At 29.1% G+C, this 46,321-nt stretch carries 38 protein-coding genes, 1 tRNA gene, 1 other RNA gene, 7 pseudogenes and 1 riboswitch (1 of these 48 cut by a window edge); of the genes and pseudogenes, 37 read left to right on the forward strand and 10 right to left on the reverse strand.

All coding sequences use genetic code 11. The annotated features are described in order from the left end of the window. The 4 genes from ANHYDRO_RS07495 to ANHYDRO_RS07515 form a co-directional block, all read left to right on the forward strand. On the forward strand, positions 1–33 hold the final stretch of the coding sequence (locus tag ANHYDRO_RS07495; protein ID WP_004815259.1) for a CadD family cadmium resistance transporter. It extends 573 nt beyond the left edge of the window; the window shows 33 of its 606 coding nt (coding positions 574–606); its start codon lies off the left edge, out of view; the stop codon is at positions 31–33. Between the two features lie 817 nt (positions 34–850). After that, positions 851–4,234 carry an InlB B-repeat-containing protein gene (locus ANHYDRO_RS09420; RefSeq protein ID WP_004815264.1) on the forward strand — a complete coding sequence of 1,128 codons (3,384 nt, stop codon included), beginning with the start codon at positions 851–853 and terminating at the stop codon, positions 4,232–4,234. A gap of 16 nt (positions 4,235–4,250) precedes the next feature. Beyond that, entirely contained in the window at positions 4,251–6,497 is a 2,247-nt protein-coding gene (locus tag ANHYDRO_RS07510) for an InlB B-repeat-containing protein (RefSeq protein ID WP_004815265.1), read from the forward strand. Positions 6,498–6,690: 193 nt separating this feature from the next. Next, positions 6,691–7,605, forward strand: coding sequence for an alpha/beta fold hydrolase (locus tag ANHYDRO_RS07515; protein WP_004815266.1), 915 nt, complete (start codon positions 6,691–6,693; stop codon positions 7,603–7,605). Between the two features lie 26 nt (positions 7,606–7,631). On the opposite strand, the gene ANHYDRO_RS07520 is transcribed toward ANHYDRO_RS07515, so the two are convergent. Continuing rightward, positions 7,632–8,639 (reverse strand): potassium channel family protein, encoded by a 1,008-nt coding sequence (locus ANHYDRO_RS07520; RefSeq protein ID WP_004815268.1) that lies wholly within the window; start codon positions 8,637–8,639, stop codon positions 7,632–7,634. 154 nt (positions 8,640–8,793) lie between these two features. Between ANHYDRO_RS07520 and ANHYDRO_RS07525 the strand changes: the two genes are divergently transcribed. After that, the gene (locus ANHYDRO_RS07525) at positions 8,794–9,741 is read left to right on the forward strand and encodes a serine hydrolase (RefSeq protein ID WP_004815270.1); all 948 of its coding nucleotides are present in this window, start codon (positions 8,794–8,796) and stop codon (positions 9,739–9,741) included. A gap of 45 nt (positions 9,742–9,786) precedes the next feature. On the opposite strand, the gene ANHYDRO_RS07530 is transcribed toward ANHYDRO_RS07525, so the two are convergent. Beyond that, positions 9,787–10,344: a hypothetical protein gene (locus ANHYDRO_RS07530; protein WP_004815271.1), complete on the reverse strand. Its 558-nt coding sequence runs from the start codon at positions 10,342–10,344 to the stop codon at positions 9,787–9,789. 129 nt (positions 10,345–10,473) lie between these two features. Between ANHYDRO_RS07530 and ANHYDRO_RS07535 the strand changes: the two genes are divergently transcribed. The 16 genes and pseudogenes from ANHYDRO_RS07535 (at position 10,474) to ANHYDRO_RS07600 (ending at position 23,848) form a co-directional block, all read left to right on the forward strand. Further along, on the forward strand, positions 10,474–11,205 hold the full coding sequence (locus ANHYDRO_RS07535; protein WP_004815273.1) for a YwaF family protein: 732 nt from the start codon (positions 10,474–10,476) through the stop codon (positions 11,203–11,205). Positions 11,206–11,329: 124 nt separating this feature from the next. Continuing rightward, a complete protein-coding gene (gene sdaAB, locus ANHYDRO_RS07540; RefSeq protein ID WP_039914403.1) occupies positions 11,330–11,995 on the forward strand; it encodes an L-serine ammonia-lyase, iron-sulfur-dependent subunit beta in 666 nt (221 codons plus the stop codon). Continuing rightward, positions 11,995–12,894: an L-serine ammonia-lyase, iron-sulfur-dependent, subunit alpha gene (gene sdaAA, locus ANHYDRO_RS07545; protein ID WP_004815276.1), complete on the forward strand. Its 900-nt coding sequence runs from the start codon at positions 11,995–11,997 to the stop codon at positions 12,892–12,894. Before sdaAB ends, sdaAA begins: the two co-directional genes overlap by 1 nt. 409 nt (positions 12,895–13,303) lie before the next feature. Continuing rightward, positions 13,304–13,990 (forward strand): hydroxyacylglutathione hydrolase, encoded by a 687-nt coding sequence (gene gloB, locus ANHYDRO_RS07550; protein WP_004815281.1) that lies wholly within the window; start codon positions 13,304–13,306, stop codon positions 13,988–13,990. A 23-nt stretch (positions 13,991–14,013) separates the two neighbouring features. Continuing rightward, a riboswitch (Fluoride riboswitch) is annotated at positions 14,014–14,086 on the forward strand. Positions 14,087–14,218: 132 nt separating this feature from the next. Continuing rightward, entirely contained in the window at positions 14,219–15,322 is a 1,104-nt protein-coding gene (locus ANHYDRO_RS07555; protein WP_244261664.1) for a cation:proton antiporter, read from the forward strand. Positions 15,323–15,343: 21 nt separating this feature from the next. Beyond that, positions 15,344–16,255, forward strand: a complete 912-nt coding sequence (locus ANHYDRO_RS07560; RefSeq protein ID WP_004815291.1) for a LysR family transcriptional regulator — start codon at positions 15,344–15,346, stop codon at positions 16,253–16,255. Positions 16,256–16,384: 129 nt separating this feature from the next. After that, entirely contained in the window at positions 16,385–18,652 is a 2,268-nt protein-coding gene (metE, locus tag ANHYDRO_RS07565) for a 5-methyltetrahydropteroyltriglutamate--homocysteine S-methyltransferase (RefSeq protein WP_004815292.1), read from the forward strand. Continuing rightward, a pseudogene (metF, locus tag ANHYDRO_RS07570) lies at positions 18,636–19,486 on the forward strand (methylenetetrahydrofolate reductase [NAD(P)H]). Before metE ends, metF begins: the two are co-directional and overlap by 17 nt. Positions 19,487–19,825: 339 nt before the next feature. Then, positions 19,826–19,945, forward strand: coding sequence for an alpha/beta hydrolase (locus tag ANHYDRO_RS10855; protein WP_004815298.1), 120 nt, complete (start codon positions 19,826–19,828; stop codon positions 19,943–19,945). Between the two features lie 7 nt (positions 19,946–19,952). Then, positions 19,953–20,273, forward strand: coding sequence for an alpha/beta fold hydrolase (locus ANHYDRO_RS10860; RefSeq protein WP_244261665.1), 321 nt, complete (start codon positions 19,953–19,955; stop codon positions 20,271–20,273). Positions 20,274–20,359: 86 nt separating this feature from the next. After that, the gene (locus ANHYDRO_RS10865; protein ID WP_244261666.1) at positions 20,360–20,713 is read left to right on the forward strand and encodes an alpha/beta fold hydrolase; all 354 of its coding nucleotides are present in this window, start codon (positions 20,360–20,362) and stop codon (positions 20,711–20,713) included. Then, complete coding sequence (locus ANHYDRO_RS07580; RefSeq protein ID WP_004815303.1) at positions 20,703–20,966, forward strand: DUF1294 domain-containing protein; 264 nt, start codon at positions 20,703–20,705, stop codon at positions 20,964–20,966. Before ANHYDRO_RS10865 ends, ANHYDRO_RS07580 begins: the two co-directional genes overlap by 11 nt. 55 nt (positions 20,967–21,021) lie before the next feature. Beyond that, a complete protein-coding gene (locus ANHYDRO_RS07585; RefSeq protein ID WP_004815304.1) occupies positions 21,022–21,819 on the forward strand; it encodes a formate/nitrite transporter family protein in 798 nt (265 codons plus the stop codon). Positions 21,820–21,907: 88 nt separating this feature from the next. Beyond that, positions 21,908–22,279 carry an NUDIX hydrolase gene (locus ANHYDRO_RS07590; protein ID WP_244261667.1) on the forward strand — a complete coding sequence of 124 codons (372 nt, stop codon included), beginning with the start codon at positions 21,908–21,910 and terminating at the stop codon, positions 22,277–22,279. 241 nt (positions 22,280–22,520) lie between these two features. Further along, positions 22,521–23,460, forward strand: a pseudogene (locus ANHYDRO_RS07595) (L-lactate dehydrogenase). Positions 23,461–23,542: 82 nt separating this feature from the next. Then, positions 23,543–23,848 (forward strand): DUF4298 domain-containing protein, encoded by a 306-nt coding sequence (locus ANHYDRO_RS07600; RefSeq protein WP_004815311.1) that lies wholly within the window; start codon positions 23,543–23,545, stop codon positions 23,846–23,848. Positions 23,849–23,888: 40 nt separating this feature from the next. On the opposite strand, the gene ANHYDRO_RS07605 is transcribed toward ANHYDRO_RS07600, so the two are convergent. The 3 genes from ANHYDRO_RS07605 to ANHYDRO_RS07615 form a co-directional block, all read right to left on the reverse strand. Then, complete coding sequence (locus ANHYDRO_RS07605; RefSeq protein WP_004815312.1) at positions 23,889–24,626, reverse strand: ECF transporter S component; 738 nt, start codon at positions 24,624–24,626, stop codon at positions 23,889–23,891. Between the two features lie 155 nt (positions 24,627–24,781). After that, positions 24,782–24,857: transfer RNA gene (locus ANHYDRO_RS07610), tRNA-Lys, on the reverse strand. Positions 24,858–24,913: 56 nt separating this feature from the next. Further along, complete coding sequence (locus ANHYDRO_RS07615; RefSeq protein ID WP_004815314.1) at positions 24,914–25,807, reverse strand: C39 family peptidase; 894 nt, start codon at positions 25,805–25,807, stop codon at positions 24,914–24,916. 173 nt (positions 25,808–25,980) lie between these two features. Between ANHYDRO_RS07615 and ANHYDRO_RS07620 the strand changes: the two genes are divergently transcribed. Further along, positions 25,981–26,481: a QueT transporter family protein gene (locus tag ANHYDRO_RS07620; protein WP_004815315.1), complete on the forward strand. Its 501-nt coding sequence runs from the start codon at positions 25,981–25,983 to the stop codon at positions 26,479–26,481. A 42-nt stretch (positions 26,482–26,523) separates the two neighbouring features. Here the strand turns inward: ANHYDRO_RS07620 and ANHYDRO_RS07625 are convergent, their stop codons facing one another. From ANHYDRO_RS07625 to ANHYDRO_RS07635, 3 genes and pseudogenes are all read right to left on the reverse strand, one after another. Beyond that, positions 26,524–26,943 (reverse strand): Asp23/Gls24 family envelope stress response protein, encoded by a 420-nt coding sequence (locus tag ANHYDRO_RS07625; RefSeq protein ID WP_004815317.1) that lies wholly within the window; start codon positions 26,941–26,943, stop codon positions 26,524–26,526. Between the two features lie 72 nt (positions 26,944–27,015). Continuing rightward, positions 27,016–27,289, reverse strand: a pseudogene (locus ANHYDRO_RS07630) (metal-sensing transcriptional repressor). After that, a pseudogene (locus ANHYDRO_RS07635) lies at positions 27,289–29,827 on the reverse strand (heavy metal translocating P-type ATPase). The pseudogenes ANHYDRO_RS07630 and ANHYDRO_RS07635 overlap by 1 nt, the downstream one beginning before the upstream one ends. Before the next feature lie 111 nt (positions 29,828–29,938). Between ANHYDRO_RS07635 and ANHYDRO_RS07640 the strand changes: the two are divergent. Next, positions 29,939–30,205, forward strand: coding sequence for an acylphosphatase (locus tag ANHYDRO_RS07640; RefSeq protein ID WP_004815325.1), 267 nt, complete (start codon positions 29,939–29,941; stop codon positions 30,203–30,205). Positions 30,206–30,236: 31 nt separating this feature from the next. Here ANHYDRO_RS07640 and ANHYDRO_RS07645 read toward each other — a convergent pair whose 3' ends face one another. After that, entirely contained in the window at positions 30,237–30,578 is a 342-nt protein-coding gene (locus ANHYDRO_RS07645) for a phage holin family protein (protein ID WP_004815327.1), read from the reverse strand. 116 nt (positions 30,579–30,694) lie between these two features. On the opposite strand from ANHYDRO_RS07645, the gene ANHYDRO_RS07650 reads away from it, so the two are divergent. From ANHYDRO_RS07650 to ANHYDRO_RS07705, 14 genes and pseudogenes are all read left to right on the forward strand, one after another. Next, a complete protein-coding gene (locus tag ANHYDRO_RS07650; protein ID WP_004815329.1) occupies positions 30,695–31,384 on the forward strand; it encodes a DeoR/GlpR family DNA-binding transcription regulator in 690 nt (229 codons plus the stop codon). After that, positions 31,381–32,294, forward strand: a pseudogene (pfkB, locus tag ANHYDRO_RS07655) (1-phosphofructokinase). Before ANHYDRO_RS07650 ends, pfkB begins: the two are co-directional and overlap by 4 nt. Beyond that, positions 32,285–34,153: a PTS fructose transporter subunit IIABC gene (locus ANHYDRO_RS07660; RefSeq protein WP_004815334.1), complete on the forward strand. Its 1,869-nt coding sequence runs from the start codon at positions 32,285–32,287 to the stop codon at positions 34,151–34,153. The pseudogene pfkB and the gene ANHYDRO_RS07660 overlap by 10 nt, the downstream one beginning before the upstream one ends. A gap of 88 nt (positions 34,154–34,241) precedes the next feature. Then, entirely contained in the window at positions 34,242–35,615 is a 1,374-nt protein-coding gene (locus ANHYDRO_RS07665; protein WP_004815336.1) for an aldehyde dehydrogenase family protein, read from the forward strand. 95 nt (positions 35,616–35,710) lie between these two features. Beyond that, positions 35,711–37,371: pseudogene (gene dnaG, locus ANHYDRO_RS07670) on the forward strand (DNA primase). Positions 37,372–37,396: 25 nt separating this feature from the next. Then, complete coding sequence (gene rpoD, locus ANHYDRO_RS07675; protein ID WP_004818290.1) at positions 37,397–39,235, forward strand: RNA polymerase sigma factor RpoD; 1,839 nt, start codon at positions 37,397–37,399, stop codon at positions 39,233–39,235. Beyond that, positions 39,236–39,919 carry a tRNA (adenine(22)-N(1))-methyltransferase gene (locus tag ANHYDRO_RS07680; RefSeq protein WP_004815343.1) on the forward strand — a complete coding sequence of 228 codons (684 nt, stop codon included), beginning with the start codon at positions 39,236–39,238 and terminating at the stop codon, positions 39,917–39,919. After that, on the forward strand, positions 39,909–40,676 hold the full coding sequence (locus ANHYDRO_RS07685; RefSeq protein ID WP_004815346.1) for a Nif3-like dinuclear metal center hexameric protein: 768 nt from the start codon (positions 39,909–39,911) through the stop codon (positions 40,674–40,676). The genes ANHYDRO_RS07680 and ANHYDRO_RS07685 overlap by 11 nt, the downstream gene beginning before the upstream one ends. Before the next feature lie 38 nt (positions 40,677–40,714). Then, positions 40,715–41,050, forward strand: an RNA gene (rnpB, locus tag ANHYDRO_RS09425) — RNase P RNA component class A. 279 nt (positions 41,051–41,329) lie between these two features. Next, a complete protein-coding gene (locus ANHYDRO_RS10870; RefSeq protein ID WP_004815347.1) occupies positions 41,330–41,557 on the forward strand; it encodes a hypothetical protein in 228 nt (75 codons plus the stop codon). A gap of 47 nt (positions 41,558–41,604) precedes the next feature. Then, entirely contained in the window at positions 41,605–43,056 is a 1,452-nt protein-coding gene (locus ANHYDRO_RS07690) for a C40 family peptidase (protein WP_004815349.1), read from the forward strand. Positions 43,057–43,403: 347 nt separating this feature from the next. After that, the gene (locus tag ANHYDRO_RS10875) at positions 43,404–43,898 is read left to right on the forward strand and encodes a Rossmann-fold NAD(P)-binding domain-containing protein (protein ID WP_004815351.1); all 495 of its coding nucleotides are present in this window, start codon (positions 43,404–43,406) and stop codon (positions 43,896–43,898) included. 74 nt (positions 43,899–43,972) lie between these two features. Beyond that, positions 43,973–45,184 carry a carboxylate--amine ligase gene (locus ANHYDRO_RS07700; RefSeq protein ID WP_004815352.1) on the forward strand — a complete coding sequence of 404 codons (1,212 nt, stop codon included), beginning with the start codon at positions 43,973–43,975 and terminating at the stop codon, positions 45,182–45,184. An 18-nt stretch (positions 45,185–45,202) separates the two neighbouring features. Next, complete coding sequence (locus ANHYDRO_RS07705; protein ID WP_004815354.1) at positions 45,203–45,829, forward strand: lipid II:glycine glycyltransferase FemX; 627 nt, start codon at positions 45,203–45,205, stop codon at positions 45,827–45,829. A gap of 295 nt (positions 45,830–46,124) precedes the next feature. Here the strand turns inward: ANHYDRO_RS07705 and ANHYDRO_RS07710 are convergent. After that, positions 46,125–46,321, reverse strand: a pseudogene (locus ANHYDRO_RS07710) (thiol peroxidase); the annotation flags it as partial.

Below are 46,321 nucleotides of genomic sequence, written 5' to 3' on the forward strand. Positions count from 1 at the left end.
ATTAATTATCTCATTTCCCTAATTACAAGTTAATAGTTTATTTTTATATTCGGACCTATTAAAGGAAATCTTTAGTAGGTCTTTTTTGTTTACTTAAAATTATCTTATCTGTCCCAAGAAATATGAGAAGCAAGAATTGTGTATGATGTTAAAAATAAGTGTTATATTCTTGTCTGTTATATGGGAGGTGAATTATGCGAATAGAAAAACTGAATAAGAAAAAAGAAATTTTATTTGAAGAACACTCAAAAGACTATGTATTAGCAAAACCAAAAATAATAAATAAATTTCGATAAATCTCGTCTACTATATTTATGGCATTTTATTTATATAAATGATAATTATATATTATAAGTAAATTTAGATTTAGAGATAATTTAAAACATAAAAACATACTTATGGAGATATATTCTCACATACGACACTTACTTAAATATTAAAATTTATCAATACTGATCACTCAATTCATGTGTAAGCTGTAGCCTTATTACGAAAAAAATAATAAATTTATATTAGAGTAGCCTTTTAAAGCTACTCCTTTTTTTACTATATGAACAAAAAGAAAATTGCTATAAAATTATTTAAATTGAAGATTAAAAATTTAGATTTTTTATGAAACAAATATTTTAAAATATATTTTGAGAAATATATAAAATAAATTTAAAAAATACTTTTAAAAGCTTAAGATGGGGGTATTATTATAACAAAGAACGTCTTATATATTAAAGAAAGAATGGATAAGTATGAAAAAATATAAAAAAAATAGAGTCATATTCGAAGAGAAGGTTTTTGATAAAAAAGAAAACCTATTTATGGAACAAGAAAACTATCCGTTGGACTTGTTTCTTGCATGCTTGGATTTATGATGTTTTTGCCAACATCAAAAGCAAGCGAAGAAGATACAATTTCAACAAATCAACAAGTTGAAGATAAAAACCAAGTTTTGGACAAAACAGATGATTTTGTTCAAGAAAAAGAAGAAGTCAAACCTTTAAATGATCAGACTGATAGCAAAGTTGATAGCGAAGAAAATTTGTCAGAACAAAAGCTAGATGGTCAAAATAAGGAAGAAGATATAATAAAAGAAGAAAAGACTGATGATGATTTAGAAAATAAAGAGGAAGAACTATTAACAGCCGAAGAAATTCAAGCCATTAGAGATAGGGCAAATTCACTAGAAAACGATTATTTCTTTAATGGAAACATGGTAGAAGAATTAAAGGCAGAGCTTAGAAAAGCCAAGGCTGACCCATCAGTAAACTATGAAGAAGCTAAGGCCCGCCTAATAGATGAAGCTATACAAAAAAATGCGCCTACTCAAAAAGCCCCAGGGGAAGAAAGAGCAGTAGATGTAAAAGCACCTACAATAAATCCTGTATTGTATGATGCCACAACGATTTCAGGAGGCAATTTAGTAAAAACTAGAATTAATAAAAAGATTGTAATAGCAACAGTCCATGTAAGCTTAAAAGATAGTAGCGGGACTGAAAAAGCTAATCTTTCAGTTACACCTAAAAGCGGAACAACATGGAAGGTAGGCTTACCTGAAGGCGTTAAAGTTGCAGAAGGCGATACGGTTACTGTCTACCAACAAATAGGCGAAGACAAATCAACGGAGGTAACTGCAAAAGCACAAGCGTCTAAGGCATCTTTAAACAAAGATAAACTCAAAATGCCAAGTGGAGAAATTTGGATTGAGCAATACGTTGCCAATATAGTTAACGATGACGAAAAAGCTGAAGCTTTAGATTTGTTTAATAAAGAAAATACGGATATAGCTGGTGATATTAAGTCTGTAGTATTTAAAATCTCTGGCGTAGATTCTAAAACTGCTTCTTATACAGTTAATTATACTGATGGAACAACATCAGGAGAAATACAAGCTCCAGATTTAAGAATAAACAAAGTCACAGAAACCTCAAGAACACCTGAGATTGAAAGTATTACAATTGCAGACAATGTAATTAAGGGAAAATTGGGTGGAGATGGACCTTTTGATGGCATAAAGGTACAATTAGTCCTTAATGTTAATAAGGGAAAATCAGGTGATTTTTGTACTGACAAAGGATGTAAAATTGACAAAGACTCGTCTGACCCTATAGAGGTAACTGTACAAAAAGATGGAACTTTTTCCTTTACTTTAGAAGAAGGGAAAAGTTTAGATCTCGACCAAATAGTTGGAGTTTTTGTAAAAGAACCCCACAAATTTATATCTTGTTCTAAAACAACTGTAAAACCAGCAATACCTGAAAAGACAGAAGTTAAAGACCCTAGAAAATTAACTCCTAAAGACAAAAAAGCAATTGACTCTGCTATAAGAGAAGCAAATACAGTAAATGGAGAATCCAAATTACCAAACGGAACCGGAGACTGGGATGGAGTACCGGCAGTTATTCAATTTGATGAAAATGGCAATGCAATGATATTTAGTGGAAATGATGTAGCAGGTAATTGGGACCCGAACAATGATTATAAATTTGTTCCAGAAATAAATGAAGATGGTTCATACAAGGTAAATGATGGAGCTCAACCAAAAATAACAATCCCGGCTAAAGACCTTCTAAAAAACATTGGGCCAGATGCTCCAAAAATAGAAGAAACTGAAGATAAAAAACAAATCACAGTTAATCCTATAAGCAACCCAGCTGACACAGATATAATCGAGCATACCGTAATCTACACAGGCACAGATGGTCAAGAAAAGAAAATCGTAGCTAAATATGATATAGAAAATAATACATGGACTATCTCAGAAGGTAGCGAATTTGCTAATATTGATTCAAAAACAGGTCTTATAACAATAGATAAATTAAAGATCAAAAATGAGACTGAAGTAAAAGCTCTTGTTCAAGACAATGGGGAATATGTAGAAAATTCTGATAAGAAATACTCACTAGAATCAAAATTGAAGGTAACAAAAACCAAAGCCGACCAAGTCACAGAACTAGGAGGCCTAGATCCAGTAGAAATCAGAAAATGGGTTGGAGAAGATATTGGTTGGTCAAAAGGTATAAAAGTTAAAAAAGATGAAAACAAAGAAAGTATAAATAAACTTTTAGAGGGTGCAACAATAACTGATGCTACTGATACAAAAAGAAATACTGAAAAAGAAGGAGATTTTGTTGGTAAAATTTCTGTGAAATTTGATGATGAATCAGAATTAATAGTAGAAAACCAAACCCTATACGTCAGAGACCACATCCTACCGATAACAGAAGAAAAAGTACCAACAGACGCCCTAGAAGTAGAATTCAAACTAGGCGAAGGTACAAAGGTAGATAATACTACTAGTGGAGCAATAGAAGGTAATAAAGATATTCCAACACATTACTCATCATACAAGGTAAAACCAGGCACAGACCTAAAAGAATATAAGCTCCCATCACTAAATTCATCAGTAATTGATAACATAAACCTATCGGCAAAAAAAGGCTACACAGAAGCAGTATGGAAAGATAAAAATAATGGTAAAAACTTTGTAGCAAGTACTGATAACAAAGTCTTCACAGCCACAGCCACAAAAACCTATGATGTAACCCTACAGGGAAACAATGGTAAAGATGATGAAAAAGACCAAGTAAAAATTTTCAAAACTGGAGAAACATATACTTTACCAGCTGGTAATACCTTCACCCCACCAAACGAAAACCAAGAATTCTCTGGATGGAAGATAGACGGAGATACCACTCTCAAAAACCCAGGAGACCCAATAACAGTAGATGGCGACAAAGTAATAAAAGCCATCTGGAAGCCAATAGAATTCAAGGTAACATTCAAAACAGAAGATGGTGCAACAGGAACAATGGACCCAGTAACCGTCAAAAAAGGCGATGGATATGAAATTCCAAAACCTACATTTAAACCAGATGAGAATAAAGAATTCGCTGGCTGGAAAATTGAAGGCCAAGAAGGACTTAAACAAGCTAAAGATAAAATAGATAAAATCTCAGGAGATGTAACCCTAATAGCCACATGGAAAAATATCCAAGTCAACGTAACTTACGATGCTAACAGTGGTAAGGGCAAAATGACCGAAACAGCCAAAGACAAAGGATCAAAATATACTGTAAAAGATAACAAATTTGATGCCCCAGATACAACCCAAGAATTCGATACATGGGAAATAGACGGCAAGAGAGTAGCTCCAGGCACAGAAATAGAACTAACCAAAGATAATACCGTAATAAAAGCCCTCTGGAAAAAAAATCCAAGTAAATGTCACCTACGATGCTAACGGTGGTTCAAGAACTATGGAAGGTAAAAAAGTAGACAAAGGCTCAAACTACACAGTATTACCAAATGATTTTAAAGCTCCAGACGATACACAAGAATTTGACACTTGGGAAGTAAATGGAGAAAAAGTAGCCCCAGGAACAGAAATCAAAGTTGATGATAACACTGTAATAAAAGCTCTTTGGAAAAAGATCCAAGTAAATGTCACCTACGATGCTAACGGTGGTTCAGGAACTATGGAAGGTAAAAAAGTAGATAAAGGCTCAGACTATACAGTATTACCAAATGGCTTCAAATCCCCAGATGACACCCAAGAATTTAGTCATTGGGAAATAGATGGAAAAGAAGTTGAAGCAAACAAAGCAATTAAAATTGATAAAGATACTAAAATTAAAGCTATTTGGAAAGACATTGAATACAAAGTTACTTTTAATGGAAATACAGGAACGGGTAGTATGCCTGAAAAATTAGTAAAAAAAGGTAATGAATATGAACTACCTGCAAATAGATTTACTGCTCCAGAAAACAAAATATTTAGCCACTGGAAAATTGGAAATGAAGATAAAAATCCAGGTGATAAAATTACTGTAAATGGAGATACCGAAGTTATAGCTATCTGGAAAGATATCAAAGTAAAAGTAAGCTACAATTCCAATGGTGGAAGCGGAACAATGGACGGTGCTGAACTAACAAAAGGTTCGACCTACAAGCTATCATCCAATAAGTTCACCGCACCAGCAAACAAAGAATTTGCAGGCTGGAAAATAGGCGAAAAAGAATACGCACCAGATGCAGAAATCATCGTAAACGAAGATACAACAGTCAAAGCAATCTGGAAAGACAAAACACCTGAGACCCCACCAGTAGAAAATTACACAGTAAGTTTCAAAACAGAAACTGGTGCAACAGGTACAATGCTAGATCAAACAGTAGCAAAAGGAAAATACACTCTACCAAATCCAACATTTACAGCAGAAAAAGGCAAAGAATTTGCAGGCTGGAAAGTAGGAGAAGGTACAGACCTTAAGACAGTAGGAAGTGAAATAGACATCACAGGAAATGTCACCCTAACAGCAGTTTGGAAAGGTGAAGTTACAGAAACAGTTAAAGTAAGCTACGACGCTAATGGCGGTAGCGGAACTATGGAAGGCAAAGAACTAACAAAAGGTTCAACCTACAAACTATTAGCCAATGGGTTTACCGCCCCAGAAAACAAAGAATTTGATACATGGGAAGTAAATGGAGAAAAATTATCTCCAAACTCAAAAATAACTGTAGACAAAGACACCGTAATCAAAGCCATCTGGAAAAATAAAATACCTGAAACTCCACCAGTAGAAAATTACACAGTAAGTTTCAAAACAGAAGCTGGTGCAACAGGTACAATGCTAGATCAAACAGTAGCAAAAGGAAAATACACTCTACCAAATCCAACATTTACAGCAGAAAAAGGCAAAGAATTTGCAGGCTGGAGAGTAGGAGAAGGTACAGACCTTAAGACAGTAGGAAGTGAAATAGACATCACAGGAAATGTCACCCTAACAGCAGTTTGGAAAGGTGATGAGCCTGAAACTCCACCAGCTACAGAAACATTCAAAGTAAGCTATGATGCTAATGGTGGATCTGGAACAATGACAGGTGCTGAACTTAAAAAAGGTTCAACCTACAAACTATTAGCCAATGGCTTTAAAGCTCCAGATAAGAAAAAATTCAAAGGCTGGAAAATAGGTGAAACAGAATACGCTGCAGGAGATGAAATCACTGTAAATGAGAATACAACAGTAACAGCCATTTGGGAAGATATAACAACAGATCCAAGTACCCCAGATTCAGGCACAAATCCAGACCAAGGTGGGGATAAACCAAACCCAGGAACAAGACCGGGCGAAGGAGACAATCCAGATAAGCCAGGAACAAGACCAGGTGAAGGAGACAATCCAGATAAACCAGGCACAAGACCAGGTGAAGGAGATAATCCAGAAAATCCAGATAAACCAGGAGAAAATCCAAGACCTCGTACAAAGCCAAATGGTGGAGAAAATATTTCTAAACCAAAACCAGATGATGATAAAATTACTAAAAAACCTGAAGATAATAAAGAAAATTCTCTAAATAATAGAAAAGTTCAAGTAACTAGGACAAAAGATGTGAAAGAAAATGTTCAAACAGGAGTAGAGTCTTTAGGAAAAATAGGAGGAATTTTATCAGCAGCTATTGCAGGTTTGTTTGCAAGTAAAAAAAGAAAAAATAATAAATTTTATTAAATGAGAAAAGCGATGAAGTAAGCTAGCCAGTCTATCTTACTCATCGCTTTTTTAAGTTATTTTAAATTTATATAAAAATATATAAATATTACAGTGATAATTAATATACTAGATTAATTTTAGGAAAATCTCTCATATTATACTTTTAAATTTGGGTATAAAATTTTTAGAAATATATTTTAGGGTGAATTGTATGGTTATTTTTAAACTTTTATTAATAATATTAATTTTTATTTTTTTGAATTTTTTACTTAATAAATTTTTATTGTTTAAGGAAAAAGATAAAATAAAAGGCTATGGGAAAAAGATTGAAGTTTTTGGTAAGAAAATGAATGTAGTTGAAAAAGGATTTGAAAATAATAAGATAATAATTTTAAGTCCTGGTTATGGGACTATTGGTCCTGGGCTTGATTTTTTGCCCTTGATTGATAATTTATCCAAAGATTTTCATGTGGTGGCGATTGAGCCTTTTGGATATGGGGATTCGGATTTTTGTGGAAATTCTAGAAGTGTAGAAAATATTACTTTTGAGTTGCACGAAGTTATAAAAAAGTTGGGATATAAAAAATATATTTTATGTTCTCATTCAATTTCAGGCATTTACTCAATATATTACTTAAACAAATATAAAGATGAAGTTATTGGATTTGTTGGCATGGATACATCAGTTCCTAATCAATTAAAATATACTGGAAATATATTTTTTCCAAATCTTAGAAAATATTCAAATAAGTTAGGTTTTATTAGGCTTATATCATTTTTTAAGGCTGATTTTTTTATTGCAGGTAATAAATATTATAGTAAAAATATAAAAAATCAGCTAAGATATAGGCTTTATAGGGATTTTGCAAATGAAGATAATTTGAATGAGGGTATAAATTTTGAGAAAAATTGGAAAAGGATCAAAAATTTAACCTATCCTGAAAATATTAAAAAAATATTTATTCTTGTTAAAAAAGAGAAAGGAAAGAAGGACTGGAGATATATTGAAACTAAAAATTCTTTTTTAAATAAAAAGGGGAAGATTTATTTGCTTGAAGGAAGCCATTATATTTTTAGGGATAAATTTATGGAAATTTCTAAAATTATTAGGGATGAATTCTTATAGAAAAAGGCTATTTTTTATTAATAGCCTTATTTTAATACTTCTCCTAAATATTTTAATTTATCAACTTGTTCTTCTCGACCCAGAACTATAAGAACATCTCCAATTTTAAAAGTATAGTCTACAGGTGGATTGAAGATCATTTCTTTATCTTCAAATTTTTTGATTGCAAGTACTATAAGTCCTGTTTTTTGGGGGATTTGAGCTTGGAGTATGGTTTTATTTTCAAGGTAGGAGTCTTTTTTTACAATTACTTCTTCAAGGTCAAGTTCTACATCTCCAATTCTTGTTGCCACATCCAAAAATGAAATTATATTAGGTTTTATCATTAAAGATGCCATTCTTTTTCCACTAATTTCAACTGCTGATAGGGTTTTGTTTGCACCTACTTTTAATAATTTTTTACTGCCTGCTTTTGTGATAGAATTTGCTATTATATATATTTTTTTGTTTAAATTTCTTGCTGTAAGTACGGTTACTATGTTATCAACTTCAGAATCCAAAGTTGAAATTAGGCCTTTGGCTTTTGTAATTCCGGCTTTTTCTAAAATCTCTTCTTCAGTAGAATGGCCTTCTATAACTAAAATATTATGGTGACTATAATCATCAAGGTCCTCATGTTTGTCTGTTATAACAACAAAATCTAATTTTTCATCTACAAATTTATTTATAATTACTTCTGCTAGTTCACCAGACCCACAAATTATATAATGGTTATTTAAGGCTGCGATTTTTCTTTCCATCTTATTTCCCTTCCATAAATCTAAAAACTTTCCTTCTACAAGCATAGCTACAACTGTTGTAAATGCATAACCAACTATACCAACTCCTAAAAATATCATTATTACCGAAAAAATTTCAGATTGGTTGCTGGTTTTTCCTAACTCAGTAAAACCTACAGTTGATATAGTAATAACAGTCATATATAAGGCATCTACAAAGTCTATTTCTAATAATTTCATATAACCAATTATGCCAATAATTAACAAAAGAACAAAGGCATAAAAAATAAATTTAAGTTTTCTTTTCTCTTCCATAATATCTCCTCGTTGCTTTGATTATAATATAATTTGTTAGAAAATACTAAAATACTTATTAACTGCTATTAATATTTTAAAAATAATTGTATTTGACACTTAGATTTATATAGTCTAGCATTTAATTAGATATTAAAAAAATTTTGAGGAGAATATGAAAAATAAGTTAAGATATTTATTTATTATTTTTTTAATCATAATTGTGGCAATTTTTATTATAAATTCTACAAATAAAAATATTAAGAAAAATAATAAGAGGATAATTATTGATGAAAAAAATAGTAATAATTATGTAAAAAAGAACAAGAAAGAAAAAGATGATGAAGTAGGTAAGGATAAAATTTTATCAGAAAAAATAGAAGAAATTATCGATCAGGAGTGTGGAAATTTGGAAGGGGATTGGCAGGTGGCTGTTGATTCTTTAGATGGTGATTCTGATATTTCTATTTATAAAAGTTCAAATTCTAAAATAGAAAGTCTTCCTTCAGCATCAACAATTAAAATTTTCCTCGCTCTTGAGGCTTATAGGCAGGTTGAAGAGGGGATTTTGGATGAAAAAAATGTTGAAAATGATATTTATTTGATGTTAAAAGATTCTAATAATGAGTCTGCAAATAGGCTGATTGATTTGATTGGAAACTATGACATGGAAGTTTCTAGTCAAAAAATTAATGATACAATAAAAAAAATTACTGGAGAAAATAAAACGGGACTATATAGGAAGATGCTCTATGAGGGAAAGGAAAATATGGCAAGTGCTACAGATTTAAATATGGCCCTTAGGGATATTTATTTTGGAAAATATGTAAATAAAGTTCATTCAAAAAAGATGATGGAGGCCATGGCAGAAAATAATACTACTTCCAAATTTAAATTATTGGGAAATTTACCCAAAGATGCTAAGGGATATTCAAAGTCTGGAGAAATACCTGATAAGGGGGTTGAAAATGATGTAGCTATTATAAGTATCGGTGGAAAAGTTTTTGCTATTTCTTTTTTAAGTCAGTATCCAAATCCTGTAAGTCATGGACAAGGTCCACAATTTACTTGTATGCAAAATCTTGGTAAAAAAATAAGTGAAGCTTTTTTACAATATAATTAATAAAAGCTCTTAAAATAGTAATATTATTTTAAGAACTTTTGTTTTTTATTTTCTGATTAATCTTTTTACCATTAAAATAATAGAAATTATCATCATGATAATCGCTAGAATTGTAAAAATAGTAAAAAATATTTTTATAGGTCCATCAATCTTATCAACTAAAAAATTAGCCTTGTAAAGAAATTTTTTAATATAGGAAAAGTATTCAAAAGTATCCAATCCTTTAAAACCCCTAAGTATATTTTTAAATAATGATAGGGCTGGTTTAATTAAAATAAAAGAAATGACATAGAAAATTAGAGACAAAACATTAGCTCCAATTTCAACTATTTCTAAAGCTTTAAAACTTTTATTAAAAATTAAGCTTATAGAAAATAGGATAAGGCTTAGTATTAAAAATAGTAAAATTAAATAATATACATTTACAATTGACGATAAACTATTTGGTAAAGTTTTCAAATTTATTTTTTCTAAATTAGAAAAAGACTTAATTAAACTTGAAAATCTACCTAAAAATATAAATGAAAGACCTAAAACTATAAATTTAAATATTAAGCACAGGATAATACTCATACTTCTTATCTTAAAATTTGTATTTCTCATTTTTTCTCCTTTTAAATTTTTAAAAACATTCTTTAGTTTATATTTAACCTTATCTTAAGCTTTCTAAACATAATACTTATGGACTAAAATTAAAAAATATTATATAATAACAAGAAATTAGGAGTTATAATGAAAGAGTTTATAGAAGTATTTTTTAGAAAAAAAGAAGATGGTTTTGTCTTTAATTCATATGGCCTATTACATCTTTTCTTATTCACATTTATGATATTTTTGGGATATTTGATATATAGGTACAGGGAAAAAATTAGAGAAAATAAAAAATTGTATAAAGGTGTAAGAAATTCTTTTTTGTTTTTATTAGCGTTTCAACAGCTTAGTTTCTTATTTTTCTTGTCTTTTGTAAGGCATGATACTATACAGGAAGCTCTGCCTCTTTATACTTGTAGGATAAGTATTTATAGTGGTTTTTTTGCCTTATTAAAAAATAATGATAATTTAAAAATTCTTACTATATTTTGGGGTTTAATTGGGGGAATTATTGGACTAATATACCCAGACTTAATGGCTTATTCCTGGCCACATATAATGTATGTAAATTTCTTTTTAACCCATTATTTGGTATTTTGGACCTCTCTTTTCTTTTTATTCGTAGATGAGGTTGTCATAAAAAAAGAAAATTTAAAATTCATGTTTTATTTTGTAAATATATTTTTGCTAGTTACAGAATTAGTTAATTTAAAATTCAATTTAAATTACGCCTACTTGACTTATAGTCCGATTTTTAAATCTAGACTAGAAATTTTGCCAGGATTTATTTATTTTATTTTGCTTGTGATTTTGTATAATTTTTCTATTGTTTTAAATTATTATATACTTAAAAAATTTAAATTAGCCAATTGATCTATTTTTGAAAAATAAATCAATTGGCTTTTATTTATTTGATAAAAAGAGTACTATAATAGTGACAAGTTTATTAATATTTATAAATCATGCAAAGGTTTTTAATGAAAAATTAGGAGGTATTATGAAAGAATACGGCGTTTTTGATATAATTGGACCGATTATGATTGGCCCTTCTTCATCTCATACAGCAGGAGCTGCAAGAATTGGGCAAGTTGCAATTTCCATTGTAAAAGATGGTTTTACTAGGGTAGATTTTCATTTACATGGATCATTTGCCCAAACTTATAAGGGACATGGAACAGATAAGGCTCTTCTTGCTGGAGTTTTGGGATTTAGACCAAATGATAAAAGACTTAGGGATTCTTTTCAAATAGCAGATGAGAGAGGACTTGAATATCATTTTATAAAAGATGATTTGGGAACAGTACATCCAAATACAGCAAAAATAGTTTTTTATTATCCAGATGGAACTACATCATCAGTAACGGGTTCTTCAATTGGTGGTGGAAATATTGAAATTATTGAGATAAACGATGTGACAATTTCATATAATGGTAAATTCCCAACAATTATTTTAAGGTATAGGGAACAAAAGGGTGTAATTTATAAGGTCAGTAAACTTTTGGCAACCAATGACTACAACATTGAAAGTATGAAAACTGTTAAATCAGATGATGAGGTAACCTTGATTGTTGAATTGAATGAAAAACTTGAAAAAAGTATTATTGAACAAATTATAAATGATGATAGGTACGATTATGCAAATTATATAGAAGGGGTTAGATAATGTTTAGAAAAGCTGGAGAAGTTATAGAAGAATGTCAAAGAAGAAATCTTCATATTAAGGATTTGGTTTTAGAAGAAGAATTAAAATCATCGCAAATTAACAAGGATGATATTTTATTTAACTTAAGGCAAATGTTTAAGGTAATGGAAGAATCTGCAACTGGAAATCTAAATCATGAAACAAAAACAGCTATGGGAATGATCGATGGATTTGCAAAAAAAATGAACACATATTCTCAAAATGGAAAATCTATTACAGGATCATTTATAACTGAGGCTATGGCCATGGCTTTTTCAACCCTTGAAATAAGTGCTGCCATGGGAGAAATTGTAGCAAGTCCAACAGCGGGATCTTCTGGAATTTTGCCAGCAATTTTATATTCTCTCAAAAAAAGAGAAGGATTTTCTGATGAAAAAATGGTTAATGCCATGCTTACAGCTATAGGAATTGGAAAAATAATTGGATTTTACGGTTCTTTTGCAGGAGCTGAAGGAGGATGCCAAGCAGAAACAGGATCGGGAGCCGCTATGGGGGCTGCTGCAGCATGTTATCTATATGATCAAAGCCCAGAAGTTTGTTTTCACGCAGCAAGTTTTGCCTTTTTACATGTCTTAGGGCTTGTTTGTGATCCTATAGCAGGACTTGTAGAATATCCTTGTACTTTTAGAAATGCATCTGGAGTTGTTAATGCCTTTATTTCTGCAGATATGGCAATGGCAGGAATTACAAGTATTGTTCCATTTGATGAAGTTTGTAAGGCAGCAGGAGATGTTGGAGCAACCTTACCAGAATCTTTAAGAGAAACAGGAATAGGTGGGATAGCAGGAACAGAGACTGGAAGAAAAATAAGAAAGAAATTTTTCTCTTTAGGAAATGATGCTACAAAAGAAAATAAGTAAATTAGTAGATTTTATTTATTAAATATTAAAAAATTTTTTCCCATCTTGAGCGAATATAGTTGAGGGAGTAAAGGAGTTTAAGAGATCTCTCTCCACTCCCTCTGGTCGGTCGAGATGGGTTTAGCTTAATTTTATTTTTAATTCTTAATGATTTATTAGATATTATTACAAAATTTTAAGTAGGCTTTTGCCTACTTTTTTATTTATTTTTGGGAACAAGTATTTAGAATTAAAAGTAGTAAGGGAATTTGAGAGATCTCTCCACTCCCTTTGGTCGGTCGAGATGGGTTTTAGTATAATTTTATATTTAAATTTTTAATTACTAGATATTATCACAAAACTATAAGTAGGCCTTTGCCTACTTTTTTTTATTTTATTTTTGGGTATAAGTCTTTTGAGAGGAGTTTATATGAAAATTAATTTTATTAGAGCTTTTGAAGATAATTATATTTGGACAATTGAAAAGGATAAAAATGTAATTTTGATTGATCCAGGCGAGGCTTATCCTTGTTTTAAATATTTAGAAGATAAAAATTTATATGCAATTTTACTAACCCACAAACATATGGACCATGTTGGGGGAGTAAGGGAATTAAAGGAAAAATTTAAGGATGTAATTGTTTATGGACCTATTGAAACTGAAAATTTAAATGATAAAACTGTAAAGGATTCTGATGAATTTGAACTTTTAGGATTTATTTTTAAAGTTTTAAAAACAAATGGTCACACAGATGAGCAAATTTCATATTTAGTTGAAAATAAGCTCTTTTGTGGGGATACTATATTTTCTTCAGGATGTGGAAGGGTATTTACAGGTGATTACCAAAGTTCCTTTGAATCTGTTCAAAAAATTAAAAATTTGGATAAGAATACTTTGATTTATCCAGCCCACGAATATACTATTGATTGTTTAAAATCATCAAAAAAAATTATCAAGGATAAAATTATGGATGAGGCAATAGATGAGGCTAAGGAAAAAATTTCGAAGGGATTTCCTAGTCTTCCTACAAGTGTTGAAAAAGAATTTTTGATAAATCCATTTTTTATGGCAAAGGATTTGGATGAATTTAAGGAATTTATAAGAATTAAAAATTGACTTAAAATTTAAAAAAATTTATAATATTAGAAGGGAATGAAGTTCTCCCTTAGAAAAATCTAAAACCGCATTTATGCTGATGACTTCTGTAACTATTTAGGGACAGATTTCATCAGTTTTTTTGTCCCAAAAGGAGGAATTTATGTTAATATCACTTGGCCTAATAATAATCATTGGCCTTATACTTGGATTTATTTGTAAAAAATAAAAATACCAGCCCTTATAGGCATGCTTTTTACAGGAATTATTTTGGGACCCCATGTCCTAAATTTAATTGATCCTAAAACTTTATCCATATCTGCTGAACTTAGGCAAATTGCCCTTATTATTATTTTAATAAAGGCAGGACTTTCTTTAGATATTTCTGATTTAAAAAAAGCTGGAAAATCTGCAGTTTTATTGTCCTTTCTTCCAGCAAGTTTTGAAATTTTAGGATATTTTATTTTTGCAAGGATTTTTTTCAAAATAAGCCCTATAGACGCCTTATTAATGGGGTCAGTTCTTGCTGCAGTATCTCCTGCAGTTGTTGTTCCTAGGATGGTAAAATTAATTGAAGAAAAAAGAGGTGTAGAAAAATCAATCCCACAAATGATTCTTGCTGGTGCATCTTGTGATGATATATTTGTTTTGGTTTTATTCTCATCATTTTTATCCATGGCAAAGGGTGAAGATGTAAGTTTGATTTCTCTTCTTAATGTGCCAGTTTCTATAATATTAGGGATTTTATTTGGGTCTATAATAGGCTTTATTTTATACTATATTTTTGAATATTTTTATAAAAAAGACCTTTTAATTAGAAATTCTACTAAAGTTATAGTAATTCTTGCCATATCATTTTTACTTGTTGCCATGGAAAATTTATTGAAAAATAGGATTGCTTTTTCAGGTCTTTTGGCTGTTATTGCTATGAGCTGTGTCTTTAAAATTAAAGCAAAGGACGAAGTTTCTAGTAGACTTTCAGAAAAATTTGGAAAATTATGGATTTTTGCCGAAATATTATTGTTTGTTTTGGTTGGAGCTGAAGTAAATATTTCCTATATATCAAATCTTGGTTTAATGGCAGTAATTCTTGTATTTTTAGCCCTAATTTTTAGGTCAGTGGGTACAATTATTTCAATTTCTGGATCAAACTTAAATAAAAAAGAAAAATTATTTACAGTTTTTTCTTATATGCCAAAGGCAACTGTCCAAGCAGCCATTGGGGCAGTCCCACTTGCAAATGGACTTTCTAGTGGAGATATTATTTTATCAATGGCAGTTTTGGGAATTTTGATAACAGCGCCAATAGGAGCGATTTTTATCGATAATTTTTATAAAAAATTACTAGCTTAGTTTTAAATTTAAGGAGTTTTTATGACCTTACAACAATTAAGATATCTAATTGCCATAGCAGAGGAGGGTTCAATTTCAAAGGCAAGCCAGGCTCTGCTTGTAAGCCAGCCTTCCTTATCAAAGTCTATGTTTGATTTGGAAAAAGAAATGGGAATAAAAATATTTACTAGAAATAACAGGGGAGTTAATTTAACTGAAGAGGGAGAAATATTTTTGGCCTATTCTAGGTCAGTAGTAGAACAGGCTGATTTTTTGGAAAATAATTACAAGAAAAAAGAAGTTCTAAAGAGAGTTTTTTCTATTTCAAGTCAGCATTACGCCTTTGTTGTTAATGCCTTTGTAATGCTTGTTAAAAAATATGGGGAAGAAAAGTATGAATTTTCTCTAAGAGAGACTACGACTTCTCAAATTATTGAGGATGTAAAAACTCTTAGAAGTCAAATTGGAATAATATATCTTTCAAATTTTAATAGGAATATTATTTTGGGAATTTTGGAGAGAGAAAATTTAGAATTTCATTCAATATTTAAGGCAAGTCCCCATATTTTTATTTGTAAAGATAATCCTCTTGCAAAAAAAGATGTAATTAGCCTTGATGATTTAAAAAAGTATCCTAGACTATCATATGAGCAAGATAATTATAATTCCTTTTATTTTTCAGAAGAATTATTTCCAACAGAGTACAGTCCCAAAAATATTGTAGTAACAGATAGGGCTTCAATTTTTAATTTAATGATTGGCCTTAATGGTTACACTATTACATCTGGGGTTTTATCAGAAGATTTAAATGGGACAGGAATTATTGCCAAAAAATTAGATGCTAATGAGGAGATGGATATTGGTTATATTTCCCTAAAAAATAGGCCATTAGATTTTATTAGCCAATCCTATATTAAATATTTAAAAGAATATATAGAAAATTTTTCTAAATAGGTGCTATAGAAAAAAACTATATCCAATAATAGAAAATAAGTATTAACACTAATAAGCCAAATTGCTTTATACTTTATGAAAGAATAAAAAAAGCAATGGCTTATTTTTTTAGCCAAAAAGGAGATAAAAATGAAAACATCTATTATTGGATTTCCAAGAATTGGAGAAAATAGAGAATTGAAATTCGCAACAGAAAAATATTTTAGAAATGAAATAAAATTTTCTGAACTTGAAAGTGTTGGAAAAGAAATTAGAAAAAATGCGTGGCAAAAACAAAAAGACTTAGATTACATAGTATCTAATGATTTTTCATATTATGATTTATTTTTAGATACAGCTTTTACCTTTAATGTTATAGCTAAAAGGTATAGACAATTAAACTTATCTGATATCGATACATATTTTGCAATGGCAAGAGGCTATCAAAAAGATGGACTTGATGTAAAGGCTCTTTCAATGAAAAAATGGTTCAACACAAATTACCACTATATGGTTGCAGAAATTGAAGATGATACTGAAATAAAATTAAATTCTACAAAAGCCTTTGACCAATACAAGGAGGCCAAAGATTTAGGTTATGAAACAAAGTCAACTATAGTTGGTATTTTTACATTTTTAAAATTATTGGATTATAAGGGAGAAAAAAATATAAATGATTTTAAAGATGACTTTGTAAAGGCTTATATTTCTTATATAGAAAAATTCCAAGAACTTGGTCTTAAAAGTCTTCAGTTTGAAGAAGCCTACCTTGTTTATGATTTAAGCAAGGAAGATATTGACTTGTTTAAAGAAGTTTATAAAAAAATCTTAGCTAAAAAAGGCTCTATAAAAATAATACTTCAAACTTATTTTGGTGATATTAGAGATATTTACCAACAATTGCAAGAACTAGACTTTGATGGTATTGGTCTTGATTTTGTGGAAGGAAGAAAAACTTTAGACTTAATTGAAAAATATGGATTTGCAAAAGGCAAAACTTTATTTGCAGGACTTATTAATGGAAAAAATATATGGAGAAATTCATATGAAAAAACATTAGAAATAATTGAAAATTTAAAGGAAAAAGAAATAGACTTTGTAATCCAAGCCTCATCATCTTTAATTCATGTTCCTTATAGGGTAGATTTTGAAGACAAATTGGATGAAAAATATAAAAAACACTTTGCCTTTGCTTATGAAAAGCTAGAAGAATTAAATGATTTGAAAAAATTAGCAGATCTAGATTACAAAGAGGATCAAGATTTTATTAATAATAAAAAACTTTTTGAAGATAGAAAAAATCTTTGCGATAGGGAGGTTAAAGATAGGATAGAAAATCTAAAAGATTCAGATTTTATAAGATGTGATTCTTTTGAAAAAAGAGAAGAAATTCAAAAAGAAGCATTAAATCTTCCTTTATTTCCAACAACAACCATAGGATCTTTCCCACAAACTTTAGATGTAAAAAGAAATAGGAAAAAATATAAAAATGGTCAAATAACAAAAAAAGAATACGAAGAATTTAATTACAAAAAAATTGAAGAATGTATAAGGCTACAAGAAGACTTGGGGCTAGATGTCTTAGTTCATGGTGAATATGAAAGAAATGACATGGTAGAATATTTTGGTGAACATTTATCAGGATACTTGTTTACAAAAAAAGCCTGGGTTCAATCTTATGGTACAAGGTGTGTAAAACCACCAATAATCTGGTCTGATATAAAAAGAGAAGAAAAAATTACAGTAAAATGGTCATCATATGCAAAATCTTTAACAAAAAAACCAATCAAAGGGATGCTAACAGGTCCTGTAACAATTTTAAATTGGTCTTTTCCAAGAGAAGATATATCTGTAAAAGAATCAACTTATCAAATAGCCCTTGCGATTAGGGATGAGGTTTTAGACTTGGAAAAAGCAGGAATAAATATTATACAAATAGATGAAGCAGCACTTAGGGAAAAATTGCCACTAAGAAAATCAGATTGGTTTAGCCAATATTTAGATTGGGCAATTCCAGCATTTAGGTTAGTTCATTCAGCTTGCAAGGTAAATACCCAAATCCATACTCATATGTGCTATTCTGAATTTACAGACATAATAAAATCTATTGATCAAATGGATGCTGATGTAATTAGTTTTGAAGCTTCAAGGTCAAATCTTGAAATACTTGACTCCTTAAAAGAAAATAATTTTAGAACGCAAGTTGGACCTGGTGTTTATGATATTCATTCACCAAGAGTTCCTTCTGTTGAAGAAATTGAAAATACTTTAAGAAAAATTCTTGAGAAAGTTGATTATAAAAAGCTTTGGGTAAATCCAGATTGTGGCTTAAAAACTAGGGGAGAAGAAGAAACTGTAAAGGCTCTTCACAATTTGGTAAGGGCAAGTAAGGAGCTTAGAGATGAATATAGGAAGTAAAGATTGTGTTTTAAGTTTTGAAGTTTTTCCACCTAGAAAAAATTTACCCATAGAGTCAATTTATAATACTATTGATAGATTAATAGATTTAAAACCTGAATCAATTTCTGTAACTTATGGAGCCGCAGGAAATGATACAAGCAAAAGAACTTTTGAGCTTGCAGGCCAGATAAAAAACATGGTGTAGAATCAGTAGCTCATTTAATTTCTATAGGTTTGAGTGAAGATGAACTTACAAGAAAATTAAAAATTTTAAAGGAAAAAAATGTAAATAAAATATTAGCCTTGAGGGGAGATATACCAAAATTTTCATATGAAAAAGGTGATTTTGACCATGCATCTGATTTAATAAGGTCTATAAAAGAAAAGGGAGATTTTTATGTAATGGCTGCAGCCTATCCAGAAGGCCATATTGACAGTCCAAATCTCGTCGAAGATATAAAAAATTTGAGAAAAAAAGTTGATGCAGGTTGTGATAGTCTTGTTACTCAATTATTTTTTGATAATGAAGATTTCTATAGGTTTAGGGATATGTGTGATTTGGCAGGAATTGATGTGCCAATACAAGCAGGAATTATGCCTGTAATAAATAAAAAACAGATAGAGAAAATGATAAGTTTAAATGGTATAAAACTTCCAAAAAAATTTTTAAAAATTATGAAAAGGTATGAAGATGATAAAATAGCTATGAGAGATTGTGGAATTGCCTACGCAGTAGATCAAATAGTAGACCTTATTTCCTCAGGAGTTGAGGGTATCCACCTCTATACAATGAATAATCCCTATATAGCAGAAAAAATTCACGAGTCGATTAAAAACCTTATAAAATTATAGGCCTATAAGAAATTGTTGCAAAAATAAATTTGCAGCAATTTTTTTATAGAATTTAAAAGATTGATAAAAACAATTATTATTTATATAATATTATACAGAGCGTAGACAAACCCTCAAGCACGAATATCTGACTTCAAAAATTGCTGATTTCTAAATTTTAAAATTCTAAAATCGCAAACTCGCTAACGCTCAAACAGTGCGATTTTTGACGAATTTTTAAATTTGAAATCAAATCAATTTTTTACGTATGATATTCTTAGCAAGAGGATTTGTATACTTTGTCAACAGTCTGAATTATTATTTATATAATAATAATGGTTTTTTATAGAAGGTGATAGTATGAAAATAGAAAAAGTAAAATTAGAAAACGGTGAAACTATAGCCTATAGGCATGTAGGTAAAGGAGAAAATAAGGTGATTTTAATTCATGGCTTCCAATCATCTTCCCAATTTTTTTGAAGATTTGTTGGAAAGTCTTGATGAAAATATTGAACTTTTTGCCCCGGATTTAATTGGCTATGGGGAAAGCTCTTATGAAAATAAGCACAAGGAAATGGCAGATTGGGCCAAAGATTTAAAATATTTTTCTCAAAAATTAAATTTAAAAAATTTTAGCCTAGCTGGTTGGTCCTTGGGAGGACTTGTTGCTATGGAGTTTGCTGGTCTTTATCCTGATTTGATAAAGAATTTGATTTTGATAGCCTCTGTTGGTGTTAAGGGATTTATAATGCCAAAAGATAAACAGGCGAAAGATGATGATAGTAAGTTAAAACTTCCTAATTTTTAAAAAATTTTAATATAAAACACGACCATTCTTTTACAGTTCCGATTTTAAATGGAATAAAAGATAAGGATATAGATTTTTTTGAAGACTTGTTTAAGCAAACTATATATAATGTAAATAATCCGAATCCTGACGATTTGAGAAAAATGGCAGAAGATTTTTTGAAACAAAGGTGTTTTTTGGAATCTCTTTTAGCTATGGTTACATATAATAATACAAATAAGGGTGGAAGTGGACTTATTGAAAAAATAGATAAAAAAGTCACTTGGATTCATGGAGATAAGGACATGGTAGTTCCAATCGATGATGCTATTGAAAGTATAGGATATTTTCCAAATAAGGTGGACTTTATAAAATTTGATAATTCTGGTCATGCTATTTTTGTTGATGAAAAAGAAAAGTTTATAAAAATATTTGAAGATTTGGTGAAAAATGAAAATTAAAATAATTTATTTTATTATAATTTCTATAATCTCACTTATATTGACAATTTATGATAAAATAGCCTCTAAAAAGTTTAAGAGAAATAGAATTAGGGAAAATGTACTTTTATTTTTTGCTTTTATTGGTGGAAGTCTTTCTATGTATATTACTATGAGACTCATTAAACACAAAACCTGCCACAAAAAATTTATGATTTCTCTTCCTATTATAATAATTTGTCAGTTATTTATAATATTTTATATATTTCGTTGATTTTTTGTTAGATTTCTTATAAAATTAGAGGTAAATAAAGAAAAAAGGATGGAAGATGGAAAATATAAACAGTAATTTTAATAAGAAAGTAAAGGCTGCTTGCAATAAGAAGGAAGATTTATTTGACTCAAGTATATTAAAATATATTTTTAGGTCAGCCCTTGCAGGAATTTTTCTTACTTTAACAACCCTTGCAGGTTTAATAGCAGCAGATCATTTATCAGGACTAAGTCCTGTTATGGCAAAGCCAGCTTTTGCAGGAATTTTTGCAATTGGTCTTTGTTATGTTTTGTTTTTAAATGCAGAACTTGCAACAGGAAATATGATGTTTTTGACAGCAGGAGTTTATAATAAATATATTAGTTTAAAAAAGGCTATTATTATTTTATTAGTTTGTACTCTTGGAAATTTAATCGGAGCATATTTGGTTTCATTTGTGACAAGTCTTACTTCAGCAATAAATGCCTTTGATGCCAATAGTTTTCTAACAAGTCTTGTTAGTGCAAAATTAGATAAGACAAGTATGGATATTTTATTTGCAGGATTGTTGGCAAATGTATTTGTAAATTTGGCGGTTTTATCATTTGTACTTGTAGAAAATCAAGCTTTCAAAGGATTTTTGATAATGAGTGCTGTATTTATGTTTGTATATATAGGACTTGAGCACGTTGTGGCAAATTTTGGATTATTTTCTCTAGTACAATTTTCTGGAAATATGAAAGAAAATTTCACCTTGGCAAATGTACTTAGACAATGGATATTTGCATTTTTAGGAAACTATCTTGGTGGAGGAATTTGTATAGGCCTATTATATGCTTGGCTAAACGATACTAAATCTAAATTTGTTGATTAATAAAAATATTTTACAAAGCGGCAAGAGATATTGCCGCTTTTAAATTTGAAAAAAGGGTAAGTATAGAAAAGTGGCAAAGGAGAAGATTATGAAAGAATACGTAGATTTATATGATAATTTTAGAAATAAAACTGGAAAAGTTATAGAAAGAAGAGATATAGTTCCTAAGGGCTTATTCAGACTTATTATTCACGTTTTGATATTTGACAAAAAGGGAAGGTTATTAATTCAAAAAAGAACAAAAAGCAAAAGATCTTGGCCTGATAAGTGGGATTTAACAGTTTCAGGAGCTGTATCAAGTGGGGAGACTTCTCAAATTTCTGCATCAAGAGAATTATTTGAAGAGCTTGGTATAAAATATGATTTTTCTAATTCTTATCCAAATATCTCAATAAATACTGGCTTTAGGATTGACGATGTTTATATCATAAAAAATAAGGATATCAACTTAAAAAATTAAAACTACAAGAAGAAGAAGTTTCTGATGCCAAGTTTGTAAATTTAAAGCAATTATTAGAAATTATCGATAGGGGAGAATTTGTTCCTTACCAAAAAGATTACATTAATTTATTATTTTATTTAAGAGATAATACAAATTTATTTGAAAATTATTAATATCAATTATCATTTTCCTTTAAAAAGGTGTATAATAATATAGAATTCATAGTAAAAGACTAGGAATAAATTTTAAAGGAGGAAAAATGAAAGACAGTAAAGTAATTTTAGTAGGCGATGGAGCTGTAGGAAGTTCTTTTGCTTATGCTTCTACAATTCTTGGTATTGGAAGAGAATTGGGAATAATTGATATAAATGAAAAAAAAGGCTGAGGGAGATGCAATGGATCTTTCTGATGTTCTTTCTTTTACAAATCCGAAACAAATTTACAAGGCAGATTACAGTGATTGTAAGGATGCAGAAGTGGTAGTTATTACTGCTGGAATTCCACAAAAATCTGGTGAATCTAGGCTTGATTTAATAGAAAAAAATCTTAAAATTTTTAAAGATATGATTGGACAAATCGTAGATAGTGGTTTTGATGGAATATTTTTGGTTGCATCAAATCCAGTTGACATTTTAACATATGCAACTTGGAAGTATTCAAATTTCCCGGCAAATAAAGTTATAGGAACAGGTACAACTCTTGATTCTTCAAGGTTTAAAAAAGAAATTGCAAATTTAATTGGAATTGATCCAAGAAGTGTCGAAGCATTTATAATGGGAGAACATGGAGATAGTGAATTTCCAGTTTGGTCTCACACAAATGTTGGTGGTATGCCTTTATATGAATGGGTAAAAATGCATAGCGAAACTGATGAAAAGGAACTTTTGGATACATTTGATAAGGTAAAAAATGCAGCTTATGAAATAATTGATAAAAAAGGTGCAACTTTTTATGGAATAGGCATGGCCCTTGCAAGAATAGTTGAAGCAATTATTAACGATCAAAATTCTGTATTTTCAACATCATCATATCTTGATGGAGAATATGGTCTAAATGATATTTATATCGGAGTCCCATCAGTTATAGGAAAAGATGGGGTGAAATGGGTTTTGGAAGTTCCACTTACAGATACAGAAAATGAAAGAATGCAAGCAAGTGCCAAAACTTTAAAAGAAATAATCGATAAATCAAACTTATAAAAAATTACTGTCACAAATTTTGTGGCAGTTTTTTATTTATGGGTATATTATTTAAATACAATATTAAAAGGTGGAGATAAATATGGCAGATATAAAAAAAATTAAGGAAATGGAAGAAATTTTAAATAAGAATTCTAAGGCTGTTGAAGAGTTTAGAAAAGCTTTAGAAAAATTTAAAAAAAGTCAAAAAGATTTCAAGAAACTTTCTGATTATTATTCATCACAAGAGTATATGGATGATTTGGACCAATCAAACCAAGGAAAAATTGACCCAGAAATAAGTCAGGGAATTTTTTCAGAAGATTTAGTTTATGATTTACTAGGTGATAATTATTATTTGGCAGTAGATATGCTTGAACTTGCGACTAAGATAATTAAAAATAATTAATTTTAAAAATCCCTCAGCATTTATTTGCTGAGGGATAATTTTATTTTCTTCTAACAGCCCTAACAATTGCTGAAACCAAAACAATTGACATAATAGCTTCTGGAAGACCATTTGTAATTATTGCTCCAAAAATTGTGCTTCTTGCAGCATCTACTGAAATTCCTAGGGCTTTTACATATTTTTCTGCATAAAATAAATAAATAAAACCCATTACAAAAAGTGTATTAGTCATAGTTCCAACAAAGGATGCTATGGAAACTGATAGGTTTGAATTTTTATTTTTGTAAGTTAAAAAAAGCATTGAAATTGCTATAATTGTAATAATTATAGATAAGACAATTTGATAAATTTTTGCCTTATTTGTGAAATTATAAAATACTAAATAAATCAAAAATCCTGTTAGAATTGTCCACAAAATTAAGGAAATTTTTCTGATTTTCTCATTGTTTTTATCTTTTAATCCCTTAAAAGTAAGTCCTGCAAAAATTCCTATTAAAATTCTTGGCAAAACGGAAACAATAGGATTATAAAATACAAATGAAATTGGACCTGGCCTAAGCATTGCATTGGCAATTGATGAAAGTCCAAAAATAAATCCTACAAGCCCACCAACTAAAGGGCCTTCTAAAATTGCTGCTATAATTACTGGAATGTGCATGGTGGTTATATTAATTAAACCTAAGGGAATATATCCCATTGGAGTCAATCCTAAAACTATAGTAATAGCTCCAAGCATTGCAACAGTAACCATTTTACGTGTTTTTTCTTTATTATTCATATTACCTCCTGATACAACTCCTAATGGATGTCGTTCATATTCTATTAATATTATATGATAAAAAAAATAAATGTCTAAAAAATAACCTAAAAATTTAAAATTGGAAATACAAAAAAGTATAAAAAAAACGTAGATAGAAATCTACGTTTAAAAATTGGTGCGCCATCAGGGATTCGAACCCTGGACACCCTGATTAAGAGTCAGGTGCTCTACCAACTGAGCTAATGGCACTAACTTGCTGACTTATTTATAATACCATTGAAAAATAAATTTGTCAACAATTTTTTTTATTTGCTAAATGCCCAGACATTTGCTATTTGATCTTTAATATCTTCATAAGGCCATTTGATTTTAGTATTTTTAATAGAATTTGGGTCATTTATTAATAATTTCCCATCATCATAAGAATCAATTACCATAATATGTCCAGCTGTTGTAAAATAACCATGGCGAACAGAAACTATTAAGGGTCCCTTTTTAAGGGCGTTTTTAATTTCTTTTTCGTCGTTTTTAATCTCTTTAACATTGATGCCGTACTTATCAGATTCAGCTTTAAAAAAACTCCAAGCAATTCCTTCGTGGGTCATATAATTTTTTGCATCTTGGGCAATTATCCTAGGATTAATATTTTTATCATTTAAAAGTCTAGATAAAACCATGGACATAGAAGTTGGCCCACATCCAGAAATTCCAATGGTTTCACTTTCAATAATTTTATCATAGGCCCACCTGTCATCCCATTGAACGTAATAGGGGGTTTTTCTACCAAGATTTATACTTTGACCTTCAAAAAAATTAAAGTTTGTCTTGCCATGATTTAGATTATAAATAAAATTAACGGTATCTGTATCATTTCCAATTAAAACTTTTTCGATATGATTAAGCTTATCGAAATTTTTTAAGGCCCATTCTAATTTCTTATTTTTATGAATATTTTTATTTATATAAGATTTGAGCTCATTTTCATCAGTAGTTCTTATTTTCGCCTGGTAATTATTTTTATCATTCATAATAGAAACCATATTAGCCTTGGCATTTTGATCAACTTTTATATGTTTTTGTGTGATTTTTTCTACGTCTCTTAATGTATTAGAAAAATCTTCATTTTTTATTTGACTTTCGTCCTTACCACAAGAAGTCAGCGTAAAAATAAAGATTAATGTTAAAATAATTTTTTTCATTGATTCACCTTTTCTTATCAATTATTATATCAGAAAATTAAAAATCTATTAATTTAAATTTTATAAAAAAATCATCTTATATTTTTGTTTTTTTGTCAAAAATATAATTTATGCTATAATATCAAAAGGATGTTTACTTGGGACCCATCCGAAAAAAAATCAAGGAGGTATATATGTCTGATCAAAGATATAATTTTAAAGATACGAATTTTTTAGTTAAATCGGCTGTAGTTGCGGCCTTATATGCTGTAATTACATTGATGCTCCCATCACTAGCCTATGGTCCAATCCAGTTAAGGTTAAGTGAAATTATGGTTTTATTGGTATTTTATAATAGAAGATTTATACCAGGACTTTTATTGGGATGTTTTTTAGCTAATTTCGCATCAGATATTGCAGTATTTGATGTGATTTTTGGAACTTTTGCTTCATTTTTGGCATTTTCCTTAATTATTAGACAAAAAAATTTATTTATAGCATCATTATTTCCGGTTTTATTTATGTTTATACCAGCTATAGGTACATACTTACTATTAGATTCATCAACTGCATTTATAATAATGCTAGTTCAATTTATGATTTCTGAATTTATAGTTGTATCTGTAATTGGTTTTATTATTTTTAAAATTCTTGAAAGAAATAGTGGCTTTATGAATATAATTAAAAATTTTTAAATTTAAAAAAAGAGTGCAATCAAGCACTCTTTTAAAATTTACTTATTTTTCTTCTTCATCTTTAGAATTTTTTTCTTTAAATTCTTCTTTTGTTAGTACATCAACAATTTCAGCTTTTACAGCTTGAACTTTGATTCCTGTAAGAGAGTTTACTTCTTTTTTAATATTTCTATCTAAAGAAGCAAAAACTTCTTGAGCTTTTTTTCCATATTCAAGGATGATTTTTGTGTTTACTACAGCGTTTTTAGCATCATCAACATCAATTGAGATTCCTGATGTATTTTCTCCGTCAGTGAAGTTATCAGCTATTGATGAAAATACATTTTTTTTCAATTCTAAAACACCATCAGTTTTTACTAAAACTTTTTTTGCAATTTTTGCAATTACATTATCATTTATTGTATATTCACTTACTTCATTAGCATATTCAGCTTGAACATCTTTGTTTTCAATTTTATCCATTATTTTCTCCTTTTAATTTTTATCTAAATTGATTACTTTATATTATTACCCCAAATGGTTTGAAACAAACATTTATTTAGATAGCTTTTTTATAATTTGCTCGATTTCCTCAATTTTTTCTTTCCCATCATCTTTACTTCCGTTTTCAACGGCATGATAAACACAATGTTCAAGGTGGGAGGAGAGGACATCGGTGTTCACATTTTTTTAATATAGAAATTGATGCCATTAATTGATTTGATATGTCTATGCAATACCTATCACTTTCTACCATTTTTATTAGGCCATCAATTTGTCCTTTGACTGTTTTTAATTTTCTTAAAGTTTTATCCTTATCAGCCTTCATTATTTGTACTCTATACCAACAAATTCATATCCAGCATCATTGATTTTATCAGCTATTTCTTTTTCATCAATTGATCCAAAAAATTCAACATTTGCAAGCTTTTCATCTAAATTTACTTCAGCATTTTCAATTCCTGCAATTGATTTTAGTGTTTCTTCTACACGATTTTTGCAGTGGTTACAGCTCATATTGTTAACTTTTACTATCATTTTGTTTAATTCTTTCATTTTATTCTCCTTTTTTATTTTATTATTGTCATTTTCTATAATTTCTTTAATTTTTTTATCATTTTCAAAGTTAGCCTTAAAATTTCTAAGTCTTAGTGAGTTTAAACATACAAATACTGATGATAAACTCATAGCAAAGGCTCCAAACATTGGTGAAAGTTTTATGCCAAAACTTGGATATAGGAGTCCTGCTGCAAGAGGGATTCCTATTACATTATAGAAAAATGCCCAAAATAAGTTCTCTTTTATTGTTTTTATGGTGGCTTTTGAAAGTTTTATAGCTGATACAATATCTAAAATATTGTTTTTTATTAAAATTACATCTGCAGATTCAATTGCTACATCTGTACCATTTCCAATAGCCATTGCCACATCACTTCTAGCTAGTGCTGGTGCATCATTTATTCCATCGCCAACCATTAATACTTTCTTACCCTGATTTTTAAGTTTTTTAACTTCTTTTTCCTTATCTTCTGGTAAAACTTCTGCATATTTGTAGTCAATATTTAAAGATTTTCTAATAGCTTCCGCAGTTTTTTCGTTATCTCCCGTAATCATTCTAACTTCATAGCCCAATTTTTTCATCTCATCAATGGCAATTTTTGATAAGGATTTTGGCCTATCTTGGACAGCTATTATCCCTATAACCTCTTTTTCATTAGAAAAATACATGGAAGTTTTTCCTTGGCTTGAAAGTTTATCTGATTTTTTTTCGTAAGATTTTAAGTTAATATTTTTTTCTTTCATTAAGGAAATATTTCCACCATAATAAATTTTATTTTTATAGCTTGCTTTAATTCCCTTTCCGCTTATTGATTCAAAATTTGAAACTTCAATATTTTGGATATTTTTTTCTTCTGCAAATTCATTTATGGCATTTGATAGGGGATGCTCACTTTTAATTTCCATAGATGATGCAAGTTTTAAAAATTCATTTTCATCTAAATCTGTAAGAATATCAGTAACTTGAGGTTTACCTTCAGTTATTGTTCCTGTTTTATCAAGTAAAATTGTATCTACCTTATGAAGATTTTCTAAACTTTCTGCATTTTTAAATAGTAATCCATATTCTGCACTTTTTCCTGTTGCAACCATAATTGCCATTGGAGTAGCAAGTCCCAAAGCACATGGACAAGAAATTACTAAAACTGATATTGCAAGGTTTAAAGAAAATTCAAACCCATATCCCAAAAACATCCAAGTTATAAAAGTAATTAAAGAAATAAGCATTACAGCCGGAACAAAAACTGCTGAAATTTTATCGGCAAGTTTTGCGATTGGGGCCTTACTTTCATTTGCCTCATTAACAAGTTCAATTATTTTTGAAAGAGTTGTATCTTCTCCTACTTTTAAAGCTTCAAAAATAAATGAACCTTGCTTGTTAATTGTTGCAGAAATTACCTCGTCGCCAACATTTTTATTTACAGGCATGGATTCACCAGTTATGGCAGACTCATCGACAAGGGAGGATCCTTCCTTAATGATTCCATCCACTGCTATTGATTCTCCAGGCCTTACAATAATCAAGTCACCTTTTTTTAAATCTTCTACAGGGATTTCTTTTTCCACTCCATCAAGTAAAATTCTTGCCTTTTTTGGAGCAAGATCCATCAAAGCTTCCAAAGATTTTTTGGTTTGGCCCTTGGATCTTTTTTCAAAATATTTTCCAAGAGTTATCAAAGTCAAAATCATAGCAGAAGATTCGAAATATAAATTTGTCCTATACATTTCTACAATATCTAATTTAGAAAAACCAAGGCCATAAGCCATCCTAAATATTGCAAAAATTCCATAAACAACAGCTGCAAAAGAACCAAGCCCTACAAGGGTATCCATATTTGGGGCCTTGTTGATAAGTCCTTTGAACCCAGAAATATAAAAAATTCTATTTACAAATATAACTGGAATTGTTAATAAAAATTGTACAAAAGCAAAATTTACGCTACCTTCTACACCATGTAAAAAATGTGGTAGGGGCAGGTTAACCATATGTCCCATGGAAACATACATCAAAGGAATCATAAATAAAAATGAAATAATTAACCTATTTTTTACATTTTTTTCTTCATTATTATTTTTTGAACTATCCTCAGATTTTTTTTTCATTAACTGGGCTTGCACCATAGCCTATTTTTTCAACTGCATCTATAATATCGTCTTTGGAAATTTTCTTCTCATCATATGAAACATTCATTGTTTCGCTAACAAGATTTACATTTACACTATTAACACCGAGTTTTTCTACAGCCTTTTGAACATTGGCCTGGCAAGATGCACAAGTCATTCCAGTAACCTTAAATCGTTCTTTCATTTTACCTCCTTACTAACACCCTATGGGGGTGTATACTTTTATTATATTATAAATATTTTTTTTGTAAAGAAATTTAAAATTTTCGGGTAAAAATTTACAAAGGAGTAAAAAATGAAAAGATATAATATGATTTTTAAGGGAAGAGTTCAAGGAGTTGGATTTAGGTACAAATCTTTTATGATTGCAAATGAACTAGGACTTACAGGAGATGTTTATAATTTGTATGATGGAGATGTTGAAGTTAATGTCCAAGGAGATCAAGAAAAAATTGACATATTTTTGGATAGACTTTCTCACGATAGGTTCATTAGAATTGATAAGGTAAATATAAAGGAAGAGGAAATAAAGAATGATGAAAAAAAATTTAAATTATCATAAAAAAATAAGGAGCCTTGAATAAACAAGGTCCTTAATCTTTTTTAAATATATTTTCTATAAGAGGATTAATAATTGCAAGAATTATTGATGCAAAAATTGCTGTAGAAAATGAATCAATACTAGCCCCACTTGATAGGTTAAAGGTAATTTCCAAAACTATTGCATTTACTATAAAGGAAAATAATCCAAAAGTTAAAATAGTTAATGGAAGTGACAAAAGTTTTAATATTGGTTTTATAATCGCATTAACAAGTATCAAAAGTATGGCTGTGATTATAAAAGCCTTATTTTCTGTAAAACTTATACCAGAAAATAAAATATCAAGTATATATAAGCTTATAGCATTTACTAGACATTGAATAAGTAATTTCATAATTATCTCCTTTATTTTTTATTTTATTTTACGGGAAAATGGAATAAATTCAACATATGAAAGAAAATGAATGAAAATGATTGACTTTGAATGAAAGGGCGTTATAATATTAGCAAATGATATTTGAAAAAAGAATTGAAATAATTTTAAATATTTTAAAAAAACAAAGACAAGTTTCTAATAAGATTTTAAAATCAAATTTAAATGTTAGCGAATCTACCCTAAGAAGAGATTTGGATTATCTAGAAAATAGAGGATATATCAAAAGAGTTCACGGGGGAGCAGTTCTTTCTAATATTGAATTTGAAGAAAAATCCTATGATAAAAATGTTGTGTCAAATATTGAAAGTAAAATAAGAATTGCCAAAAAGGCTTCAAAAGAAATTTTTGATAGCAAATATATTTATCTTGATGGGGGAACTACTATAAATCAACTTATAGATTACCTACCACAATGTTGTACTGTTATCACAAATGGAATTATGCATTTGGAAAAACTAGGAAAAAATAATATTAAAACAATTTTTCTTGGTGGAAATTTTAAGACAAGAACAAATGTTGTAATTGGAGAGCAAACTTTGGATAATTTGTTAAAGTATAATTTTGACCTTTGCTTTATTGGGGCAAATGGATATTGTAACGGCGAATTTACAACCCATGATCCTAATGAAGCCATAATCAAAAATACTGCTATTAAAAGATCAAAAAGATCTATAATTTTGCTTGATAGGTCAAAGTTTGGCAAGGTTTATTTTTCTAAAATATGTAATATTGAAGATGTAGATTTAATTACGGAGGAGCTATGATTTATACACTTACCTTAAATCCATCTATTGACTATGTTTTGAGAATTGAAAGATTTGATGATGGACAAACCATAAGAAGTAAAAGCGAAGAAAAATATCCTGGTGGAAAGGGAATTATGGTTTCCAAACTTTTAAAAAATCTTGGAGCAAAGTCTATAAATATTGGTTTTTTAGGTGGTTTTACAGGAGAATTTATTAAAAATAAATTAGAAAATCTAGGAATTGACCAAGAATTTACAAAAATTTCTGATGATTCAAGAATAAATGTAAAACTAAAATATGATACAGAAACTGAAATAAATGCCCAAGGACCCCAAATAAAGGAAGAAGAAATTGAAGAATTTTTAAATTATTTGGATAATCTCAATGAAGATGACTTTGTAGTAATTTCAGGATCAATTCCAAAATCTCTGGGAGATGATTTTTATAGGGTTATTGTAAACTTACTTGAGATGAATAATGTAAGATTTGCCCTTGATACTTCAGGGAAAAAATTATTTAACTTATCTGCTTATAGGCCTTTCTTGGTAAAACCAAACAAGGATGAGCTTGGTGAAATTTTTGAAGATAGCATTGATAGTGATGAAAAAATAATAAAATATGCTAGAAAATTGATTGATCAGGGAGCAGAAAATGTAATTGTATCTCTTGGAAAAGATGGATCAATCTTTGTTGATAATAATATGGCTTATAAGGCAAAACCAATTGAGGGAAAATTAATTAATTCTGTAGGAAGTGGAGATAGCATGGTTGCAGGATATATTTATGGATATATGAGGGGGCTTTCAAAAATAGATTCATATAAACTTGCAATTGCTTGTGGAAGTGCAACAGCATTTAGTCCTGATATTGCAGAAAAAATTTAATTTATCAAATATTAGAAAAAGTTGAGGTAGAAGAATGCAAATAAAAGATTTATTAAAAAGAAATCTGATGATTATGGAGCTTAAATCATCAAACAAAATGGATGTTATTGATGAAATTGCTCAAAAATTTTTCGATGAGGGAATTGTTGGAAGTAAAGAGGAATTTAAGGAAGGCTTGATTAAAAGAGAAAGCGAGACTTCAACTGCCTTGGGTGAAGGTATTGCAATGCCACATGCAAAAGTCGATACTGTAAAAGAACCTGCAGTTTTATTTGCGAAAAAAGCAGAAGGATTAGATTATGAAGCTCTTGATGGAGAAGATTCATTTGTGTTTTTCTCAATCGCTGTACCAAATGGGGAAAATAATCTTCATGTTCAAACTCTTGCGAAATTATCAAAAATGATTTTGAAGGAAGGCTTTATAGACAAATTAAAAGCTGCGAATAGTCCTGATGAGGTTTATGAAATTATTGATTCATATTCAGAAGAAGAAAAAGAAGTTTCAAAACCAGTAGAAGAAAATGAAAGTTCAAAATACATTATAGGTGTAACAGCTTGTCCAAATGGAGTTGCTCACACTTATATGGCTCAGGAAGCATTAGAAAATGCTGGAAAAAAATTAAATGCAAAAATTAAAATAGAAACAAACGGATCAGACGGAGTTAAAAATAGACTTACTAGCGAGGATATTAAAAATGCCGAAGCAGTAATTATTGCAGCTGATAAAAAAGTAGAAATGGCAAGATTTGATGGTAAAAAATTAATTCAAAGACCAGTTTCTGATGGGATTAGAAAAAGCGAAGAGCTAGTAAAAGATGCAATTGATGGAAAATTCTCAGTTTACCACGCAAGTGGAAGTGATAGTAAGGTGGAAGAAGTTTCTACAGAAAAAACTAGTCTAAAACAAGAAATTTATAAAGATTTGATGAATGGTGTAAGCCACATGCTACCTTTTGTAATTGGTGGTGGAATTTTGATGTCTATATCATTTTTGGCAGAAAGATTTTTGGGAGATAAGTCCCTTGCCTTTACATTTTTAAATAAGATTGGTTCTGGGGCATTTTCTTTCTTAATTCCAATTTTAGCAGGATACATTGCTTATTCAATTGGAGATAGACCAGCCTTAATGCCAGGTATGGTTGCAGGATTTCTTGCTAGTGAAAGTGCAGGATTTTTGGGAGGATTAATTGGAGGTTTTCTTGCAGGATTAATAATTAACTTCCTTAAAAAAATATGTAAAAAAATGCCAAAATCACTTAACAGTGTAAAATCAATGTTGATTTATCCTGTTTTTGGTTTATTAATTACAGGCGCCTTGATGTTTTTCATTATCGATCCTGTTTTTACTGGAATAAATGACGGCTTAAATAATTGGCTAACAAATATGGGAGCTACAAATAAAGTTTTGATTGGAGCTTTATTAGGTGGAATGATGGCTGCTGATATGGGTGGTCCAATAAATAAAGCAGCTTATACTTTTGCAACTGGTGCCTTTATTGGAACAAATGATGGGGCATTTATGGCTGCTGTTATGGCAGGAGGAATGGTTCCTCCAATTGCAATTGCCCTCGCATCAACTTTCTTTAAAGATAAATTTACAGAAAATGAAAGAAAATCAGCAGTAAGTAATTATTTATTAGGTCTTTCATTTATAACAGAAGGAGCTATTCCTTTTGCAGCAGCAAAACCACAATTAATTATTCCTATATCTATTGTGGGAAGTGCTATAGCAGGAGGACTTACACAGTTATTTAATGTAAGTGTACCAGCACCACACGGTGGAATATTTGTTTTACCAGCAATGTCATCATTAAACCAAGCACTTTTCTTTATCGGTTCATTTGTAATTGGTTCAATAGTATCAGCAATTTTATTAGTAATCTTTAAGAAAAAAGAAATTTAAATTATATATTCACCAGCTTAAGATAACTTAGGCTGGTATTTTTTAATTTGAAAAAATTGGGTATAGAAAAGACAAAGAGAGGTTTTTTATGAGTGAATTAAAAAAAGTTATAGATGAACAAAATATATTTTTTAGAACAGGAAGAACAAATACAGAAGATTTTAGAAAAAAGGCTCTGATAAAATTAAAAAATTCAATAAAAAAATATAGGGAAGATATTTTATATGCTCTAAAGATGGATTTAAATAAATCTACTACTGAGTCATACATTTCAGAAATTGCAAATGTATATGGTGAAATAGACTTTGCCTTAAAAAATTTATCAGATTGGATGAAGGATAAAAGAGAGATTACCAACATAGAGGCAGCTCCCGCAAAATCATTTACAAGATATGAACCTTTGGGCCTTACTTTAATAATTTCTCCATGGAATTATCCATTTTTACTTGCTATAGATCCAATAGTTAATGCAATTTCAAGTGGCAATACTATAATTTTAAAAACTTCAAGAAAGGCTGTTTATACATCAAAAATTATAAAAAAATTATTAGATGAAAATTTTGATAGGTCTTTTATTTATTGTGTAGATAATGAAAAGGTAAGTCATGAAGAACTATTATCTTATAAGTATGACCACATATTTTTCACAGGATCTTCAAAAGTTGGAAGAGAAATTATGGAAAAAGCAAGCAAAAATTTGACTAAAGTTACCTTGGAGCTTGGAGGAAAATCTCCTTGTATAGTTGATGAAAGTGCAAATTTAAAATTTGCAGCAAAAAGAATTATATGGGGAAAACTTTTAAATAGTGGACAAACTTGCGTAGCTCCAGATTATCTTTTAGTACACAAGGATGTTAAAGATAAGCTTTTAAGGCTTATGAAAGAAATGATTTTTGAATTTTTTGGCGATAGGGCGATCGACAATCCTGATTATCCAAGAATAATTGATAAAAAAGCTTTGGATAGGTTAGTTTTTTTGATGGAAGATCAAGATATTTATACTGGTGGACTTTATAATTCAAAAACTTTAAAAATAGAGCCTACTATTATTAATAATGTAGATTTTTCAAATAAAATTATGAAAGAGGAAATTTTTGGTCCGATTCTTCCAGTGATTGAATATGATGATATTTTTAAGCTTATAAATAAATTAAAATTTATGGATAAACCTTTGGCACTTTATATTTTTAGTGAGGATAAAGACCACATTGATAGATTAACTTATGATTTATCATCTGGTGGTGTTTGTATCAATGATACTATTATGCATTTATCAAATCCTAATTTAGAATTTGGTGGTGTAGGAGAAAGTGGAAGTGGCGGATACCATGGGAAATTTGGTTTTATGAATTTTTCTAATAGAAAATCTATTATGATAAGGTCCAATAATATTGATGTAAATATAAAATATCCTCCTTATTCAAGAGGTCAAGAAAAAATAATTAAGAAAATTTTTAAGTAAGTCCTAAGTTTTTAGGACTTTTTTCTTTTTATTTTAATTTATTGAAGAAAAAAAATATAAAAGTATAATATTTTTTATAATCAAGGGGTGGTTTAATGGTTTTTATATCTGATGATAAAAAAAATGAGATTTTAGAAAATTCAGATATTGTGGCGATTATTGGTGATTATGTAGATTTGAAAAAATCTGGTAATTCCTATAAGGGTTTGTGTCCTTTTCATAATGAGAAGACACCATCTTTTACGGTTGATGACAAGAAACAATTATTTCATTGCTTTGGCTGTGGCGAAGGCGGTGATGTTGTTTCTTTTATTATGCACAAAGAAGGTCTTTCTTATATTGATTCTATGAAATATTTGGCCAGTAAGGCAGGTATTAAAATAGATGATTCAAAATCTAGTAGAGAAAATAAGAGATTAAATAGGCTATATGATATAAACAAAGATATAATGATGTATTTTTATAAAAATTTACTGACTGATAAGGCTGGACAAATTTATTTGAAAAACAGAGGGTTTAGGTCAAATATAGTAAATACTTTTATGCTAGGATTTGCTAAAAATTCTTGGGATGATTTACTATCTTATGTTAAAGAAAAAGATTATCTTTTGGATGATATTGAAAATCTAGGTTTGATTAAAAAATCTAAAAATGGAAAATATTATGATAAGTATAGGAATAGGTTGATTTTCCCAATTATTAATCATTATGGTAAAGTTATTGGTTTTGGTGGTAGAAGTATTGATTCTACTATGCCCAAATATTTAAATTCTCCAGAAAGCGAAGTTTTTAAAAAAAGATATAACCTATATGGCTTAAATATTTTTAAAAAGCAATCTAATAAAGATATTATCTTGGTCGAAGGTTATATGGATGTAATTGGTTTAAATAATCAAGGAATAGACCAGGCTGTTGCAAGTCTTGGAACAAGTCTTACAAACGATCAGGCAAAGTTATTAAAAAGATATGCAAAAAATGTATTTATTTGCTATGACGAGGATAATGCTGGAATAAAAGCTACTGATAGGGCCATTGAAATACTTTTAGATGAGGGGATAAAACCGAATATCATTAGCCTTGAGAAGGGGCTTGATCCTGATGATTTTGTAAAAAAATATGGTAGGGATGCCTTTATTAAAAAAATGGATGAAGCTAGTGATGTTTATAATTACAAGTATAATAAGATTCTTGATATATATGCATCAAGTAAGGAAAATGAAAAATTTGAAAAATTAAATTTATTTATAGAATTTTTAACTTCGATTGAGTCGGATCTTACAAGAGAAATTTTTGTTAATAATGTAAGTAAACTTTTTGATATAGACAAATCTACTTTAAAAGAATCTGTCTTAAAGTATAATGATAACTACAAAAAGACTTTTAATAAGAAGTTTTCTGATGAAAGTTCATATAAAAAAATTATAAAAATCAAAGTGTACTTGTAGAAAGAAAAAAATATTCTGTATCTATAAATGAACTTGAAACTTTAAGATTGTATTTAAATCAAAGGGATGATTATAAAGAATTTGAAGATTTCTTTGACCAAGTTTTAGTTGATGAAAATATATTAAAAATTAAAGCTTATATAGAAAAAAATGGTATGGAAAAAATTAGTGAAAATTTTACAAACGAGGATCAATTTATAATTGACTATATAAAGGATAAGTCTAACAAAATTGTAGCTAATGAGTTAAAAGATAAGATAAATTTAGAAAATAGAAGAAAATTATTGAAAAAGTTAAGAAATAGAGACTAATCACTTCAAGGTGGAGGGGAGACTTATGACTAGTGATAACGAGAAAATGCTAGAAGATGATCTTCTAAAAGAAATAATAGATGAGTTTAAATCTATTAGTGAATCTCAAGATGGTATTGTAACTTATAAGCAAGTTTACACCTTTGAGACTTTTAAAGAAATGGAAGATGAAAGCAAAAAATATGTTATAGGCCAAATTATATCTAATGGAATAGAAATCGTTGAAGAAGAAAGAACTGTCTTGGATGAAGAAGACGATGATGAAATAATTGATGATATTGACGATGAAGACGAAGATTTTTCTGATGAAAAGCTTGAAGATCATATGAAAAAAGTATCAAAAAAGCAAAAAGTTGAAAGAAAAATTGTTCAAGAAGAAACTATCACTGGTATAAAGTTGGATGACCCTGTAAAAATGTATCTAAAAGAAATTGGAAAAGTTAAACTTTTAGATGCTCACGAGGAAATATTTTTAGCTAAGAAAATGGAGCTTGGAGATATTGCTTTAAGAAGCAAAAATGGAAGAAAGTTAACCAAGCAAAACAAGATGAAGCTTGCCCTTGATATTTTTTATGGTGATATTTCCATAACTATATTGCGCGCTAATAAGATGATTCTTGAAAATAAAGAGATAGATGAAGAAATACAAACAAATCTTAATTCATTGATAGAAATTGGAAATCAATTTGAAAATATGTTAAATCAAGAATTGACTGATGAGCAGTTAGAAGCTATAAAATCAAAAATTTTAATTTGTAATATTGCTCAAAAATCTATTTCTGATAAAGAATTAAGCGAAAAAGAAGCTAATATCTTGTGTGATTTGTTTGATAATTTTGGAAAACTTGTTTCATCTGAAGAATCAGATGATATTGTATCGTTAATTTATTTAGCATTTTCAGACCTTTATAAAAAAGGAGCTGAGGATGAAATATTTAAAACAAATGATAGACTTTTGATAAATGATTTAATGAATTTTGCTAACAAGGCTAAGCAAGTTTCAGAAAAAAGACCTTTATCAGAATCATCTATAAAAGATTTGGAAAGATTTGAAAAAACTAAAGAGCTTTGCAAGAAAATTTTTGAAGACCAAGGATTTGATGCTGATGATGTAAAAAGATTAAATAGGGCTATATTTGATGCGAATAGGGCAAAGCAAAAACTTGCTGAAACAAACCTAAGACTTGTAGTTTCAATTGCAAAAAAATATGTGGGTCGTGGAATGAGCTTTTTGGATTTAATTCAAGAAGGAAATATGGGCCTTATGAAGGCAGTTGATAAATACGACTACAACAGAGGATTTAAGTTTTCAACTTATGCAACTTGGTGGATAAGACAAGCTATTACAAGAGCAATAGCAGACCAAGCAAGAACAATTAGGATTCCTGTTCACATGGTTGAAACTATAAATAAATTAGTCAGGATTCAAAGACAATTAGTTCAAGATTTAGGTCGTGATCCATCAAATGAAGAAATTGCAGAACAAATGGGAATTGAAGTTGAAAAAGTTCAAGAAATAAGAAAAATTGCCCAAGAGCCAGTAAGTTTGGAAACACCAATTGGAGAAGAAGAAGATAGCCATTTGGGAGATTTCATAGAGGATGACACAGCTATAAATCCAGATGATGCAGCAAATTATTCAATGCTTAGAGACCAATTAAATGATGTTTTATCATGCCTTGGTGCAAGAGAAAAAAGAGTTTTACAATTAAGATTTGGTCTAATTGATGGAACTCCAAGAACTCTTGAAGAAGTTGGAAAAGAATTTGATGTAACACGTGAAAGAATTAGACAAATAGAAGCAAAGGCATTAAGAAAATTAAAATCGCCTAATAAGAGTGAATTATTGAAAGACTTTTTATAAATGAAAATTACTAAAAGATTAGAAAAAATTGCAAATCTAGTCGAAGAAGGTAAAAGGGTAATAGATATTGGGACTGATCATGGATTAGTCCCTTTATATTTAGCAAAAAATAATATATCAAAAGATATATTAGCTACAGATATATCTGCCAAAAGCCTTAAAAAACTAGAAGATAAGATTGATAAAAATTTAGAAAATATAATAAGAACCAAGGTCTGTAATGGCCTAAATGGAATAGATATAAAAGAAAATCAAATTGCAGTAATTGCAGGCATGGGGGCAATTACCATAATTGAAATTTTGACCCAAAATATAGAAAAGGTAAGAAAACTTGATTATGTAATTTGTGAAGGAAATATTGGAAATGAAAAACTTAGGAAGTTTTTAAATGAAAATGATTTTTATATAGATAAAGATTTTCTTATAAAAGATGGCAGAAAACATTATGACATAATTAGGTTTAGAAATGGAAAAGACAGAAAATTAAGCCTTGGAGAAATTTATTTTGGTAAATTTATATACCATGAAAAAAATCCCCTTGTAATGAAAAGAATTGACCAAATTTATAAGAAAAATATAAGATTTAAAGAAAATATAGAAAAATTTTCTAAAGATAAAGAAGGTCTTGATTTAATAAATGAAAGACTTGAAGCAATAAGGGAGGTTAGAAATCATGAAAATTAAAGAGGTAATAAAATTTTTAGAAGACAAATTTCCACTAGATTTACAAGAAGAATGGGATAATTCTGGTTTACAAATAGGAAATGTTGAAAATGACTTAAAAGATATAATGATTTCTTTGGATTTGACAGATGAAGCTATAGAAAGCGCCATAGAAAATTCATGTAATTTAATTATTAACCACCATCCTTTTATATTTTCTCCAATAAAATCAATAGATTTATCCGATGATTATAATAAAAAAATAGAAAAATTAATAAAAAATGATATAAGTGTTTTTGCTATGCACACAAATTTAGATACAGCTAAAGGTGGTGTAAATGATAATTTTGCAAAAGTTTTAGAACTTGAAAGAGTTGAATTTTTGGACACAAAAAATGACCATCCTATGGCAAGATTAGGATATACAAAAGAGCAAAATGCAAAAGAATTTGCAGAATTTGTAAAAGAAAAATTAGCTTGTAAGGGCCTGATTTTATATGGAGATAAGGAAAAAATCATAAAAAAAGTTGCCCTTTGTGGGGGAGCTGGAAGTGATTTTATAAAAGATGCTATTGAAAAAAAATGTGATGTAATTATTACAAGCGATGTAAAATACCATGAGGCAATAGATAACTCTAAAGATATAGTAATAATAGATCCAGGTCATTTTGCAAGTGAAAACCATATAATTTATATGTTAGAAAATTTACTAGATAATCATTTTGCAACTAGAATTTACACAAATACACCAAAGAAAGCATATAGATTTTTTATTTAAATCTTTACAAAAGAAAAATAAGTGATAAAATACATTAAGGAGTAAATTGAATAATCGCGTCAAATGACGAGGAAAGTCCGTGCACCACAGAGTAAGGATGCTAGATAACGTCTAGTAAGGGTGACCTTCAGGCAAGTGCAAAAGAAAGAATACCGCCAATTTTTTTGGTAAGGGTGGAACGGTGAGGTAAGAGCTCACCAGATAATTAGTGATAATTATGCTGTGTAAACCCCATCCGGTGCAAGAACAAAAGGGACATTAGGATTTCTACTCGAAACGGTCCAGTATGGTAGTTCGCTTGAGCTAATTGGTGACAATTAGCCTAGATAGATGATTATTTTTAACAGAACACGGCTTACAGATTTACTCTTTATTAAGAAAATTAACTATCCTTAAATATTTAAGGGTAGTTTTTTATTTGGTTTTTTGTAACTAATAAAATAAAAATTAAAAAAGTAACGATTAATAAAAAATAAAAGATGCAATTTTATATAAATTGGTAATAATTTGTGAAATATATAAATAAAAATAAAAATACAGGATAAAAGTGTAATTTTTTTGTAACTAATTATTGACATTTTTGTCAAAAAGATATATTATTATTCTAGATTTCATAACAGATATAATAATTAATTTTAAAGACGGAGGATACAATGAGTAAGAAAAATATAGGATCGACAATAGGAGTGTTAGCTGCAGTAACTATCGGAGCAACAGCTTACGCTTCAACAATCAATAATTTAGATAAAGAAGATCAATCAAAAAAAGTATTAGATAGTAATGTATCTTATATTGATAAAGAATATGCATCAACTGCAAAAAAAGTAAAAAAGACTACGCTGATGAAGTTAGCAATACAAAATTTGCAGAAAAATCTGTAGATAAAAAAGATAATAAAAAAGATGCAAAATTATCTAAAGTAAGAAATTTGGCAGATCCTACACTTTTTGAATCATCAAGTGAAGAAGCTATAGTAAAAGCTGTAGATGAAAAAATACAATCAAATAAAGAAGAAGATAAGAAAAATGAAGAAATAACTGTAGATCAAGTTTTACAAGAAAGCCCAATTGTAGAAAAATTTGTAGCAGTTGATACTTTAAACTTAAGATCTTCTAAATCAGACCAAGAAAACAATGTAATAGATGTTTTAAATAAAAACGATAAGGTTAGCGGAAGAGTTGAAGATGGCTGGTTAAAAACAGACAATGGTTACATAAAACTTGAATTTTTAGCTGATAATTTTATAGAAGATACTAAAAAACAAAATGCAGAAGAAATTTTAGCACAAGAAGAGGCTAAAAAGGCTGAAGAAATAAAAGCTCAAGAAGAAGCTAAAAAAGCCCAAGAAGAAAAGGTTAAAGATACTGAAGAAGTAAAATCTCAAGAAAATCAAGCAATCTCTTATACTGGTTGGGTAAATGCTGATGCTTTAAATATTAGAAGTGATGCTAATTTAAATTCTAATATTGTAGGAGCTCTTACAAAGGGAGATAAAGTATCAGGAACACTTCAAAATGGTTGGTTAAAAATTAATAACAATGGAAAAGTTTCTTATATTTCAGCAGATTTTCTTTCAAATACAGAAGTTAAAAAACCTGTAGTTGAGAAAAAAGAAGAAAGTAAAAAAGAAACTACTAATCAACAAGCACAAAACAGAACAGCTAACGTAAAACAAGAAAATAAAGTTCAATCTCAAGCTTATACAGGTTGGGTTAACACAGCTGCCCTTAATGTAAGAAATGGAGCATCAACTTCAAACAATGTAATAGGAAATTACACTATGGGGGATAAGGTTAGCGGACAATTAGCTAACGGTTGGTTAAAAGTTAATTATAATGGACAAACTGGTTATATTAGTGCGGATTTATTATCAAATTCTGAAGTAGCTAAGCCACAAGAAGTTGTTCAAAATAATTCTAACAACCAAGAAAGAAGTCAACAAAATAATACTGTAACAGCTCAAAAAACTGTAGCTCAAACACAACAACAAGCACCAGCTCCACAAGCATCAGGTAGTGGACAAGCTGCTGCAAATATTGCTAGTCAATTTATAGGGACTCCATATGTATGGGGTGGAACTTCACCAAGTGGATTTGATTGTTCAGGGTTAGTTCAATATGCTTATAGGCAAGTAGGTGTAAATATATCTAGAACTAGTCAACAGCAAGCAACTAATGGATACTCTGTAAGTTTATCAAGTTTACAAGCAGGAGACATTTTATTATTCTCATATGGTGGATCAGTTGATCACGTTGGAATAGTAACAGATTCTAGTGGAAACTTTGTTCACGCATCCAATCCAAGTACAGGGGTTATTACAGGAAACGTATATGATCCTTGGTATCAATCTGTATGCGTTGGAGCAAGAAGAATATTTTAAGTAAAATAAATTTTAAACACCCTGCGGGGTGTTTTTTAGGTGGATAAAATGAAAATTATAAATTCAAAAGATATCAAAAATAACTTATTAACAAAAATAAATAGGGAAAAGAAAATAAAAAATTATTAATAATCTCTCAAGGAAAAAATTTATCTGTCAGTCAATATAAAAATGCAATTTTAAAAAGATGTAAAGAATACGGTATAAATTATCTTGATAAGAATTTTGGTGATGATAAAAATCATTTTGATATTATTGATTACTGTGAAAATTTAGAAAATATAGATGGTTTTATAATATTACAACCCCTATCAAAAAATACAGACCTAGATTATTTAAGGAAAAATATGTCCTTTGAAGATCTGGATGGTTTTAGATATGATTCTTTAGGTAAAATTATGGATAAAAATTTTAAAAATTTGCCACAAACAGCAAGGTCTATAATTAAATTTATTGATTATATGGATATTGATTTAAAGGGAAAAGATGTAATAATTGCAAACTCTACTAATGTAATTGGTAAGCCCCTATCTATGTATTTAAATTATAAGAAAGCTACAGTTACTTTATTTAATTCTAAGACTATTAATCAAAAAGAAAAAATAAAAAGGGCTGATATATTTATTTCAGCTATAGGCAAAGCAAATTTTTATAATGTGGACTATTTTAGAGATGGTCAAGTTTTAATAGATGCAGGTACAAGTTTTATTGATGGAAAAATGTACGGAGATATAGATTATGATAGTTTAGAAAACTTAAAAGTTGATATTGTTACTTGCAAAAATGGGGTAGGGTCAATTACTACTTTATCCTTAATCGAAACTTTATTATGTGATAGTTAAATTTAAAATATTTTTCTTTATGGTATAATTATTGAAGTAATTAAGGTCAATAGTAGAATATAGGAAATATTTATATGAGAAATTTCAAAATAGTTATATTAGGTACAGATATAAATGCTTATGGACTAGCTAGGAGTGCTCATGAGCTTTACAAAATAAAATCAGTATGTATGGGTGTAAGGCCTTTGAGAGACACTAGATATTCAAAAATATGTGAGGTACATACAAAGGAAAATTTTGAGGATGATAATATTTTTGTTGATGAATTAATAAAAATAAAGCAAAAATATTTTGAATATCAACTTATTTTGATTCCTTGCTCTGACGAGTACGCTTCTTTAGTTATTAACAATAAAGAAGAGTTAAAAGATTATTTTTTAATTAATATTATTGATAAAGGTATGCAGGAAAAATTAGAAAATAAGAAAGATTTCTATGGAATTTGCGAAAAATATAATTTAGCTTATCCTGATACTGTAATTATTAAAGGTAAGTCTGATAAGGATATAAAAAAAATTGAGGATAAACTTTCATATCCTATAGCTTTAAAAGCTAATGATTCTATAAATTATTATAACACTCACTTTGAAGGCAAGAAAAAAGCCTATAAAATTTTCAATAAAGATGAACTTATAAATACTATCGATCAAATTTATAATGCTGGCTATTGTGGTGAAATGATTGTGCAAGATTTTATACCAGGAGATAGCTCTAATATGTTTGTTTTAAATGCTTATGTTGATTCAAAGTCAAAAGTTAGGATGATGAGCCTTGGTAAATGTTTATTGGATGAAGTTTTACCTTTAAATATTGGAAATTATAATGCCTTGGTTACTAGTGGTGATGATAGAATATATGACCAGTATAAGAAGTTTTTGGAAGAAATTTCATACAAGGGTTTTGCAAATTTTGACTTAAAATACGATGAAAGAGATGGAAAGTATAAGGTATTCGAAATAAATATTAGGCAGGGAAGGTCATCTTTTTATATGAATTCTACTAGCAATAATTTTCTTAAGTATATAGTATATGATTTAATTTTTAAAAAATATGAACCTTGTTATTTTGAATATGAAAATGGATTATGGTTGTATGTAGATCCTCTGGTATTAAAAAAGTACGTTAGTAATAGGGATAAAGAATTAGCATTAAGACTATTAAAAAATGGCTATGTATTTACAACATGGTATGATAAGGATAAAAATTTTAAAAGGTATTTACATTATATGAGAAGAAGAATTTCTACCATTAAGTACTATCCTAAGTATTTTAATAAAAAGATATAGATTAAATTATATAAAAAAATGGGTTATGCTTTTAGGTCAGTTTGTGATCCTATCCATAGCTTTACACAACCACGATATAATATGATAATTGACCTGTCTCTTGGTGATGAAGAAAAAATATTTGAAAATTTTTCTAGTAAGGGAAGATATAATATTAGAAAATCCATAAAAGCTGGAATTGAAACTAAGATAGAAACAAATGAAAAAACTTTAGATGATTTTTACCAACTTACTGAAATTATGGCCAAAAGACAAGGCATTACTTATAGGCCAAAAGAATATCATAAAAGGCTTGTTGAAAATTATGGATGTAAAATTTTCTTATCATATTATGAGGGGGAAGTTTTGTGCTCATCGATTGTAGTACCATACAAAGATAGCCTAACATACTTGTATGCTGCAAGTTCTAATGAAAAAAGAAACAAAATGCCAAATTATAATATGCTTTGGGAAGAAGTTAAGTATGGTGTAAAAAATGGATACAAATCATTAGACCTTGGTGGGGTATTTTCACTTGATAAAAAAGATGGTCTTTATAGATATAAAGAACATTTTTGTCATCCAAATAAATATACAGCATATATTGGAGAGCTTGATGTTGTTTATGATAGGGACCTTTATGAAAAATTTTTAATAACAAAATAAATTAAAAAGCAAACTTTATTGTTTGCTTCAGACTGTTGATAAACTAAAAATTTTCCCATTTCGACCGAGTGCAACGAGCGGAGAAATCTCTTGAGATCTCTCCATGCGTTCGTTTCACTCACTTAGTCGAGATGGTACTTAGCTTAATTTTTATTTCAAAATAAAATATTATCTAATTTCATACTTTGTCTATGCTCTGAAGCAAACTTTATTGTTTGCTTTTTTTATTTGAAAATTTCACAAAAAAATAGCTAGATCTCTCTAGCTATTAGTGATTTTAAAGATTTATATTTTATTAAACTAATTTTTTAGCAGCTTCTAGTGCAGCTTCATAGTCTGGTAGTTCGGTATTTTGTTCAAGATATTCAACATGAACTAATTTATTATCTTTGTCTACTACAAATACTGCCCTGTTTTGTAATTTTAATTCTTTTATTAAAGTTGCATATTTGTCAGCAAAATCTAAATAATTATAATCAGAAACTGTTTTAC

Origin of the sequence: Anaerococcus hydrogenalis DSM 7454, assembly GCF_000173355.1 — a bacterium.
GTDB classification, from domain to species: domain Bacteria; phylum Bacillota; class Clostridia; order Tissierellales; family Peptoniphilaceae; genus Anaerococcus; species Anaerococcus hydrogenalis.

Coding starts and splice junctions, on each gene's coding strand:
- ANHYDRO_RS07510 (WP_004815265.1), top strand. CDS start 4,251: ATGGAAGGTAAAAAAGTAGACAAAGGCTCAAACTACACAGTATTACCA.
- ANHYDRO_RS07525 (WP_004815270.1), top strand. CDS start 8,794: ATGAAAAATAAGTTAAGATATTTATTTATTATTTTTTTAATCATAATT.
- ANHYDRO_RS07615 (WP_004815314.1), bottom strand. CDS start 25,807: ATGAAAAAAATTATTTTAACATTAATCTTTATTTTTACGCTGACTTCT.
- ANHYDRO_RS07650 (WP_004815329.1), top strand. CDS start 30,695: ATGATATTTGAAAAAAGAATTGAAATAATTTTAAATATTTTAAAAAAA.
- ANHYDRO_RS07535 (WP_004815273.1), top strand. CDS start 10,474: ATGAAAGAGTTTATAGAAGTATTTTTTAGAAAAAAAGAAGATGGTTTT.
- ANHYDRO_RS07590 (WP_244261667.1), top strand. CDS start 21,908: ATGAAAGAATACGTAGATTTATATGATAATTTTAGAAATAAAACTGGA.
- ANHYDRO_RS07705 (WP_004815354.1), top strand. CDS start 45,203: ATGGGTTATGCTTTTAGGTCAGTTTGTGATCCTATCCATAGCTTTACA.
- ANHYDRO_RS09420 (WP_004815264.1), top strand. CDS start 851: ATGCTTGGATTTATGATGTTTTTGCCAACATCAAAAGCAAGCGAAGAA.
- ANHYDRO_RS07665 (WP_004815336.1), top strand. CDS start 34,242: ATGAGTGAATTAAAAAAAGTTATAGATGAACAAAATATATTTTTTAGA.
- ANHYDRO_RS07685 (WP_004815346.1), top strand. CDS start 39,909: ATGAAAATTAAAGAGGTAATAAAATTTTTAGAAGACAAATTTCCACTA.
- ANHYDRO_RS07600 (WP_004815311.1), top strand. CDS start 23,543: ATGGCAGATATAAAAAAAATTAAGGAAATGGAAGAAATTTTAAATAAG.
- ANHYDRO_RS07580 (WP_004815303.1), top strand. CDS start 20,703: ATGAAAATTAAAATAATTTATTTTATTATAATTTCTATAATCTCACTT.
- ANHYDRO_RS07605 (WP_004815312.1), bottom strand. CDS start 24,626: ATGAATAATAAAGAAAAAACACGTAAAATGGTTACTGTTGCAATGCTT.
- ANHYDRO_RS07680 (WP_004815343.1), top strand. CDS start 39,236: ATGAAAATTACTAAAAGATTAGAAAAAATTGCAAATCTAGTCGAAGAA.
- sdaAA (WP_004815276.1), top strand. CDS start 11,995: ATGTTTAGAAAAGCTGGAGAAGTTATAGAAGAATGTCAAAGAAGAAAT.
- ANHYDRO_RS07520 (WP_004815268.1), bottom strand. CDS start 8,639: ATGGAAGAGAAAAGAAAACTTAAATTTATTTTTTATGCCTTTGTTCTT.
- ANHYDRO_RS07625 (WP_004815317.1), bottom strand. CDS start 26,943: ATGGATAAAATTGAAAACAAAGATGTTCAAGCTGAATATGCTAATGAA.
- ANHYDRO_RS07585 (WP_004815304.1), top strand. CDS start 21,022: ATGGAAAATATAAACAGTAATTTTAATAAGAAAGTAAAGGCTGCTTGC.
- ANHYDRO_RS07620 (WP_004815315.1), top strand. CDS start 25,981: ATGTCTGATCAAAGATATAATTTTAAAGATACGAATTTTTTAGTTAAA.
- ANHYDRO_RS10855 (WP_004815298.1), top strand. CDS start 19,826: ATGAAAATAGAAAAAGTAAAATTAGAAAACGGTGAAACTATAGCCTAT.
- rpoD (WP_004818290.1), top strand. CDS start 37,397: ATGACTAGTGATAACGAGAAAATGCTAGAAGATGATCTTCTAAAAGAA.
- ANHYDRO_RS07660 (WP_004815334.1), top strand. CDS start 32,285: ATGCAAATAAAAGATTTATTAAAAAGAAATCTGATGATTATGGAGCTT.
- ANHYDRO_RS10870 (WP_004815347.1), top strand. CDS start 41,330: ATGAGTAAGAAAAATATAGGATCGACAATAGGAGTGTTAGCTGCAGTA.
- gloB (WP_004815281.1), top strand. CDS start 13,304: ATGAAAATTAATTTTATTAGAGCTTTTGAAGATAATTATATTTGGACA.
- ANHYDRO_RS07640 (WP_004815325.1), top strand. CDS start 29,939: ATGAAAAGATATAATATGATTTTTAAGGGAAGAGTTCAAGGAGTTGGA.
- sdaAB (WP_039914403.1), top strand. CDS start 11,330: ATGAAAGAATACGGCGTTTTTGATATAATTGGACCGATTATGATTGGC.
- ANHYDRO_RS10875 (WP_004815351.1), top strand. CDS start 43,404: ATGTCCTTTGAAGATCTGGATGGTTTTAGATATGATTCTTTAGGTAAA.
- ANHYDRO_RS07515 (WP_004815266.1), top strand. CDS start 6,691: ATGGTTATTTTTAAACTTTTATTAATAATATTAATTTTTATTTTTTTG.
- ANHYDRO_RS07700 (WP_004815352.1), top strand. CDS start 43,973: ATGAGAAATTTCAAAATAGTTATATTAGGTACAGATATAAATGCTTAT.
- ANHYDRO_RS07530 (WP_004815271.1), bottom strand. CDS start 10,344: ATGAGAAATACAAATTTTAAGATAAGAAGTATGAGTATTATCCTGTGC.
- metE (WP_004815292.1), top strand. CDS start 16,385: ATGAAAACATCTATTATTGGATTTCCAAGAATTGGAGAAAATAGAGAA.
- ANHYDRO_RS07560 (WP_004815291.1), top strand. CDS start 15,344: ATGACCTTACAACAATTAAGATATCTAATTGCCATAGCAGAGGAGGGT.
- ANHYDRO_RS07555 (WP_244261664.1), top strand. CDS start 14,219: ATGCTTTTTACAGGAATTATTTTGGGACCCCATGTCCTAAATTTAATT.
- ANHYDRO_RS07645 (WP_004815327.1), bottom strand. CDS start 30,578: ATGAAATTACTTATTCAATGTCTAGTAAATGCTATAAGCTTATATATA.